The organism is Enterococcus sp. FSL R5-0957 (assembly GCF_038008005.1).
Taxonomy (GTDB): Bacteria; Bacillota; Bacilli; order Lactobacillales; family Enterococcaceae; genus Enterococcus_B; species Enterococcus_B faecium.
This window is the reverse complement of record NZ_JBBOYG010000001.1, coordinates 2228186-2270000: the sequence shown is the minus strand read 5'-3', so window position 1 is coordinate 2270000 and position 41815 is coordinate 2228186. Positions and strand designations below refer to the sequence as shown.

At 38.4% G+C, this 41815-nt stretch carries 41 protein-coding genes, 1 other RNA gene and 1 pseudogene (1 of these 43 only partly in view); 29 read left to right on the top strand and 14 right to left on the bottom strand.

Translation table 11 applies throughout. The features are described from left to right. Positions 1-271: 271 nt before the first annotated feature. The 3 genes from MKX69_RS11100 to MKX69_RS11090 are packed head-to-tail and all read left to right on the top strand — an operon-like array spanning position 272 to position 5137. Positions 272-1492, top strand: coding sequence for a metallophosphoesterase family protein (locus MKX69_RS11100; protein WP_341010210.1), 1221 nt, complete (start codon positions 272-274; stop codon positions 1490-1492). Continuing rightward, entirely contained in the window at positions 1489-4209 is a 2721-nt protein-coding gene (locus MKX69_RS11095) for an ATP-binding protein (protein ID WP_341010208.1), read from the top strand. Before MKX69_RS11100 ends, MKX69_RS11095 begins: the two co-directional genes overlap by 4 nt. Then, a complete protein-coding gene (locus MKX69_RS11090; protein ID WP_002286211.1) occupies positions 4193-5137 on the top strand; it encodes a 3'-5' exoribonuclease YhaM family protein in 945 nt (314 codons plus the stop codon). The genes MKX69_RS11095 and MKX69_RS11090 overlap by 17 nt, the downstream gene beginning before the upstream one ends. Before the next feature lie 67 nt (positions 5138-5204). Here the strand turns inward: MKX69_RS11090 and MKX69_RS11085 are convergent, their stop codons facing one another. The 3 genes from MKX69_RS11085 to MKX69_RS11075 form a co-directional block, all read right to left on the bottom strand. Continuing rightward, a complete protein-coding gene (locus MKX69_RS11085) occupies positions 5205-6215 on the bottom strand; it encodes a peptidylprolyl isomerase (protein ID WP_002286208.1) in 1011 nt (336 codons plus the stop codon). A 179-nt stretch (positions 6216-6394) separates the two neighbouring features. After that, positions 6395-6739, bottom strand: coding sequence for a YtxH domain-containing protein (locus tag MKX69_RS11080; protein ID WP_341010204.1), 345 nt, complete (start codon positions 6737-6739; stop codon positions 6395-6397). After that, positions 6732-7166 (bottom strand): HIT family protein, encoded by a 435-nt coding sequence (locus MKX69_RS11075; RefSeq protein WP_002319184.1) that lies wholly within the window; start codon positions 7164-7166, stop codon positions 6732-6734. Before MKX69_RS11075 ends, MKX69_RS11080 begins: the two co-directional genes overlap by 8 nt. 137 nt (positions 7167-7303) lie before the next feature. On the opposite strand from MKX69_RS11075, the gene MKX69_RS11070 reads away from it, so the two are divergent. The 4 genes from MKX69_RS11070 to trmB all read left to right on the top strand — a co-directional run bounded on the left by MKX69_RS11070 (position 7304) and on the right by trmB (position 10962). Further along, positions 7304-8041 (top strand): ABC transporter ATP-binding protein, encoded by a 738-nt coding sequence (locus tag MKX69_RS11070; RefSeq protein ID WP_010723628.1) that lies wholly within the window; start codon positions 7304-7306, stop codon positions 8039-8041. After that, positions 8034-9245, top strand: a complete 1212-nt coding sequence (locus MKX69_RS11065) for an ABC transporter permease (protein WP_341010201.1) — start codon at positions 8034-8036, stop codon at positions 9243-9245. Before MKX69_RS11070 ends, MKX69_RS11065 begins: the two co-directional genes overlap by 8 nt. 203 nt (positions 9246-9448) lie before the next feature. Then, complete coding sequence (locus MKX69_RS11060) at positions 9449-10231, top strand: phosphotransferase family protein (RefSeq protein ID WP_002286194.1); 783 nt, start codon at positions 9449-9451, stop codon at positions 10229-10231. Between the two features lie 47 nt (positions 10232-10278). Then, a complete protein-coding gene (gene trmB, locus MKX69_RS11055; protein ID WP_341010199.1) occupies positions 10279-10962 on the top strand; it encodes a tRNA (guanosine(46)-N7)-methyltransferase TrmB in 684 nt (227 codons plus the stop codon). A 75-nt stretch (positions 10963-11037) separates the two neighbouring features. On the opposite strand, the gene ade is transcribed toward trmB, so the two are convergent. Further along, complete coding sequence (ade, locus tag MKX69_RS11050) at positions 11038-12792, bottom strand: adenine deaminase (protein WP_341010197.1); 1755 nt, start codon at positions 12790-12792, stop codon at positions 11038-11040. Between the two features lie 131 nt (positions 12793-12923). Here ade and comGA point away from each other — a divergent pair. From comGA to MKX69_RS11005, 9 genes and pseudogenes are all read left to right on the top strand, one after another. Further along, positions 12924-13851 (top strand): annotated as a pseudogene (gene comGA, locus MKX69_RS11045) (competence type IV pilus ATPase ComGA). Further along, positions 13808-14857 (top strand): competence type IV pilus assembly protein ComGB, encoded by a 1050-nt coding sequence (gene comGB / locus MKX69_RS11040; RefSeq protein WP_341010195.1) that lies wholly within the window; start codon positions 13808-13810, stop codon positions 14855-14857. The pseudogene comGA and the gene comGB overlap by 44 nt, the downstream one beginning before the upstream one ends. A 10-nt stretch (positions 14858-14867) precedes the next feature. Next, positions 14868-15131, top strand: coding sequence for a competence type IV pilus major pilin ComGC (gene comGC, locus MKX69_RS11035; protein WP_029744295.1), 264 nt, complete (start codon positions 14868-14870; stop codon positions 15129-15131). After that, positions 15106-15576 carry a competence type IV pilus minor pilin ComGD gene (gene comGD / locus MKX69_RS11030; protein ID WP_341010540.1) on the top strand — a complete coding sequence of 157 codons (471 nt, stop codon included), beginning with the start codon at positions 15106-15108 and terminating at the stop codon, positions 15574-15576. Before comGC ends, comGD begins: the two co-directional genes overlap by 26 nt. Further along, positions 15548-15895, top strand: coding sequence for a hypothetical protein (locus MKX69_RS11025; protein WP_238702713.1), 348 nt, complete (start codon positions 15548-15550; stop codon positions 15893-15895). Before comGD ends, MKX69_RS11025 begins: the two co-directional genes overlap by 29 nt. Further along, on the top strand, positions 15858-16283 hold the full coding sequence (gene comGF, locus MKX69_RS11020) for a competence type IV pilus minor pilin ComGF (RefSeq protein WP_002325315.1): 426 nt from the start codon (positions 15858-15860) through the stop codon (positions 16281-16283). Before MKX69_RS11025 ends, comGF begins: the two co-directional genes overlap by 38 nt. Beyond that, positions 16255-16614: a competence type IV pilus minor pilin ComGG gene (gene comGG / locus MKX69_RS11015; RefSeq protein ID WP_341010189.1), complete on the top strand. Its 360-nt coding sequence runs from the start codon at positions 16255-16257 to the stop codon at positions 16612-16614. The genes comGF and comGG overlap by 29 nt, the downstream gene beginning before the upstream one ends. 171 nt (positions 16615-16785) lie before the next feature. Then, the gene (locus MKX69_RS11010) at positions 16786-17793 is read left to right on the top strand and encodes a class I SAM-dependent methyltransferase (protein WP_002319190.1); all 1008 of its coding nucleotides are present in this window, start codon (positions 16786-16788) and stop codon (positions 17791-17793) included. Positions 17794-17817: 24 nt separating this feature from the next. Continuing rightward, a complete protein-coding gene (locus MKX69_RS11005; protein WP_341010187.1) occupies positions 17818-19002 on the top strand; it encodes an acetate/propionate family kinase in 1185 nt (394 codons plus the stop codon). Between the two features lie 438 nt (positions 19003-19440). Here the strand turns inward: MKX69_RS11005 and abc-f are convergent, their stop codons facing one another. The 7 genes from abc-f to MKX69_RS10970 form a co-directional block, all read right to left on the bottom strand. Next, positions 19441-21024 (bottom strand): ribosomal protection-like ABC-F family protein, encoded by a 1584-nt coding sequence (gene abc-f / locus MKX69_RS11000; RefSeq protein WP_341010185.1) that lies wholly within the window; start codon positions 21022-21024, stop codon positions 19441-19443. A 104-nt stretch (positions 21025-21128) separates the two neighbouring features. Then, complete coding sequence (locus MKX69_RS10995; protein WP_341010183.1) at positions 21129-21257, bottom strand: hypothetical protein; 129 nt, start codon at positions 21255-21257, stop codon at positions 21129-21131. 342 nt (positions 21258-21599) lie between these two features. Beyond that, positions 21600-21743 carry a portal protein gene (locus MKX69_RS10990; protein ID WP_341010182.1) on the bottom strand — a complete coding sequence of 48 codons (144 nt, stop codon included), beginning with the start codon at positions 21741-21743 and terminating at the stop codon, positions 21600-21602. Positions 21744-21966: 223 nt separating this feature from the next. Next, on the bottom strand, positions 21967-22446 hold the full coding sequence (locus MKX69_RS10985) for a universal stress protein (protein ID WP_341010180.1): 480 nt from the start codon (positions 22444-22446) through the stop codon (positions 21967-21969). Positions 22447-22518: 72 nt separating this feature from the next. After that, positions 22519-22803, bottom strand: coding sequence for a hypothetical protein (locus MKX69_RS10980; RefSeq protein ID WP_002327297.1), 285 nt, complete (start codon positions 22801-22803; stop codon positions 22519-22521). Between the two features lie 77 nt (positions 22804-22880). Then, a non-coding RNA gene (gene ssrS, locus MKX69_RS10975) (6S RNA) lies at positions 22881-23075 on the bottom strand. Between the two features lie 71 nt (positions 23076-23146). Next, complete coding sequence (locus MKX69_RS10970) at positions 23147-24433, bottom strand: replication-associated recombination protein A (RefSeq protein ID WP_341010178.1); 1287 nt, start codon at positions 24431-24433, stop codon at positions 23147-23149. 137 nt (positions 24434-24570) lie between these two features. Between MKX69_RS10970 and MKX69_RS10965 the strand changes: the two genes are divergently transcribed. The 7 genes from MKX69_RS10965 (at position 24571) to MKX69_RS10935 (ending at position 31754) form a co-directional block, all read left to right on the top strand. Then, complete coding sequence (locus tag MKX69_RS10965) at positions 24571-25242, top strand: DNA-3-methyladenine glycosylase (RefSeq protein ID WP_341010176.1); 672 nt, start codon at positions 24571-24573, stop codon at positions 25240-25242. After that, on the top strand, positions 25208-25696 hold the full coding sequence (locus tag MKX69_RS10960; protein ID WP_002289091.1) for a DUF3013 family protein: 489 nt from the start codon (positions 25208-25210) through the stop codon (positions 25694-25696). The genes MKX69_RS10965 and MKX69_RS10960 overlap by 35 nt, the downstream gene beginning before the upstream one ends. A 12-nt stretch (positions 25697-25708) precedes the next feature. Beyond that, on the top strand, positions 25709-26656 hold the full coding sequence (prmA, locus tag MKX69_RS10955) for a 50S ribosomal protein L11 methyltransferase (RefSeq protein WP_002301283.1): 948 nt from the start codon (positions 25709-25711) through the stop codon (positions 26654-26656). Next, entirely contained in the window at positions 26657-27421 is a 765-nt protein-coding gene (locus tag MKX69_RS10950) for a 16S rRNA (uracil(1498)-N(3))-methyltransferase (protein ID WP_002289095.1), read from the top strand. 232 nt (positions 27422-27653) lie between these two features. Beyond that, positions 27654-29867: a RelA/SpoT family protein gene (locus tag MKX69_RS10945; protein ID WP_341010173.1), complete on the top strand. Its 2214-nt coding sequence runs from the start codon at positions 27654-27656 to the stop codon at positions 29865-29867. Positions 29868-29877: 10 nt separating this feature from the next. Further along, entirely contained in the window at positions 29878-30324 is a 447-nt protein-coding gene (gene dtd, locus MKX69_RS10940) for a D-aminoacyl-tRNA deacylase (RefSeq protein ID WP_002289097.1), read from the top strand. A 170-nt stretch (positions 30325-30494) separates the two neighbouring features. Beyond that, positions 30495-31754, top strand: a complete 1260-nt coding sequence (locus MKX69_RS10935; protein WP_129154412.1) for a cytochrome P450 — start codon at positions 30495-30497, stop codon at positions 31752-31754. 88 nt (positions 31755-31842) lie between these two features. On the opposite strand, the gene MKX69_RS10930 is transcribed toward MKX69_RS10935, so the two are convergent. Continuing rightward, positions 31843-32790 (bottom strand): aldo/keto reductase, encoded by a 948-nt coding sequence (locus MKX69_RS10930; RefSeq protein ID WP_341010168.1) that lies wholly within the window; start codon positions 32788-32790, stop codon positions 31843-31845. A 393-nt stretch (positions 32791-33183) separates the two neighbouring features. On the opposite strand from MKX69_RS10930, the gene hisS reads away from it, so the two are divergent. From hisS to MKX69_RS10910, 4 genes are all read left to right on the top strand, one after another. Continuing rightward, positions 33184-34476 (top strand): histidine--tRNA ligase, encoded by a 1293-nt coding sequence (gene hisS, locus MKX69_RS10925; protein ID WP_341010166.1) that lies wholly within the window; start codon positions 33184-33186, stop codon positions 34474-34476. 14 nt (positions 34477-34490) lie between these two features. Then, positions 34491-36260 (top strand): aspartate--tRNA ligase, encoded by a 1770-nt coding sequence (gene aspS, locus MKX69_RS10920; protein WP_341010164.1) that lies wholly within the window; start codon positions 34491-34493, stop codon positions 36258-36260. Between the two features lie 108 nt (positions 36261-36368). After that, positions 36369-37244, top strand: coding sequence for a YitT family protein (locus MKX69_RS10915; protein WP_002293644.1), 876 nt, complete (start codon positions 36369-36371; stop codon positions 37242-37244). A 265-nt stretch (positions 37245-37509) separates the two neighbouring features. Next, complete coding sequence (locus MKX69_RS10910) at positions 37510-39393, top strand: acyltransferase family protein (RefSeq protein WP_341010162.1); 1884 nt, start codon at positions 37510-37512, stop codon at positions 39391-39393. Between the two features lie 74 nt (positions 39394-39467). Here MKX69_RS10910 and MKX69_RS10905 read toward each other — a convergent pair whose 3' ends face one another. Together MKX69_RS10905 and MKX69_RS10900 are read right to left on the bottom strand one after the other, a co-directional pair. Continuing rightward, positions 39468-39752, bottom strand: a complete 285-nt coding sequence (locus tag MKX69_RS10905) for a GIY-YIG nuclease family protein (protein WP_341010160.1) — start codon at positions 39750-39752, stop codon at positions 39468-39470. After that, positions 39742-40476, bottom strand: a complete 735-nt coding sequence (locus tag MKX69_RS10900) for a tRNA1(Val) (adenine(37)-N6)-methyltransferase (protein WP_002299374.1) — start codon at positions 40474-40476, stop codon at positions 39742-39744. Before MKX69_RS10900 ends, MKX69_RS10905 begins: the two co-directional genes overlap by 11 nt. Before the next feature lie 128 nt (positions 40477-40604). Here MKX69_RS10900 and MKX69_RS10895 point away from each other — a divergent pair, with 128 nt between their 5' ends. Continuing rightward, positions 40605-41228, top strand: coding sequence for a lysophospholipid acyltransferase family protein (locus MKX69_RS10895; protein WP_002288956.1), 624 nt, complete (start codon positions 40605-40607; stop codon positions 41226-41228). A 191-nt stretch (positions 41229-41419) separates the two neighbouring features. After that, positions 41420-41815, top strand: the beginning of a protein-coding gene (locus tag MKX69_RS10890; RefSeq protein WP_341010158.1) for an exonuclease SbcCD subunit D. It continues 726 nt past the right edge of the window; only the first 396 of its 1122 coding nucleotides appear in the window; the start codon lies at positions 41420-41422; the stop codon falls past the right edge of the window.

Below are 41815 nucleotides of genomic sequence, written 5' to 3'. Positions count from 1 at the left end.
GGTAGTATAGAACATAGAATTCTAAATACGGAAAAATGGAGCATAAATTCCAGTATAAATAGTACTTCTTCAGTGTCAAACGAAGCGAATATAACATAGATATTTAGGATTGTGACAAAAATTATGTCACAATCTTTTTTTCGAATAAACTCATTTTTTGAAGCCGGCCATTTATCGTAATTTCTTTGCATAATACGAACAAATTTTCGGTTATTGATGAAAAAAAACATTGAAAATGGTATGATAAAAGAAAAAAAGGAGGAAATTTTTAATGGTGAAATTTATCCATGCGGCAGATTTACATATGGATCGGTCATTTGAAGGACTGACAACTCTTGATAAAACTGTACAGGAAAAACTATTGAAGACGAATCTGACCGTTTTATCAAATATCATTGAACAGGCAATAATAAATAACGTTGATTTTGTTTTACTTGCAGGAGATAATTTTCATCAAAATCGTCCTTCATTAAAAATACAGAAACATTTTTCAGAACAGATGAAACGGTTAGAAAAGAACCATATACCTGTATTTATAATATTCGGAAATCATGATTTCTATCAAAAAGAGCGGTATTGGTTCTCCTTTCCTAAAAATGTCCATTTATTTACATCCGAAACGGTAGAGACAAAAAAAATAACGATAAAAAGTGGAGAAACTGTCTCTCTCAGTGGATTCAGTTATCGACAACCATGGATTCAAAAAGACAAAGTGATGGAATTTCCTTCTAGAGAACTTACAGATTACCATATTGGTTTGTATCACGGGGAACCTGGTACCTCGCAAAAAGGGAACTATGCTCCTTTCCAACCTTCAAAAATGCAAGAAAAAGGATACGATTATTGGGCTTTGGGGCATATCCATGTGCCAACAGTTTTAAATGAAAAGCAAACCATCATTTATCCAGGTGCGCCTCAAGGACACACTAAAAAAGAACAAACTTCTACATCTATTCTACTAGTTGAATTAAGTAAAGGAAGTTGCCAAATACATCCGATTAAAGTAGCAGAGGTCTATTGGAAGACAAAGGAAATATCATTGAGGAAAGCAAGAACGACAAAAGAGGTCATTGTTCACATTCGTCAGCAACTTTCAAAAGTAGAGTATGGTTTTAGTTTAATCGAAATAAAATTAAAAGATTATGACCATCTCAATACAGATGTTTTGGAACGGATACAATCAGGAGAGCTATTAGACTATTTGTTAGAGGAATTCTCAGATAGGATAAATGATTTCTTTATTTGGCGTATTTCTCTCATAGAGGATACCTTTTATACGAAGATCCCACTTGCTGCTTCTGCTAAATTGATGGAACAGTTATTTCAATACTATCAGACACCTCAAGATTTCCAACAAATTTTAAATGAAGTATATAGTCATCAAGAAGCGGCTAGAATATTGAGCGAACTGCCGGAATACCAAGAAGAAACACTTGAAAAAGCCAAGCAGCTGCTTAATCAAGATTTTTTATTTGAGGAGGATCAGGAATGAAGATTTTAAGGATCGAGATTGCTGCTTTTGGAAAATGGCGTCAAAAAAGTTTTGACTTTTATTCAGGCAATCAGCTGATCTATGGGGGAAACGAAGCAGGAAAATCAACGATTTATCAATTTATTCAAGCAATATTATTTGGTTTCCCTTCAAAAGGCCGTAAAAAAAAGGATTATACACCAAAAGACGGCTCAGCCTATGGCGGCAAAATATGGCTTAAACATCCTGTATATGGTGAATTTGCTGTCGAGCGCTACAAGCAGCAAAATCGCGGAAAATCGAAGGTGTGGCTGGGAGATCAAGTGGGAAGTGATGAGTTACTAGAAAAATTGATTGCGCCTTTAACGAAAGAGTTATTCCAGCAAGTATTTACTTTCCAGCAGGAACAGTTGATGGAACTAGATAATTTGAGAGAAAAAGAGCTACATGATGCGCTGATTTCTTTAGGCATCACGGGCAGTTCTCAAGTATTCCAAAAGCGGCAAGAATATTATCAGAAAGCACAACAATTATTCAAGAAAAAAGGCCAAAAACTACTAATCAATCAAAAATTAAATGAATGGAAAGAGCTGCAAGAAAAAATTCATCAAAAACAAGAACAGGAAGCTTATTTTGGCAAGTTGATCCAACAAGAACAGGAATACGAGTCGCAACAGCAGCAGTTATTGGCACAATTAAAAGAGGCGAACAAACAATTTTCATTAGCTAGACAGCAAGAACTTAATTTTTCTTTATATGAAGAATGGCAATCTCTCAAAAAAAACAGCACTACAGGTCTTCCTGATGAGCAACTTCTTTTAGATCTGGAGTCTTTCTCCAAACGGTATCAGCAAACAAATGAGCGTTTGGAAGAATTAGAAGCAACACTGGAAAAGCATAGCGGGATGGATCAGCAGTCAGTCAGATATTATTTTTATTTAGAGCAGGAGCAGGAACTAAAAGATCTCCAGCAACTTCAATTTACAGCGGAACAATTAAACGAAGAATGGCAAAGATTACAAATTGAGACTAGAGAAACAAATTCAGAATTGAAGATTCTGGAACAAAGGTGGCATTGGCAGAAAAATCCGTTACCGGAAGAATTTTTATATGAAGAAGAATGGAAGCATCTTCTGGCTGAAGAAAGAAGGATTGCTGATCTAGAAAGCCAGATTTCTGTGCGTCTCCAAATAGCTAAAGAACAACAAGAGATGATTGAAGCAGAAGTGAATGACTTGGAAGAGACCTATCCAGCATTATTACAAAATCAGTCAGAGATAGCACCATTCTCTTCATCTAAACCGTATATGCTGATGGCTGGCGGAGCAATAATCATTGCTGGTATATTTGTACCAATGCCCTTGAAAGTGATCCTTTTACTAATTGGTGCAGGCATGATTGGCTATTTCTTCTACAAAAGGCAACCAAAAATTAAAACTAAAAATGATTTCTCTGAGATAAAAGGAATGTGGCAAGAAAAACTAGGACAACTTGATCTAGCCTTAGCTCAATTAGCTGAAGCAGAAGAAAAACAAAAGAGAACTGGGGAAGAAAAACAGATTCTTCGGCAAGAAGTATATCGTTTTGCGGATCATCGGCACTTAGGAAAGATGGATACGCTCAAACTCATGAAAGAATATGGACAGGAAGTCATAGATTATCAGAAATTATATGGCGTATTTGAGCGGAAACATAAAAGAGAGCAGGAAATACAAGAAAAACTACGACAAATCGACCAAAAATTTGAGCTTGTTAAAGAATGGTTACCGATACAAGATAAGTCAATTTTAGAAAAAATGGTATTGCTTTCCCGTTTTATACAAGAGATGGAACAGATGAAATTTGCCAGAAGCTATCAGCAAAATACTTTATTGAAGCAAGAAATCAATCAATTGAAAAAGAAACAAAAAGTATGGATACAAGAATACAGCGAACAATTGACTCAAGCAGGCTTATCTTATCCTTCGGAAGCACCTGTCTTTTTACAAAAAGCCAAACAAGCCGAACAGCAGATGAAAAGATACAATGAATTATCGGAAATGCTTACTCCACTATTTCCTGAAGAGCTGACAAAAGAGAAATTATCTGTAAAACTGCGCCAACTGAAAGAAAAGCAATCCCAACTCCAGCAAGAAGAAAAAGAAGCAAGTGAAAATCGGCAACGACTCCAACTTCAAGTAGAAGAGTTGCAAAGAGACGGCACATTGGACGAACTTTATCAACAAGCTAGCCGGCAAAAAGCAAAATTACAGGAATTACTGGAGGAATGGGGAGCACTTGAAATCGCCGGGACATTCTTAGGTGATCTTTCAACAGAGATGAGTGAAAGACAATTACCCCAGTTGTTAAGAGCAGCAGGTGATTATTTAGGTATTTTAACAAAAGGAAATTATCAGAAGATATTACTGAAAAATGATACACTGACTTTAACAGACGGATATACAGAATTTCCCATCTATGAGTTATCTACAGGTACGAAAGATCAGCTGATTATGGCGATGAGATTTGCTTACCTCTCATTAGAAGCTAACCGTTCGATATGCCCGATCATCATTGATGATGGCTGGCTTCATTATGATCATCAGCGAAAGTATCAATTAGCTGAACTTTTAGCTAAATTTGGAGAAAAGTATCAAATAATTTGTTTTTCTTCTGATAAAGAAATGGTAAGCTATTACCATGAGATGAACCAAATCGTAAAACAATTAGAAGGAGCAAATAATGAAAAAAATTCGTGATTTAGTAATCGATGAGCAGTTTGAACAATTTGTCCTGATCAAAAGTGCAGATGTAAGAATCGCTAAAAACGGAAAAAAATTTATTGCTTTTACTTTCCAAGATACTTCAGGTACTATCGATGGTAAATACTGGGATGCTTCGGAGGAGGAAATCAATAAATTTACAGCCGGCACAGTCGTTTTTCTAAACGGTAAAAGAGAGGTTTATCAAGGAAACCCTCAAGTAAAGATTCTTCATATGCGCTTAACAAGGGTAGATGAGCCAGGAGAGCCTAGTTTATACATGGAAAGAGCCCCTTTGAAGAAAGAAGAAATGGAAGAAGAAATCAATCAATTGTTGTTTGAGATCACCAATGCGCATTGGAATCGTATTGTTCGCTATCTACTTAATAAATATCAAAAACAATTTTTTGAGTTTCCGGCAGCAAAAAGAAACCATCATGCATTTGCCAGCGGATTAGCTTATCATACTTTGACAATGCTTCACTTAGGGAAATCAATCGCCGATGAATATCCTGAGCTGAATCGAGCATTGTTGTATGCTGGTATCATTTTGCATGATTTAGGAAAGGTGATTGAACTTTCCGGTCCTATGTCGACAGAATATACGCTTGCAGGAAATTTGATCGGTCATCTGGTATTGATTGACGAAGAAATAACTAAAGCCTGTCTTGCGTTGAAAATCAGCGAAGCTGACGAAGATGTTCTCGTATTACGTCATATGGTTTTAGCACACCATGGCTTATTAGAATATGGCTCACCTGTACGTCCAAGAATAATGGAAGCAGAAATATTACATCAAATCGACAATATCGATGCTTCGATGCAGATGATGTTGACTTCGATTCGTCAAACAGAACCAGGAAAATACACCGATCGGATTTTCGGTATGGACAACCGAAGTTTCTATGTACCAAAAGATTTATAGCAAAAATTTATTTTTTTCATTCAAAACAAAAAAGCGAGACATAAGTCTTCGCTTTTTTTGTTTTCTTTTATTTTGATGAATCAGTTGTTTCTTCAGTTGAAGATTCTTTTGTTGAATCAGTTGATTTTGTGTCAGAACTCTTTGTTGAAGCTGTAGTTTCACTTGAGTCTTTCGTACTTGATGAAGTTGTTGTGAATGCACTCAACACATTTTCAAAGGCATCATCTTTGATTTTTACATTTGCATCTTTTAATTCTTCACCGATTACTTTAGTTGTGAATGCATTGTCACTTAGTTTAGTTTCAGTAGCGATATCTTTTAGTTGATCTTTGTATTTATCCATGTCATTGCCTTTATTTTGGTTTTTCACCATTTTGACAACGTAGTATTCTGTCGCATAAGAAGTAGGATTTGTTGTAGTAATAACATCGGAGATCTCACCGTCTTTCAATTTGAAAGCTGCTTCTTTTACTTCTGCAGGAATAGTTGTTGTCGTTGAGTCGAATTTAACTTTACCGCCATCTTCTTTTGTCTCTGTATCAGTTGATTTGTCTTTGGCTAATTTAGAGAAATCATCTCCATCATCCGCTGATTTTTTCACATCTTTTGCTTCATCTTCACTTGATAATTTGATGATTTGTGCTTCTACTTCTGGATGGAAAGATTTCCAAGCAGTTTTCAAATCGTCATCTGTAATATCTACGTGAGCTTTCAAGCCAGCTTCAAAAGCTAAATTGTTACGAATATATTCTTTATAAGTATCTTTCGTATATCCAGCAGCTTCTAATTGTGATTCAAAAGTATCACCTAATGATTTCGCTTGTTTGTCGTATTCTGCATCCACTTGCTTATCGGTTACTTTATCGCCATATTTGTTATTGAATACTTTATAAATGATCATCCGTTGTACTAAGGATTGGTTCGATGATTCAAGTTTTGCTTCATCATAGAAATCAGATACAGTGATCGTTCCGCCTTTCATCGTTGCGATATCTTTATTAGTATCGCCTGAACAAGCTGCTAGAGTTAAAACAGCCAACGCACTAGTAGCTGCCAAAATAATTGATTTTTTTTTCATTAAAATTTGCACTCCTGTAATTAGTTATTATTTTTATATATTAACTATACCATATCCCATTTCCTTTAAAAACGTTGTCGTGGTAGTTTCAAACAAAATTCAAAATTTCATCACATTCCTAGGAAATACGCAAACTTTTCTCACTTATATAGTTAAATCTGTTGAGAAAATAATCATTATTATATTTGTTCAGGATACTCTGGCAGATCAGCTTTTAGTTTTTCTACTTGTTCATTGATTTGTGTGATACGTGGTTCAGCTTGGAATTTAAAATCTTCGATATCTTTTTTGATTGCTTCTTGGAAAGCAGGAATCACAGATTTAGCTGTTTCTTTTGTTTCGATCAATGCGCTTTTAAAATGATTCAGGCTGTTATTTAAATCGTTTGTCAGAGTTGCTGCTTCTTCCAATTCTTCGATCAGTTTCTTTCTTGTTTCATTCCCGCTCCTGGGCGCCAATAACAGACCTCCGACAGTGCCAGCAGCAACTCCAAATAACAGTCCTTTGAAAAAGTTTTTAATCATCGCAGGACACCTGCTTTACGATTGTTTCTTGAACAGCTTTTAGTTCTTCCGATCCATAACTATCTTGATGATTGCCAAAGTGAATAGAAAAATCATCCTCTTTGCTGTAGCGAGGGACTAAATGGATATGTGAATGAAAAACAGATTGATAGGCTAGTTCACGGTTGTTATTCAAGATATTAAGACCTTTCATTTCTGGAAAAGCTTTTTCCAATGCTTGAGCAATCTTAGGCACACGTGAAAAAACCTCTCCTGCAAGTTCGGGATCATATTCAAAAATATCTGCTACATGACGTTTAGGCACAACTAATGTGTGTCCTTTCGTTGCTTGAGAGATGTCTAAAAAAGCATAGACCTTGTCGTCTTCATATATTTTATAGCTTGGGATTTCTTGATTGATGATTTTGCAAAAAATACAGTTTTCCATATAAAACATCCTTTCTATAAAGAATAAATACTTCAGCTTAACTTTACCATAAGTTAAAGCTATTGTAAGGAAAAAAACAAAATACCGTCATTTTCTTCGTGGTATAATAAATAAAAATAAATGGCGGAGGAAAAAGAATGAGTTTAATTATCGATCATGTCACAGGGGGGTACGGACATCTCCCTGTGTTAAAAGATATCAGTTTCGATGTACAGCCTGGAGAGATAGTAGGGTTGATTGGACTGAACGGAGCAGGGAAAAGTACGACCATCAAGCACATTATCGGTCTGCTGGAAGCTTCAAAAGGAACGATAGAAATCAATCATCTATCCTTAAAGAAAAATACGGAAGAATATCGCAAACAAATTGGGTATATTCCAGAGACTCCTTCTTTATATGAAGAATTGACATTGAGAGAACATATCGAAGTCACTGCGATGGCCTACGATATACCTATGGATACAGCAATGAAAAGAGCAGAAAAGTTGTTGGAGACTTTTCGGTTATCTAATCGTCTTGACTGGTTCCCAGCTAATTTTTCAAAGGGAATGAAACAGAAAGTGATGATCTTATGCGCCTTTTTGATCGAGCCTTCTTTATATATCATCGACGAACCATTTTTAGGCTTGGATCCACTAGCTATCAATGCATTGCTTGAATTGATGGTAGAAATGAAAAAAGAAGGAGCCGGTATTTTGATGTCTACGCATATTTTAGCTACTGCAGAAAAATATTGTGATCGTTTTGTGGTCTTACATAACGGAGAGATACGAGCAGACGGTTCTCTTGAGATGTTGAGAAAAGAATTTCAGCTGCCGGATTCTTCTTTGGACGAAATCTATATTGCTTTAACAAAGGAGCAGGTACATGAGTAGTTTTTTTCAAAAACGTTTAGCAAGACATCAAAAGAAAATGATGAAATATATGCGTTATGTATTGAACGATCATTTTGTTTTAGTTTGTCTTTTCTTGATTGGCGGTGTGGGATTATATTATTCTAATTGGTTGAAAACCCTGCAGCCACCGTTTGCAATTGGAGGGCTCATAATCTCTGTATTTTGGATGTTCTGTTTATTCGTGGGTAAGATGGCTACTTTTGCAGAGGCAGCAGATATTGTTTTTTTACTTCCTAAAGAAAAAGAAATGCAAACCTATTTGGAACGAGCTTTTCGCTATTCTTGCATTTTTCCGTTGATCTTTTTGATATTGGCATGCGGATTGGCCATGCCATTAGTGGTGGTTAGTACGGAGCAATCCTTTTCGATGTTTTTCGTCTATCTGATCATATTATGGAGTTTGAAATTCAGTCATCTGCAAATCAAGAGAGCAGAATTGTTTCGACTAGATCAACAAGTTATTCGTTATTGGAAATTAGGCTGGTTTTTTTCTTCTCTGATCTTTTTGTTTCTATCATTTTATTGGCTGATATGGGCAGGAATAGCAGGTGCATTAGTACAGGCAAGTCTATATTACTGGTTTTTGTGGAAGCAACAAGAAAAAGGATTGGATTGGGAGAAAATGGTGCATGTAGAAGAACATAGGTTGCATCAGATCTATCAATTTATCAATTTATTCACAGATGTTCCTGAAATTACGGCAAAGATCAAAAGAAGACGCTATTTGGATCCTATATTGACTCATATTAAAAGAGAATCAAAAAACACTTATTTTTACTTGTTTGCAAGAAGATTGGCAAGAGGTTCTGATTTTAGTGGTCTTTATTTCCGATTAGTAATTATAGGTGGGTTATTGATTGCCGGAGTAGTCGACTTTTATTTTAGTCTGATTATCGGTTTCTTATTTTTATATTTGATCGGTTTCCAACTGTTACCTTTAGCGAACCAGTTCCGCTATATGGTTCTCGTTCAGCTTTATCCAATCCATAAGAATCAGAAGAAGCAGGCGATTCAGTATCTACTCACATGGGTATTAATTATCGCGTCGGTTATTTTTGGTTTGATTGCTGCAGTCGTATTAGATGGGCAGCAGCGATGGGTTCCGCTAGCGGCTTATTTGATTGTTACTATGCTCTTTGTTAAACTATATGTACCAACTCGTTTGAAGAAGATGTCAGACTGAAAACAAAGCTGTGTAGGGTAAAAATGAGAATGAAAAATAGAGCGTTGACAGTAAGAATGCTGTTCGTTCTATTTTTTTTGAGAAAAGCTGGTTTTTTGAATGGCAATTAAATGAAAAAGAACGTATATGTGCTTGACGTGTAGTGTTCAGGCGACTAGAATAATAAGTACTGCAAAACAAAGAGTAAGAGGACGGGAGAATGCATGATGGAGTTTCAGTTAGACCAAGAGTGGCGGTTACGTCCCATCAAAGGCGACACAGGAAAAACATACATAGGCATGCGTGATGAGGACAAAGTCTTTATTAAACGAAACACGACTCCGATGTTGGCTGCTCTTTCAAGGGAAGGAATTACACCAAAACTTGTTTGGACAAAACGAACGGGGAATGGCGATACTTTGACAGCACAAGAGTGGCTGGAAGGTCGCTTGCTGACTCCTAATGAGATTGGTCAAAGAAACGACGTGATTGATGTTTTGTACCATTTACATCATTCAAATTCTCTTAAAACCATGCTGACCCGTATCGGTGGTCGTGTCATGACGCCGGAGAAGATGCTGCAAAAATATGAAAAAGAATTACCGGAAGAACTCCAGAAAAATCAATTTCTGCAAATTGTCCATCGTTTTCTTCGTGAGCAGATCCCGTCAATAGATAAGGAAAACTTATCAGTAGTACACGGAGATGTAAACCATCGTAATTGGTTAGTATGTAAAAATTATTTATATCTAGTCGATTGGGATTCAATCATGTTTGCAGACCCTGCGGTGGATATTGCAACGATTTTAGGAAATTATGTGCCACTGTCTAGCTGGAATCAGTGGCTGATCAGTTATGGCATACGCCCGACTGACGAAATGCTTGAAAAATTTCATTGGTATGCGGCCATGAATTTGCTCCAAGAAATCACCAGATATTGCAAACGTGAAGATCATCGACGGATGAACGAAGAAATTTTACAATTAAAACGAATTTTCAGTGGCTGAGGTTTGGCCCAACCTTTTTAATTAGAGGAAAGGAATGGAGATAAATAATGCGTGTCCGAAATCGTCCGGGAGCAGCGGAAATGTTAGCGGCTCACCCGAATTTTGTAATTAGTGATCCAACATTGTGGAAGGGAAAATGGAATGAATTGTTTGAAAACGATCATCCAATCCACATTGAGATTGGTATGGGGAAAGGCCAGTTCATCACTGGAATGGCAAAAGCCCATCCTGAAATCAATTATATTGGAGTAGAAATGCAGGTCAGTGTTGTTTCGATTGCACTAGACAAGTTGATCGAACAACCGCTTCCTAACCTGAAACTTCTACATGTGGATGGATCAGCGTTGACAGAGTATTTCGCTGACAGCGAAGTAGATCAAATTTATCTGAATTTTTCCGATCCATGGCCAAAAAAACGTCATGAAAAACGGCGATTGACATATAAGACTTTTCTTGCTGTAGATGAACAGATTCTTCGTCCAAATGGAGAAATCCATTTCAAAACAGATAATCAAGGATTGTTTGAGTATTCTCTGGCAAGTTTTTCTCAATATGGCATGATCCTCAAACAGGTATGGTTAGATTTACATCAAAGTCAATTTGAAGGCAATATTATGACGGAGTATGAAGAAAAATTTTCTTCAAAAGGTCAACGTATTTATCGAGTAGAAGCTCAATTTCAAGATAAGACCAAAAAGAAAGTCTGCGAAACTAACTTTCTGCTTTCATAAAAACATTAATATCCATAAATAAATCCCAGAAAATGAACATTACAGATGTAATGTATTTTCTGGGATTTATTTGATTTAAAATGTATTTATTTCATCGGTTTTTCCACAAGGTGGAATCAATTGGAAGCGAGAAAATGAAAATAATCCTTTGTCGGTGATCTTCAATTCGGGTATGACAGATAATGTTAAGAAAGAAAGTGTCAAAAAAGGATCAAAGGTTTTAGCTGCTCCTAGTTGATGTGCTTTAGTTATTAATTCATTCAACTGTTCATAGACGATCGAAAAAGGTTCCTGTGTCATGATTCCGCCTATAGGAAGAGAAACACAAGCTATTTCCTGCTGTTTGTTGACAACGGTCATCCCGCCACCTTTTTGAATCAAAAGATTAGCAGCATACAGCATATCCTCGTCGTTTGTCCCAACGACAACTAGATTATGCGAGTCATGGGCAATCGTTGTCGCTATCGCTCCTTGTTTCAGCTGAAATCCTTTCACTATGCCTAATCCAATGTTTCCCGTTTGATGGTGACGCTCGATCACCGCAATCTTTAATTGGTCTTTTTCGATTGAAGGAATGAATCGTTCGCCTTGTCGGTCCACTTTTTCTACCAAATCTTTAGTCACTAGACTATTCGGGATAATTTCGATCACATGGGCTTGTGAAGAAGAAAGAAGCAGCTCTAACGAATGTGGATTTAATGGTTGAGCGTTTATTTTTGGCAGACAACACGTATATGAATTTGAATGATCAGCAAATAAATGGTCTTGGAGTTGCCCAGATTGAACAACTAATGTTCCCTTATAGAAAACTTCATGAATTGGTAGCTTGGTAAGATCGTCTGTTAAGAAGAAATCAGCTTGATACCCAGGGGCAATCGCACCTAGTGTTTTCAAATCAAAACATTCTGCTGCATTCAATGTTGCCATCTGAATGGCTTGTAATGGATCGATTCCAAGTGCAATAGCTTGACGGACGATATGATCGATTGATCCTTCTTTTACTAAATCATTGATCAGTTTATCATCGGTGACAAAGAAGCATCTTCTTGAATTTTCAGGTGTGATCGCCGGTAGTAGCGATGCCAGATCTTTTGCAACAGTCCCTTCTCGAACCATTAAATACATACCAAGATCCAAACGTTCTTTAGCTTCTTTTGCAGTTGTAGCTTCATGATCCGTCCGAATACCTGCTGCAGGATAAACATTTAACTCTTCCATGCCGATACCAGCTGCATGCCCGTCAATTTTTTTCTTATGCTGGTGCATCAATTGGATCTTTTCTAGGATGTCTGCTTCATTATTTGCTACTGCTTGATAGTTCATGACTTCAGCTAAGCCTAAAACTTCGGGTTTTTGTAAAAAAGGGGCTAATTTTTTTGCATTTAAATTTGCACCATTGGTCTCAAAAGGGGTTACAGGTACACAAGAAGGTAGCATAAAAAAGATATTCATGAGTGTTTGTCTTGCATCTTCTATCATAAACTCAAGACCTGTACTCCCAGCAATGTTTCCTATTTCATGGGGATCTGTCACTACAGTAGTAACTCCATGAAGCAAGGATACTTTTGAAAATTCGCTTGGTGATAAAAGTGAGCTTTCGATATGCACATGGCCATCGATGAATCCTGGCACTAGATATTGCCCATTAGCATTATGTACGCTTTTTCCTTCGTATTCACCGATTCCTACGATCATTCCTTCGCAGATTGCTACATCTTTTTCCATGATTTCTTTCGTAAAGACGTTGACGATCTTAGCATGCTTGATCACTAGGTCAGCGGGCTTTTTTTTACTTGCTACTTCGATATATTTCCTTAATGTTGTTTCCAATGGAGTGCCTCCCAAGATAAATTTTTATAAGTATAACATAAATTCGGCTTTTGCCAATATTTTTTTGTAAATTCATTTTATTTGAAACAAAAAGATCAAAAAGACGTATGTTTTTTGTGGAGGGGAGAATAATGGAAATAAAACGATTATCGGATCAAATGATAAGTGAAAGTTTTGCCAAACATGCCCAAGACGTATATATTGCCAGCTTCAGAAGTATTTTACATCTATTTTCGCTATGGAAAAAAACGAACATTCTGGAAGAAAGTCTCTTCGGCAGATGGACAGCAACTGATCTCAAGATTTAAGTATTTGGGACAGATGGATATCGGAGAAAAAAGAAAAGCTCAGTTAGGTGCATTTACCTATTCTTTAGAAAAACAGGAAGTTCGTCTGCGGTTGTCTTCTGTAGGAGATTACCTTCAACGAGAGAGTTTAGTGATTCGGCTATTATACGGTACTTTTGAAACACCCCATCGTTGCTTTAGTTCTCGAGATTTTGCAACTATTTTACAGAAAACTGTCAGACGTGGATTATACCTTTTCAGCGGACCAGTCGGATCAGGCAAGACTTCTCTAATGTATCGGTTGGCTTTGGAAGAAAAATTGCAAGTGATTACTATCGAAGATCCTGTAGAGATAGAAGAACCGTTTTTTCTGCAGCTACAGATCAATCCGAAAATAGCACAGACTTATGATACACTTTTGAAACTCGCATTACGGCATCGTCCAGACTTGCTGATCATTGGCGAGATAAGAGATGAATCAACTGCACATGCTGCGGTAAGAGCAGCACTAACAGGGCACCGGGTTTTTGCAACCGTACATGCACGCAATCTTGAAGGTACATTGGTCAGAATCCATGAACTGACAAAGAAAAAAGAAGAGCTATCTGAATGTTTAGCTGGTGTCATTTATCAAGAACTTTTGGAAGATGCCAATCACCATCCTTCTGTCTTATGGAGTTATCAATTTATGGAGGAAGAATCAGTAAAAAAATCATGGGAGGAAAGTTATGAAGAAGCTCAGGAAAACATTTGGCAGTCAGAACTATTCTAAAGGATTAACGAGAAGCCAGCAAAACCAGTTTGCACAAACCATGGGAGAACTGCTTTTATCTGGTTTTAGTCTGCAAGAATCCCTTTATTTATTACTCACGATCCGTTCGTTTCCACCTGTTATTTTGGCAAATATCCAACATCAGCTAAAGGAAGGGCAAGCGTTTAGTGAGGTACTTTCGCAAATAGGATATGGAGCAGAGCAACTGGTACAGATCGAGTTAGCTGAACGTCATGGGAATCTGCCGACAACTTTGTTGGAAATTGCCAAACAGTTTCGGCTTGTTGAAGGATTTCGCAATGATTTGAAAAAGCTGCTTGCATATCCGATGCTATTGCTCACCTTTTTGCTAGGTATCTTGTTTAGTATGCGGTTGTTCGTTTTGCCTCAGCTTATTGGTTCAGGAATGGTCATGCAAGAGCATTGGGGGATTCAGCTGATACAAGTCTTTCATTGGTATGTTCTACTATTCATCCTAGCGGTTACTCTATTGGCTTTACTAGTAAGGTATCGTCTGATGAAGTTGTCTCCTGTTGATCAGAGTGAATGGATAAGCAGACAATTATTGATTGGACCGATATATTCCTTGTATCAATCGGCTTATTTGTCACTAGAGATTGGAAAGCTTTTTCATGAAGGTTTCGAATTAAGGCAAATCATAGTCTGCTTAAAGGAAACGAAACAAGAAAGTCTGATTCAGCATCTTGCCTCTAAGTTGATTCAAGGATTGGAGGCAGGTATGTCATTGGCTGAGCAGTTCCAGAATTATCGTTTTCTATCAGAAGAATTCAGTAAAATTGTTTTACAGGGAGAGGCAAAGGGAAGTTTAGGTAAAGAACTGATTTTTTACAGCGAATGGACAAGAAAACAGCTTTTCAAACGTCTTCATCACTGGATGCATTTTATTCAGCCAATCATTTTTTTGGGCGTAGCGGCTTTGATTTTATTAGTTTATGCCGCTGTTTTATTACTTGTTTACGGAAGCATAGAGGAGGTTTTGCCATGAAAAAGAAAAAATATCTTATTATAGCGGTTTTACATTGATCGAAATGCTAATCGTCTTACTGATCATCAGTGTATTAGTGTTGTTGTTCGTCCCTAATTTGTCGCGTTATAGGAATCATGTAGACCAAGAAAGTCGTGAAGCGATCATCCAGTTGGTAGACACACAAAAAGAACTCTATGCGCTTCAAAATAATGGAAGAGTTCCTACTGTGGAGGAATTGTTGAATGAAGGCTATATCAAACGAGAACATGCAGAAATCTATCAGCGGCCTTGAAGGTAAGGTTTTAGCATCAGGATATACGTTGTTTGAATCACTCTTACTGATTTTATTACTTACAACGATCCTTTCTTTTCCAGTTCTCGCATTTTCTGCATGGAAGAATGAATTGGCAGTCTATCAATTTTTCAGCCAATTTGAAAAACGAATCTATTCTACGCAAAAAATCGCTATTGTGAATCAGATCCAAACAGGCTTTTATTGGAATAGTGAAGAGAATCAAATCATTTTTCATGTTCCAAATCCAGATAAAATAAATTGGGAAGTATTAGATATTCCTGATGAGATTACCTTGAAACGCCATGCTTCTATTACTTTTGCTGCTAGAACCGGGAATGAAAGTTCACTAAAAGCTTATCAATTTTATTGGGAAGAAAAAGAGCGGGCGATTACGTATCAATTCCAGATAGGGAGTGGTCGCTATACAAAAAGAATTGAATAAAACAGGATTTGTTTTGTTGGAGTCCCTTACAGCGCTTATGATCGCTTCTGTCTGTGTCTACTTAGTGAGCTTTGGCCAGCTGTTTTTGCTTCAGGCAGAAAAGAAAAGTGGGGAGGAACTGCTATTTATTCGAATGATTTATGAAGATATCAAGACGCAGCGGATGTATCACAAAAGACCAGAGCGAAAGGAAGAAATGATCCCATACGATATCCAAATTGTCGATAATAATGGAGTAATCGAAAAAGTGTTTGTCAATATGGAGAAAGAAGCGATCAGTATTGAAAAAACAAGTAATTCCAGCATTTACGCTGATTGAATGTCTAATTGGACTGATGATATTGAGCAGTCTATTGCTCACATTCAATCTTTTGATTCAGCAAACCATCCAAGTAAGTGAATTTTTGCAGCGTAAAGATCAAAAAGAGTGGCTAATATTTTTAGCACAATTAGAAGAAGAACTCAAGAGCAGTCACAATGTCTCTGTGAAAAATCAGCAACTGCACTACACGATCGAGGATAAACAGTATATCATCGAAAGATATCAGGCAATGATACGTAAAAGAAGAACTTCCGGCGGACATCAACCTATGTTAACAAGTATCACTGAGCTTCAATTATTGGAAAAAGAACACACAATTTCTTTTTATGTACACTTTGAAAATGGAGAAGATGGATATGCCATATGGACAAAAAACGATCAGTAGAAAATGTTATAAGGGCTCTATTTTATTTTCTGTCTTGCTTTTATTTCTTTTATGTACGTTTTTATTGATGGCAGAATTAGAAAGCTACCGTTTGTCAATGGATCTTAATATACGAATCAAAAATTATTATATAGCAAAAATAATGAAGCAGATGGCTTTATCGGAACAGTCTACGCTTGCCGAAAGTTCGGAAGGAGTTTTTTACTACACAACTGGATCTGTAACATATCAGTGGGTACAACAGTCCCTATTCTTAGAGGTGGAAGTCTCACCGTTTATCTTTCGGTTCACAGAAGAAGTAAAAAATGATACAGATACTAGTACAGAATGATGGAATGTTCGTGAAAACGCCCTCTTTTCTGTTATAACACTGTTTTTAATAAAAAAATGTTTGCCGTTTCACAAATAAAAAACAGTGAAAACGATTGAAATTTTGTCAATTGTTCGATAGAATTAAACAGGTGAAAAAATTGTTATAATATATCTAGAAATGAGGTGCACCATGTTACCAGAAAAAATGGAACAAGGGTTTAATCAAAACCTGGAAGCTATTCAGCTTTTACAGAATGCATTGGGAACTTCCTTTTTAGAAGCCTATGTCGAAAATGCAGAAAATTTAATAGATGATTATCAAGTACGTGTGGTGGATGGAGTGCCGACAAAAGAGACAACGCAACGGATCACAGCTCTTTATGAAGAGTTGAAGAAACTTTCTTTCGAGCCAGAAGAATGGCGCAGACTGTCTCAATTACTTTTATTGAAGGGCAGCCAGACAGAACATTTGCAGGCGAACCATCAACTCACTCCTGATAGTATCGGTTTTTTATTTGTTTTTCTTATTGAACAACTATACACAAATAAAAAAGCACCGGTTAAGATTCTGGATATTGCGGCAGGAATGGGCAACTTGTTATTAACAGTTCTTTTAAACCTATCGAATGCGGGGTACCAAACAGAAGGAATTGGTGTGGATATTGATGATACATTGTTGGCTGTCGCAGCTTCTACAAGTGATTTGACACAAGCAAATGTTCAATACTTTCATCAAGACGGGTTGCAGGATTTATTAATAGATCCTGTCGATTTTGCAATCAGCGATTTGCCAATCGGTTATTATCCGAATGACGAAAAAGCAAAAGAGTTTTTAACAAGTACCGAAGAAGGCCATAGTTATGCACATCATTTATTGCTAGAGCAATCAATGAAATATGTGAAGCCGGATGGTTTTGGTTTGTTTTTGATGCCGAGTGGATTTTTAGAAACGGATCAAAGTGAAGAAATCAAAAAATGGTTTAAAGAAGAAGGCTATCTTCAAGGAATGATTCAATTGCCAGATGAATTGTTCCGTAATAAACAATCGCAAAAAAGTATTTTGATCTTACAGAAAAAAGGACCACAAGCACAACAAGTAAAAGAAGTCTTGCTTGTGAAACTTGCTTCATTAAAAGAACCAGAGAAGGTGACGGAATTTTTCAACGAGTTTAAAAACTGGAAATCATCTGCTCTGTAATCATTCAACGAGAAGGAGAGTCATATGTCTAAAACAATTGCAATCAATGCTGGGAGTTCAAGTTTGAAATGGCAATTATATCAAATGCCAGAAGAAACCGTAGTTGCGAAAGGGATCGTCGAACGTATCGGTTTACAAGATTCTATTTTTACCATCAAGTACGGCGATAATCAAAAATTCGAACAAATCATGGATATCGAAAACCACGAAGTAGCAGTAAAAATGCTGTTAGATCAGTTGATTGAACTGCAAATTTTAAGCTCTTATGATGAAATCACCGGAGTAGGGCACCGTGTTGTTCACGGAGGAGAAACTTATGGGGATTCAGTAGTGATCGATGAGAAAGTAATGGACCGCATTGCTGAATTAGCAGAATTTGCTCCTTTGCATAATCCTGCAAACTTAATGGGGATCAAAGCGTTTAAAAAGATTTTACCTGACATTTTGAGTGTGGCTGTATTCGATACATCTTTCCACTCAACAATGCCAAAGCAAAATTATTTATATAGCTTACCGGTGTCTTATTATGAAGATTTCAAAGTAAGAAAATATGGCTTTCATGGCACAAGTCATCGTTATGTGTCGGAACGTGCGGCAAAATTATTGAACAAACCGATCGAAGAACTAAAAATCATCACTTGCCACTTAGGAAATGGTGTATCGATCACAGCAGTCGATGGAGGTAAATCCATGGATACTTCTATGGGATTCACACCATTAGCTGGGGTGACAATGGGTACACGTTCAGGTGATATCGATCCAGCTGTTCTCCCATATTTAATGGAAAAATTAGAGATTGATATTGATGAAATGATCAATGTTTTGAACAAGAAATCTGGTCTGCTAGGCCTAACAGGATTGTCTAGTGATATGCGTGATCTTGAAAAGAACTATGAAAAAGAACATATTCGTTTAGCTTATGACATTTTCGTGGACCGCATCCGAAAATACGTCGGCGGTTATGTGACAACGATGAATGGTGTTGATGCAATTGTCTTTACTGCTGGTATCGGCGAGAATGACGGACATGTACGTAGTGAAATCATCAAAGGTATGTCTTGGTTTGGTTGTGAAATCGATCCAGCGTTGAATGAATTGCGTGGTGAAGAAGTAGATATCTCTACAAAAGAATCAAAAGTAAGAGTATTAGTGATCCCAACAGATGAGGAACTAATGATTGCCCGTGATGTGGAGCGTCTGCGCGGCTAAGCCAAAGCATTCGTTAGGATAAAAGATGAAACGCATGCAAGAGGGAATTCTTGCATGTGTTTTTTTTTGCGGAGAAGACCGCAAAATGGTAATTTAACTTCAATTTACCTTCTTTTTTACAGGATATTCTTAGGGAATTTCGCTTGGAAAAGTGGTCAAAAGGGAAAAGACTGGCATTTTATTTATTGATTTTCAGGAAAATCCCAATATTTTATTTTCATTCATCTTTATAAGGGACATTACATATGTAAAAAGAAAAAACATTTTTAGATCAGCCTCGTGGGCTGTCGACTTTATTCTTTGCTTTATGTTTAGCTAGAAAACCGACCCGAAACATTTATTGATCGAATAATAAAAACTTGATTTTCCACCTGTGCTTTGACTGAATCGTGAAAGCACAAGGTATGAAAATCAAGTTTTTTGTTGCGAAAAAGCGTCCTAGTCAATCAGTTGGCCGAGCGGCTGGCGGCTGATCTGCTCCTGCTCAATAACGAGTGCTTCTTGGAAGTGTTGCTGCAAAAAGTAGCGATCATGGCTGACTGCTAGGAGCGTTCCTTGATAGTCTTGCAGCATTTCTTCAATTTCTTCTCGAGCATAGCTGTCGAGGTGATTGGTTGGTTCATCCAAAATCAGGACGTTGATTTTTTCTAAAAAGAGTTTCAGCAACGCCAAACGGATTTTTTCACCACCGGATAAATCTTTGATCCGTTTACCCACATCGCTTTGATAAAAGCCACTTTTGGCTAATTGCCGTCGAGCGACTTCTTCGTTTCCAGTCAATGTGATGGCGTAAGCCAGCAAACGGCTATCGGGATCGGCAAACTGCAGCTGCTGCGGCAAATAACCGATTTGCAAGCTACTACCTAATTTGATGGTGCCACCGTAAGGCTTTTCCTCACCGAGTAATAATTTGAGTAAGGTTGATTTTCCTGCACCATTGTCGCCGATGATGGCTAAATGATCTCCACGATAGACTGCAAAACTGCTGTCTTTGAATAGTACTTGATCAGCGTACTGCTGGTGCAAGTTTTGAATGATGAAAACTTCTTTGCCAGATTTTCCACCATTAGACAAGCTTTGCAGCCGATTTTTCGGGGGAGGTGGCGGTTTGACGAGTGTCAGTTTCGCCAGGCGGCGTTCCAGTTCTTTGGCTTTTTTGAAGAAGGACTCATTGTCTCCTTCATGTGCCCACTGACGAAAACGACGAATCATGACTTTCAACCGCTGGACTTCTTTTTGCTGCAGTTCGTAATTTTTTGTCAGCTCAGCCAAGCGAGCTTCTTTCAAGACTCGAAAACGGCTGTAGTTTCCGGGATACTCAATCAATGCACCTTCTTCCAGTTCCCATGTTTTTGTGGTGACTTGATCGAGAAATTGCCGATCATGAGAAACGACCAGAACCGATTTTTTTGTATTCTGTAAATAGTTTTCCAACCAGCGAATACTGTTAAGATCTAAATGATTGGTCGGTTCATCGAGTAAAAGTAAATCGGCATCGGCTGCTAAAATTTTGGCTAAAGCGACTTTAACTCGTTCGCCTCCGCTAAGTTCTGTTAACCGTGCTTCCTGACGGTGTGGAATCCCTAAGCCTTGCAAGATCACTGCAATCCGGTCTTCTAATACGTAACCGCCTAGTTCTTCAAAGCGATGCTGCAGCTCACCGTAACGGGTCAGACACTTCTCTAAGTTTGTATCTGGTTCTGTCATCAATGCTTCGTAGCGACTCATTTGCTGTTTGAGGTCCTGTATCTCAGCGGCAGAATGGAGCAAGTAGTGATTGACGGTTGCTTCGGAAACTGTAAGTTCTTGTTCGACCGTCCCGATCTTTAAGCCTTTTTTGCGACTGATAATACCGCTGTCGACACCTTCTCTGCCGGTCAAGATTTGTAAAAAGGTTGATTTGCCAGTTCCGTTGATACCGACTAAGGCAATTTTTTCACCAGCTTCAATTTGACAGGATAAATCCTCAAATAATGGATTCCCGCCGATTGTTTTTTTAATAGAAATTGCTTGTATGATCATGATCCCTCTCCTTGAGACCACTCAAAAAGGCCATGGTTATCCATGGCCTGTGTTATTTAAACTCAGATTCTTATGAGAAAAATACCTTGAGATGGCCATTGATTTTACGTGAATTCAACTGTTTTGGACAAACTTGTCCCGTCAACAGCAACTGTAAAACCAATTGCATGGCTAAATGCGATATGGTATCGTTGGTAATTTTCATTACTTGTTATTTTAGGCATGCGCATCATAGTATTTTCCCTCCTTCGTGTAGTTGTCTTTTTCAGTGTACCTGAAAGTGTCAGAAAGTTCAACTAGCGCTGACATTTACTTAATATTTATCGATGTGTAATTCTGTCAGAGAGCTTTTTTTTATCTGACTGATGGTAATGTCTCGTGGACCACATCATTGTATTCTGAGCTAAACCAGCGTTCAGGCGAAATCATATGGTGTTTGATAAAAAATTTTGTCTACATGACTTCCTTTTGCCGTTTGCTTAATACCGTTGCATTAAACAGCTCTTCTTTGGAAATCACCAAGAATCGCGTTCAGGAGTATCGTTGTGGTTACAATGGCAAGCGGTAGCCTTTCATCAATTCTTGAATGATTTACCGAATGTAGCACTTGCCTTCTCGCGGTACCCGAACCCGAAATAAAATTTTAGTTTGGCGATCAAATCGGTATCCGCCATCGATACTTCATATTTTTTCGTATCAGATTCATCGGAAACTTCCACATTGACGAACCAATAAGCTTTGGCATGCTTAGGTCGTTTTAAACCACACCAGGGCGACTAATCGCCCGCCGGTGTTCACTTTTTTTATTTTACTTGAACTCATTGACTGTTTTCCCTTTATTTTAAACATTATAAAGACCGATGAGTGCTTGCCGCGTCTTTTGTTTTTATCACGGTTTTTTGTGCAAAAAAACCTGCCGATAGTTGGCAGGTCGTCTACGTGTTAAGCTTTGGTGTGGTCTTTAGTTGGCAATTGGTTTTCTAAATCAGTTCGGACAACAAGCACATCGCAAGCTGCGTTTCTAATAACATATTCAGAAACAGAACCAATAAATAAACGTTCTACAGCATTCAATCCTGTGGCTCCTAACATAATCAAATCTACTTGATTATCTTCTGGGATTTCTCTGGCAATAATTTGTTTTGGTGAGCCATATTCTACGACAGAGGTTACATTATTCAAGCCAGCTTTCTTCGCATTGCTTTCATAATCTGCCAATGTTTGCTTTGCCATTTCAGTAGCTTGTTCTGCAAGCATTCCATCAAAGGATGAAACGGTTTGGAAAGAACGTGTGTCAATGACATGTGCTAATAGAAGTTCTCCGTTATTTCGGATAGCTACATTGACCGCCTTTTTAAAAGCTAATTCAGCTTCATCAGAACCATCTACGGCAACCATGATTTTTTTGTATTGTTGTAACATAAGCATTCACTCCTCAAGTCAATCGTATTGTACTCTTTTATTGTAGAACACTTTAGGGAAAAAGAAAATTATTTACTGCTTTGGTTCAGCAATTTTTTTTGCAAATCGGATACTGAAGGTGGCAGAAACAATAATTACGATCAGTAAAAAGACCAAGGCAATAAAGCGTTGATTGAAAAAGGCTGTTAAAATACCCATTATGCCTAAAACAGCATATGCAGCTCCGTAAAATTGTAGGAATCCTTGATTTTTATCATTTTTGTTGATCAATACAAAAAAGATATCCTGTTTATTAAATAAATAATAGCTAACGAATAATAATACTAAAGTGGCGATAATCATTAAAATCCTAATCATGAACAAATCCTCCAAAATAAGCAACAAATAGAAAAAGCAATTTGCCAAGAGCAAATTGCTTTATTCTTTAAAAGATGGTAATCTCCGTTAATGTCGTTGTTTGTCCTGTAGTATTGATCCCGCGAATTCAAGCAGGTGGGTCCCATGGTCGTAGCTTCGAACTACCAAATGATAAGGCATGTTACCAGCAGTGACACAAGACGGGTCCCAAGATATCAATAAAAATGTTCGGTCAACACACAAAGAGGACAATTCGAACATCACAGATTTCCCACCTCTATAGTAGCATATGAATTTAAAAAGAGCAATGAGAGAGCTCGCAGGAACAGAACCGTTTTCTTGTCTAGTTTTTTGGAGGATGCTTTTTCCACTCTTTTATACGGTAATACTGTTGACCCAGAGCCTGTTCATATTTCCCTGTATCTTTTGGCTGATAATACTGAGCATTCTTCAGTTTATCTGGTAAATATTGCTGATTGACCCAAGCCTGATCAAAATGATGAGGATACTGATAACCCACGCCACGGTTGAGTGATTTCGCACCTTTGTAATGGCTATCTCTCAAATGATCAGGAACATCTCCGGCTTTGCCATCTCGAATATCAGCAAGCGCTGCATCCAATGCCATATAGGCAGAATTAGATTTTGGCGACAAGCAAAGATCGACGACGACGTCTGCTAGTGGGATACGTGCCTCAGGCAATCCCAATTTTTCAGCAGCTAATACAGCGTTCACTGTACGAGCCGCAGCAGCAGGATTACCTAAACCTATATCTTCATAACCGATAACCATCAGACGCCGGCAAATACTTGCCAGATCACCTGCCTCAACTAAACGGGCGAGATAATGAAGTGCAGCATCCACATCACTTCCACGAATCGATTTTTGAAAAGCCGAAATAACGTCATAATGAGCATCTCCATTTTTGTCATGGGTAAGGGCTTTTCTTTGGACACATTCTTCAATGATCGACAGTGTAAGATGAATCCTTCCTTCTTTATCTGAAGGAGTCGATAGTGTAGCCAGTTCCAGCCCATTCAATGCACTCCGCAAATCGCCGTTCGTTGCACGCGAAAGGTGAAGAAGAGCATCTTCGTCTAACTGGATTGCTTGTTGTCCAAGGCCGCGTTCTTTATCCTTTAAAGCATGTTCGACTGCCAACTGGATGTCTTGCTCTGTTAATGGTTTGACTTCAAAAATCTGTGTACGGCTGCGGATCGCTGGATTGATGGTAATATAAGGATTCTCAGTAGTCGCTCCGATCAAGATGATTCGGCCACTTTCTAAATGAGGAAGCAGAAAATCCTGTTTTGTTTTATCTAATCGGTGTACTTCATCCAATAAGAGGATCACTGTACCACTCATTTTTGCTTCTTCCGCTACAACTTGTAGATCCTTTTTTGAATCTGTAGCGGCGTTTAGCATGCGAAATGCATAATTAGTAGAGCCGGCGATCGCACTTGCGATACTCGTTTTTCCAGTACCAGGAGGTCCATATAGAATCATGGAAGAGAGCATGCGAGCATCGACCATGCGGCGTATGATTTTTCCTTCCCCGACTAGATGCTGCTGACCAACGACTTCATCGATCGTTCGAGGTCTCATGCGATAAGCCAATGGCTGTTGCATAGGATTTTCCTCCTTCTTGTTTTTACGTCCCTTAATTATATCATATTTAGCAAGATGCCTAGAAAGAACAGCCTTCTGTTGTTTTGTTTTCATAGCTTATCCAACTAATATTGTGTATGATAAAGTAGGTGAGAAAAATGACGGATAAACAAAAGATAGATGAATTTTTTTGGAATAAAACGACGCCAGAAGTGGCACGGGATTTATTGGGGATGTATTTGGAGCATGACACACCAGAAGGAAGATTAGCTGGATATATTGTAGACGCGGAAGCATACCTAGGTCCAGAAGACGAGGCCGCCCATAGCTATGGTTTAAGAAGAACACCGCGTGTGCGGGCAATGTATGAAAAACCAGGTACGATCTACCTTTACACGATGCATACTCATCGGATTTTGAACATCATTACTCAGCCAGAAGGGATTCCTCAAGGAGTAATGATACGTGCAATCGAACCCGCCGCAATGATTGATCAAATGAGTAAAAATCGTGGCGGAAAAACTGGTCCAGATATCAGCAACGGTCCGGGAAAATTAGTGAAAGCATTAGCAATTCCTCAAGAACTTTACGGTCAGTCTATAGCAGATAGTTCGTTACGCTTAGTTTTTGAGAAAAAAAAGACACCAAAAAAGATCAATGCTTTGCCTAGAATCGGTATCCCAAACAAAGGTGTATGGACAGAAAAGCCGTTGCGTTTTGTTGTGTCGGGAAATCCTTATATCTCTTTACAAAGAAAAAACCAAATCGAGAAAGATTGGGGTTGGAGGAAAGAAAATGAAAAAAAAGGATCTATTAACATACTTAGATGAAATAATTGAAAAACAAGTGACAGACTATGATGTAGCTTTAGATTGGGATACAAAAAATCATACGATCGAGATCGTTGTTCGCTTGTTTGCAGAAAATAAAGCACAATTTGAGATTGATGATGCAGAAGGGATCGTTTCGCAAGAACCAATTATCGAATTTGAAGACGGCGTACTTCTTTTTAATCCTCAGAAATCTGTTTTTGATGAACGCAATTATCTAGCAGTAATCCCTTATGAAGGAAAAAAAGGGTTGGCAAAATCAGTAGCTGATTCTTTAGTGGAATATCTAAATGAAGTATTAGCTCAAGGGCAAAGCGATTTGCTTGATTTTTTGGATGAAGACGATGACGAAGCTGTATTCGAGCTTCACTGGGATAATCAGCAACTAGCAGAATTAGTAGAAGTAAAACAGCAAAATGAAGCAGATACTTATTTACCGTACCCAAGTTATTAAGGAGTGACAGATATGAAGTGGAATGAAGTAAAAGTAGAAACTGAAAGTGAAGCAGTCGAAGCAGTTGCTAATATTTTGATGGAGGCAGGGGCGAGTGGTGTCGCGATTGAAGATTCTTTAGATGTTGAACATTTTCAGTCGGATCAATATGGTGAGATTTTAGATAAAAATGATTTTACATCGCTGAAAGAAGGCGCACTAGTCATGGCTTATTTTCCGGAAACGACTTTCTTACCGGAAATCTTGCCTTTTATCAAAGATCGTATCACACAATTACCTGAGTTTGGTCTAGCTATTGGAAAAAATAAAGTAACAGTTAGTGAAGTAGAGGAAAGCAACTGGGCAACAGCCTGGAAGAAATACTATCATCCGGTGCGTATTACGCGAATGCTGACGGTTGCGCCAAGCTGGGAAAACTACCAGACAGAAGATCCTCTAGAAAAAATTATCACACTAGATCCTGGTATGGCATTTGGCACAGGCACTCATCCCACGACTTCCTTGACATTGACAGCACTAGAAACAGTCTTGCGTGGTGGTGAAACATTGCTAGATGTGGGAACTGGGTCGGGCGTGCTAAGTATTGCAGCAAAATATCTTGGTGCAAAAGATGTCTATGCCTTTGATTTAGACGAAGTAGCCGTTCGTTCGGCGAAAGAAAATATGGATATGAATGAAATAGCCAAAGATGTCCATGTATCAGCTAACGATCTTTTGACAGGAATCGAGATTGAAAGTGATGTAATCGTTGCGAACATTTTAGCAGATATCATCTTATTGATGATCCCAGATGCTTGGCGTTTACTGAAGCAAACAGGCACGTTGATCGTTTCAGGAATCATTGAAGAGAAGAAGCAAATAGTTCTGGATGCCATGTTAGAACAAGGGTTTATCGTGGATCAAATTTTCCAGCAAAAAGACTGGTATGCAATTATTTTGAAAAAACCAGAGGTGGAATAGATGCAGCGGTATTTTTTAAAAGAATCATATGAATCAAAAGACTATTTTGTTTTAGAAGGGGAAAACTATCACCACATTGTACGGGTTATGAGGATGGAACCCGAGGATGAAGTTTTTTTGGCATTCAATGATCAAATAGCCATTGTTGCAGAAATCACGGAGATTACTGAAGAGGCTGTTTATCTGAAAGAAATTAAAAAAGAAGAAAATCAAAAGGAACTGCCAAGTTCGATTACCATAGCGAGTGGCTATCCTAAAGGGGAAAAGCTGGATTGGATCGTTCAGAAATCCACTGAATTAGGAGCGCAAGCTTTTCTTGGTTTCCCGGCATCAGCCTCTGTCGTTAAATGGGATGCAAAAAAACGTATGAAACGACAACAACGGCTTGAAAAGATTGCTCAAGAGGCAGCGGAACAATCCCATCGGCAGATCGTGCCATCAGTAGAGTTATTGGAAACGAAACAAGATTTATTTGAGCGGCTAGATGATTATGACGTGGTCTTGGTTGCTTATGAGGAATCAGCAAAGCAAGGCGAAAAATCAAATGCAGCCAAAATTCTTAGTGAAACAAAACCAGATAGTCGAATCTTAGCTGTCTTTGGACCAGAAGGTGGATTATCCCGCGATGAAGTCGATTATTTTGTAGAACACAAAGGGATACTTTGTGGATTAGGACCAAGAATCCTTCGTACAGAAACAGCACCTCTTTATTTATTAAGTGCTGCTAGCTATCAATGGGAATTAATGAATCCTTCTTTCAGCTAACGTTCTTCATTAATAAAAGAGTATCGACGGAAAGAATTGAAAAAATAGTCAACAATTTGTATAATAGAAACAATTATTTATACAATGGATACGAAAAATCGTTTGAAAAAGCTTTTAAAAAGCGAACATTTCCGTGAAAAAACGTATAACTGCACGGATTTTGGGACAATTATCAAACAGATATTTGTCCCGATTCCCGTTTTACCGAAAAAAGAAAGGGGGATCGATTCCTGTGACAAAAGAAGAAATTTTAACGGGACCCGGTGTCATAAAGCTCGTTAGTCAATACATGGGTCCCGAACATGTAGCATTTGTTGAGAAAGCATGCGAATACGCGACTGCTGCACATGACGGACAGTTTAGAAAATCAGGCGAACCCTACATTATTCATCCTATCCAAGTCGCAGGTATATTAGCAGATTTAAAAATGGATCCCCATACAGTGGCTACAGGCTTCTTACATGATGTTGTTGAAGATACAGAAATCACTTTAGAAGATCTGAGAGAAGAATTTGGCGATGACGTTGCTATGTTAGTGGACGGTGTAACCAAATTAGGGAAAATAAAATATAAATCCCACGAAGAGCAGCTAGCAGAAAACCACCGAAAGATGCTGCTAGCAATGGCTCAAGATTTACGAGTTATCATGGTCAAATTAGCTGATAGACTACATAACATGCGTACGTTGAAGCACCTGCGAGAAGATAAGCAAAGAAGGATCGCTCAGGAAACTTTAGAAATCTATGCGCCTCTTGCACATCGTCTAGGGATCAGCCGGATCAAATGGGAATTAGAAGATACAGCACTTCGTTATCTAAATCCAAAACAGTATTACCGTATCGTCCACTTGATGCAGACGAAGAGAGAAGAACGTGAAAAATACGTAAGTGGTACTGTTGAAGATATTCGAATAGCAACAGAAGAGCTGGGGATTTTTGCAGAAATCTATGGACGGCCAAAACACATTTATTCAATCTATCGTAAAATGAAAGATCAGAAAAAGCAGTTCAACGAAATTTATGACTTGCTAGCTATTCGAGTGATCGTAGATTCAATCAAGGATTGTTATGCTGTATTAGGAGCAATCCACACAAAATGGAAACCAATGCCCGGCAGATTTAAGGATTATATTGCCATGCCAAAAGCTAATATGTACCAATCTTTGCATACTACCGTGATCGGTCCGGCAGGAAATCCGGTAGAAATTCAAATCCGAACACAGGAAATGCATGAAATCGCTGAATTCGGGGTTGCTGCACACTGGGCCTATAAAGAAGGAAAAAATGAAAAAGTAGAACCAGATGGTATGACGAAACAATTAAGCTGGTTCCATGAGATACTCGAACTTCAAGACGAAAGCTATGATGCTTCTGAATTTATGGAAGGCGTAAAAGGAGATATCTTTAGTGATAAAGTCTACGTCTTCACACCAAAGGGAGACGTTACTGAGTTACCAAAAGGATCTGGACCATTGGACTTTGCATACAGTATCCATACAGATATCGGTAACAAAACCACTGGTGCAAAAGTAAATGGCAAAATGGTGCAGCTTGATTACAAATTGAAAAACGGCGATATCATTGAGATCATGACTTCTCCAAATTCATTTGGCCCAAGTCGCGACTGGTTGAAATTAGTTGCTACTAGCAAAGCAAGAAATAAGATCAAACGTTTCTTCAAAGCCCAAGATCGAGAAGAAAATGTGATCAAAGGCCACGAATCCGTGGTCAAATGTATTACAGATCTAGGATTTACGCCTAAAGATATTTTGACGAAGAACAAACTGCAAGAAGCACTCGATCGTTTTAATTATCAAACAGAAGATGATCTCTATGCAGCTGTAGGGTATGGAGAAGTTAGCCCCTTGACGATGGCCAATCGTCTGACTGAAAAAGAACGTAAAGAACAAAAAATCGAGCAGCAAAAGCAAGAAGCAGAAGAAATCATGAATCAGCCGAAAAAAGAACCTGACAAAATGAAAGTACGTCATGAAGGTGGCGTTGTCATTCAAGGGGTAGAAAACTTACTAATTCGTATTAGTCGCTGCTGTAATCCGATTCCTGGTGATGATATCGTTGGTTATATCACTAAAGGCAGAGGGATATCCATTCATCGTCGAGATTGTCCGAATATTCAGCCTGACAAACCAAATGTAGCAGAACGTTTGATTGAAGTCGAATGGGAAGATACATCGAATACACGAAAAGAGTATGATGCAGATTTGGAAATTTACGGCTATAATCGTTCAGGCTTATTGAATGATGTACTTCAAACAGTCAATGCGCTAACGAAAAATCTCAACAGCGTTGAAGCACGGACGAATAAAGATAAAATGGCGACGATCCATTTGACGGTTGGTATCCAGAATTTATCCCACCTAAAGAGTATCGTGGATAAAATCAAAGCAGTACCTGATGTCTACAGTGTACGCCGGACGAATGGATAGGAGGACAGATATGAGAGCAGTTGTTCAACGGGTAAGTAAAGCTGCTGTGTCAGTCGATCAGCAAGAAATTGGAAAAATTGGCTACGGCCTACTTGTTTTATTAGGCATTCATGAAACCGATACGCAAAAAGACGTGGACTATCTGGTAAAAAAAATTGCACAAATGCGTATTTTTGAAGATGAACAAGGAAAAATGAATATTAGTGTAGAAGATGTGGGAGGACAAATTTTAAGTATCTCTCAATTCACACTGTTTGCGGATACGAAAAAAGGAAATCGACCAAGCTTTGTGGAAGCCGCACGACCAGAAACAGCTATTCCTTTATACGAATCATTCAATGAAGGAATCAGAAGTCGCGGCATCACAGTCGCTACCGGACAATTCGGAGCAGATATGTCGGTTTCTCTCGTCAATGATGGACCTGTAACGATCATTATTGATTCTAAAAACAAATAACGTAATCTGGTTTTCACTAGTAAAAACTATGAAACACGTCGCTTAAGTTAGACTGATAAACTCTAACTTAAGTGGCTTTTTTGTCTGCAAAAAGCGCTTCTTTTGTCAGCAGTCGGAAAAAAAGTTAAGCTTAAATTATACAAGTTATTTTTTATAGGAGGTTGCTGAAGATGAAAGAAGTACCAGTAGTAGATATCAAAATCACAGATTTAAAAAAATTGTATCAAAAAGGATACAACATGTTGGAGGAGTTACGCCATGAAGCGGACGCTCCCGTCGTCAAAGCAAAGATTTTCAATAAAGAAGCTATCACGATCTACGGATCATCAGCAGCAAAAGTATTTTATGATCCAAGGAATTTCAAACGAAAAGGTGCTATGCCAAAATTAGTATTGAAGACACTTTTTGGTCAAGGTGGAGTACAGACTTTGGATGGAGCTGCTCATCACCATCGGAAAAATATTTTTATGGATCTAATGACACCGGAAAGAATGGAAGATTATCATCGTATCTTAGATAAGAATCTGACACAAGCACTTGAAGCACAGCATGGTCAATTTGAACTATTTGATTTAAGTAATCTGGTTTTCTTTACATCTATTTGCGAGTGGGCAGGTATCAATTTATCAGCGATTTCTAAAGATGAGGTCGAAAAATTAGCAGAATATCAAATCTCTATGATCAGCGGAACGTTTACTTCTCCGATTGATCACATAAAAGGTGTCGAAAATCGCAAAAAATCAGAAAAATGGGCGCAAGGCTTGATTGAAGAAGCTCGACAAAATCCTGTGGCTGGAAAAGAAAATGTGGCATTATATGCTTTTGCCAATGCCACAGATTTAGATGGTCAGCTTTTACCTCTGGAAGTGGCAGCTGTTGAATTATTGAACATCATCCGTCCAACGGTTGCTCTAACTGTGTGGGCGGCATTGATGGGACATGCACTTTTCAGTAGACCAGATTTGTATCAGCAATTAAAAAATGACTTTTCGACGTTACAAGATCCGTTTATTCAAGAAATGAGACGCTATTATCCTTTCTTCCCAATGCTACCTGCGATTTCGCTGAAAGAAGTAGAAGTAGATGGTTATCGTATACCAGAAGGCAGTTGGGTTATTTTAGATTTATATGGAACAGACCATGATGAACGAACAGTTGAAGCGCCAGATTCCTTTATGATTAAACGGTATGTAGGGAAAGCAAAAGATATTTCCTATAAAGAAGAATATGAGATGATTGCACAAGGCGGGGGAGATTTTCGACAAATGCATCGCTGTGCAGGAGAATGGATCACTCTTCATAGTCTACGTGTGTTTTCCGATCAGCTAGTAAATAAGTTTGAGTTCTCTGTACCTGAACAAGATTGGACGATTCCATTCAATCAGTTTCCGACTTATCCGAATAGCCGAGCGCTACTTTACAAGAATTAGATTAGCATAAACTTATCGAAAAAAAGGAAGATCAAACAGTGCTGATCTTCCTTTTTTCATATTACTATAAATTGATAAAGTCAATTGATCAAAATCCACGAAATGCTTCATCAATGGTTTGATAATCTTCATTGGATAAATGCAAATCTAAAGCTTGGACATTGTCAGATACTTGCTCTGGACGCTTAGCTCCAGGTATAACTACAGACACTCGTGGATTCTTCATGTACCAAGCTAAAACAAGTTGCGCAGGAGTGGCTTGGTATCTTTTAGCAATGGGGCGAAGTACATCGACAGCGGTTAAAATTTCTTTGAAACGTTCTCCTTGGAAATCTGGATTTCTTTTTCGAGGATCTCCTTCACCAAATTGTTTTTCCTCACCAAGTTCATATTTTCCTGTCAGCAAACCGGAAGCAAGAGGAAAATAGGGAACAAAACTGATTTTGTTTTTTTCAAGATAAGGGAATAATTCTTTTTCAGCCTGCCGATGGATCAAACTGTATTTATCTTCTACTACATCGACATATCCATCTGCATTCGCTTCTTTCAATTGTTCTAACGTGAAGTTTGACACACCGACTGCTCGGATTTTTCCTGCTTCTTTTAATTCATGCAATGTAGCAACTGATTCATTTTTTGGTGTGCTTTCATCCGGAAAGTGGATATAAAAAATGTCGATGTAATCAGTTTGCAGACGTTTTAGTGCATCTTCCACCGATTGTTTGAGAAACTCAGGAGAATTATCAAATGTTCGCCCTTTATTTGGTACATGAGCAGCTTTTGTAGCGATGACGACACATGAGCGATCATATTCTTTTTCCTTCAGTACCTCGCCAATCAGTTCTTCGGAACGGCCGTTTCCGTAAGCATAAGCGGTATCGATCAAATTGATCCCGCTATTCAAAGCTGTACGAACTACTTGTTTTCCTGTCTCATCTTCCAAACCGTCAAAAAGATTATGTCCTCCAACGGCATTTGCTCCTAATCCAAGCTGTTCTGCGTAGACTTGTGAATGTCCGATTCTTATTTCTGCCATAGCTGATTCCTCCTTTTTGTCTAGTCTAAAACAAAATACCAAAAAGCTGAACTAAAACGTTTTTGTGAGGGGAAATAGTCAGATATCTCTTGACTTTGAGACTGGTTTTTAGTAGGTTATAAGTAATATCGAATGTCAATGAAAGAGCGAGTAAGTTTTTGAAACTTTACAAGAGAGGATCATCGAGGCTGAAAATGATCTAAAGTTTCATTAGCCTAAAGACACTCTGGAGATGGACGAGTGAAAAGCCGTCCCGCGTACGAGCGTTATTCGTAAGAGGAAAGAGAAATCTTTCAAAATTAGGTGGTACCGTGTATGAATTTCATTCACCCTTGTTCATGATGAACAAGGGTGATTTTTTTATTTACATAGCTAAGAAAGGGAGAGAAAAGTATGAGTTTCCAAAGACCAAAAGGAACAAATGATATTTTGCCAGGCGAATCAGAAAAATGGCAGTTTGTCGAAGAAACAGCACGTTTATTATTCAGAGATTATCAGTATAATGAAATGCGTACACCGATTTTTGAACACTATGAAGTGATATCCCGAAGTGTAGGGGATACAACGGATATCGTTTCAAAAGAGATGTATGATTTTTATGACAAAGGGGAACGCCATGTGACGCTTCGACCAGAAGGTACAGCGCCAATCGTTCGTTCTTTTGTTGAGCATAAATTGTTCGGCCCAGAGTATGCGAAACCGTTCAAAACTTTTTATATGGGACCAATGTTTCGCTACGAACGCCCTCAAAAAGGACGGTTACGTCAATTCCATCAAATCGGAGTAGAAGCATTTGGATCAGAAAACCCTGCAACTGATGTGGAGAGCATGGTGATGGCACTTGATTTCTTCAAACAGTTGGGGATCACGCAAATCCGGCTAGTCATCAATTCATTAGGTGATAAAGAAACGCGTCAAGCCTATCGTCAAGCGTTGATCGACTATCTTTTATCTTTTGAATCAGAGCTGAGTGAAGACTCTAAACGCCGCCTTCATGAAAATCCATTACGCGTATTGGACAGTAAAGACAAACGAGATCAAAAATTTGTGGCAGAAGCTCCATCTATCTTAGATTATCTAAGTGAGCCTGCTCAAAAACATTTTGATACCGTTGTTTCCATGCTGGATGCATTGGCTGTTCCTTATGAAATCGACAGTAATATGGTTCGCGGACTAGATTATTACACACATACGATTTTTGAAATCATGAGTGACGCACCAAAAATGGGGGCACAAGCAACGATTTGCGCAGGCGGACGTTATGACAATCTAGTGGAAGAACTAGGTGGTCCTTCAACACCTGGCTTCGGATTTGCAATGGGTATCGAGCGATTACTCTTGACTATGGAGGCAGAGGAAGTAGTTATCCCTGCATTTAATGAGTTGGATGCTTACGTGGTCGCACTCGGAGATGAAACAAATATCGAAGCATTGAAAGTGGTCCAAGCGATTCGAAACTTTGGTTTTTCAGCTGACCGCGATTTCATGAACCGTAAAGCAAAAGCGCAATTTAAGACAGCAGATAAAGCGAATGCCAAATTAGTATTGGTGATCGGTGAAGATGAGCTTGCTAGTCAAACGATTAATGTCAAAGCAATGGCAAGCCGAAAAGAAAAAAGTTTTCCATTAGAAGAGATATATGAACATTTTGATGAAGTCTATGATGAAATGACTTTATTCGAGTAGGAGGAAAAAAATAAATGGCACAAAGAACGATCTATTGCGGATTAGTTTCCGAACAACAATTAGAACAAACAGTTACATTAAAAGGATGGGTACAAAAAAGACGAGACCTTGGGGGAGTAATCTTTATCGACCTACGTGATCGTGAAGGAATCGTTCAAATCGTCTTTAATCCTGAAATCAACAAAGAAGCATGGGAAATCGCGGATAAATGTCGCAGTGAATACGTGATCGAAGTGACTGGGGAAGTTAGAAGACGCGGAGAAAATGCAGTAAATCCTAAAATGGCCACTGGTGAATTCGAAGTGATTGCAAGTGAAATCGTGATTTTGAATCAAGCAAAAACCCCGCCATTTCAAATTGAAGATGATCAAGCAATCAGTGACGAAATACGTTTGAAATATCGTTATTTGGATCTGCGTCGTCCAAAAATGACTAAAAACATCAAATTAAGAAATGCGACAACAAAAGCGATTCGTCATTATTTAGATGATAATGACTTTCTCGATATCGAAACACCTTACCTAGGGAAATCTACACCAGAAGGCGCAAGAGACTACCTAGTTCCTTCACGTGTCCATGCTGGACATTTCTATGCGTTGCCGCAATCTCCTCAATTGTTTAAACAATTGCTGATGAATGCTGGATTCGACCGTTATTATCAAATCGTTCGTTGTTTCCGCGATGAAGATTTACGTGGAGACCGTCAGCCTGAATTTACGCAAGTAGATATTGAAACAACGTTCTTAACAGCAGAAGAAATCCAAACTTACACAGAGGGATTGATTGCGAAGGTAATGAAAGAAGTTCGCGGTATCGAAGTCACATTGCCATTTCCTCGTATGACCTATGATGAAGCAATGGCTCGCTACGGCAGCGACAAACCGGATACACGTTTTGACATGGAATTGATCGATCTAAGCGATACAGTCAAAGAAGTAGAATTCAAAGTCTTCCAAATGGCTCTTGAAAACGGCGGTGTCGTGAAAGCATTGAATGCTAAAGGCGCTGCAGATCGCTACTCACGAAAAGACATGGATCAGTTAGGTCAATATGTAGGACAATTCGGAGCTAAGGGACTTGCATGGCTGAAAGTAGAAGAAGACGGATTGAAAGGTCCAATTGCTAAATTCATGGGAGAAGCAACAGAAGCAATCATTAAAGCAACATATGCAAAACCAGGTGACTTGCTGATGTTTGGCGCAGATAAAAGTGAAATCGTCGCTGCTGCATTAGGTGCTATCCGGACACGTTTAGGAAAAGAATTAGGACTAATTGATGAATCGAAATTCAATTTCTTATGGGTAACTGATTGGCCACAATTTGAATTTTCAGAAGAAGAAGGTCGATATGTCTCTGCTCACCATCCATTCACGATGCCAAAAGAAGAAGATATCCCGTTATTGGCTGAAGACCCTGCAAAAGTCTATGCAGAAGCTTATGATATCGTCTTGAACGGTTATGAACTAGGCGGAGGTTCTATCCGTATTCATACTCGTGAGCTTCAAGAAAAAGTACTAGAAACTCTAGGCTTTACAAAAGAACAAATGGAAGAACAATTTGGTTTCTTGTTAACAGCTTTAGATTACGGATTCCCTCCACATGGCGGTATTGCATTAGGATTGGACCGTTTTGCAATGTTATTAGCCGGAGAAGATAATATTCGTGAAGTCATTGCCTTTCCTAAAAACGGAAAAGCAGCAGATGTGATGAGTGATGCACCAAGTATGGTTTCGCCTTTACAATTGTTCGAATTGAATATTGATGTAACGAATATAGAAGAATAGCCGATAAAAAGGCAAAAAGGATTTGTCGAATACGCTTCTTTTGACAACCTTGATTTAATTGAAAAACACTTTATAATGAAGCCATAACATATAAAGCGGGGCTTTTCCATGAAAAAAACATTCGAAAATTGGGCTTATCATGATTATACGACCAAGCTTTCGGTATCTATCGTTTATGCGTTGATCGCATCAGTCGCATTGAATTTCTTTTATCAGCCAGGACATATTTATTCAAGTGGTATTACTGGTCTAGCTCAGATTTTGACGACTTTGTCAAAATCACTGATAGGATTCGAAGTACCGGTATCAACAACTTTGTATTTACTAAATATACCTTTGTTTGTATTGGCGTGGTTAAAAATCGGGAAGAAGTTTACAATTTTCACTTTTATCACAGTCACTTTGACCTCCCTTTGTATCCATATTTTACCGGAAACAGTCCTATCTACCGATCCAATCATCTGTGCGTTGTTTGGGGGGGCTGTGATGGGACTAGGTATTGGGCTAGCGTTGAGAAACGGCCTATCATCGGGCGGTCTAGATATCGTGAGTATCACGATTCGTAAAAAAACAGGAAAGTCGATTGGTTCTATTTCGATCTACTTCAATGCATTGATCGTTTTTGTTGCCGGAATTCTATTTGGCTGGCAATATATGTTTTACAGTACGTTGTCTATTTTCGTCAGTGGAAAAGTAACTGATGTCGTTTATACTAAACAAAAGAAGATGCAGGTAATGATCGTAACGAAACATCCAGAAAAAGTAGTAAATGAAATCCAAAACTGTATGCGTAGAGGGATCACGATCATCAATGAAGCAGAAGGTGCTTATAAGCATGATAAGCAGACAGTATTGATGACGATCGTTACACGATACGAACTGCCTCTACTTAGAGAAGCAATGAAAGCTTCTGATCCACAAGCTTTTGTAAGTATTGCAGAAAACGTCCAGATACTTGGTCGTTTCTATGAGGATGGCATTTAAATCGAGTTTGACAAAAATTCATGAAATACTGCTGTAGACAGACGTTCGTTTGTCTGCAGTTTTTTTCTACCATAGTAGAATCAGCAAAGAAAAACTGCTTTTTTATTTGAAATTTTCTTAAAGTTGAAAAAAAGCATGTTTATTTTTTTAAATTTATGGGATGATAGAAAAAAATAGTAGAGAAAGGACACGATTCTACTTGCTATTTTCACTTAATACCCGTATATTACGAATGAAAAAAGTTTATGAAAAGTTGGAATATTGAATGGAAAAACAAAAAAGGTTAAAAAACAGCCGCTACATCACTGGGTTTGATGGGCTCCGTTCATTAGCTGTGGTGGGTGTTATCTTCTATCACCTTCTGCCAACTAGTATGAAAGGCGGCTATTTGGGCGTTCCGATTTTTTTCGTCGTATCTGGTTATTTGATCACGGATCTGCTGCGGCAGGAATGGGAACAAAATGGAAAAATCAATATTTGGCAATTTTATGTCAGAAGAATGAATAGACTCTATCCGGCACTTGTTTTTATGCTTGTGACAGCTTCGGCTTATATCACTTTGTTTCAGCGAGGGCTGTTAAACAATCTTCGAGGAGTTGTGGTCAGCAGCTTACTGTATGTCAACAACTGGTGGCAAATCAATAACGGTTTATCTTATTTCGATCGATTTGCTAATGAGTCACCGTTTACGCATATCTGGTCTTTAGCAGTAGAAGGTCAAAACTATTTGATTTGGCCGATCTTGTTTGTATTGTTGATGGTATTTGTTCGTAAAAGAAAATGGATCTTTTATACTGTGTTAGGTACATCCTTCCTCTCCGCCATCTTGATGATGATCTTGTATACACCAGGAGGCGATCCAACCCGTGTTTATTACGGTACCGACACTCGTCTATTTTCTATATGGTTGGGAAGTGCGCTTGCGTTTGTATGGCCAAGTACGCGTTTAAAGAAAAACATCCCGAAACAAGCGAAAAATATTCTGAATATCGCTGGAGGAATCTCACTTTTGGCACTGATTCTTTGCTTCTTCTTTTTAGATGATCATTACAATTTCATCTATTACGGAGGAATGCTCCTAGTGAGTCTGTTATGCGTAGTGCTAGTTGCAGTGACAGCACACCCTGGAGCAAGTTTGAATCGATGGCTGACAAATCCAGTATTTACTTGGATTGGCAAACGAAGCTATGGCATTTATCTGTATCAGTTTCCAGTTATGATTTTTTATGAAGCAAAGGTGACTGATATTGCCAATCATGTTTTGTTGCATACTTTAGTGGAAATCACATTGATTCTAATCATCAGTGAACTTTCTTATCGATATGTGGAGCGTCCGCTAGCACGTTTTGATTATGGTCGTACATTCCAAGTGATGAAAGGATGGTTCAGCAAACCGATCATCAGTAAGAGCAAACCATGGGTTGTTCCAGGCACATTACTTGTAGCAATTGCACTCGTTGGTTTCGTTACGGCACCGAAAAACGCTGTAACAGCCGATCAAAAACAACTGCAGGCAAAAATCGCTGAAAGTAAAAAACTAGCAGAAGAAACCAGAAACAATTCAGAAAACACCACTAGTTCGGTTGACCAAGCGATCCTTGATAAGTACGAGTTGTCCAAGGCACAAGGGAATAAGGCACAAAAATTAGAACTAACGGCATTTGGTGATTCAGTTATGTTGGATGCTGCAACGGATCTACAAGAACTTTATCCAAAAGTAGTGGTAGATGGAGATGTCGGACGACAATTATATGCCAGTGTACCGTACATTGAAAAATTAAAGGAGCAAGATTTGTTGAAAGACACTGTTCTGATTGGACTAGGAACGAATGGCTCATTCTCGGAAGCTCAGTTTGATAGTGTGATGGATGCAATCGGTGATCGAAAAGTATACTGGGTCAATGTCCGAGTACCGACGAAGCGCTGGCAAAATGACGTGAATGCGATGCTTGAACAGATGACGAAAAAATACGACAATATGACGCTGATTGATTGGTACAGCTACAGTAATGACCATAGTGACTGGTTTTATGATGATCAAGTCCATCCAAATCCTGAAGGGATGACACATTACATTCACTTAGTCAGCGAAGCCTTGCTAGGAGGAAGTTCAAGTACGAACAGCAGTGAGACAAACGTGACAGAATGATAGCTACAAAAAACTTCAGGCAAAAACATTTGTTTTTGCCTGAAGTTTTTTTATATTTATCGTGTTTTTAACATTCATATAGATTCAGGAAGCAAAACGGTTGAGTGTGTCTGTAAATAACGTTCTTTTTGTTTTCGGGTGAGTTTTTTGAATGCAGCTTCTGCTTCTGTTGCTTCGCTTCTTGAAGAAAATACTTCTGCATGGATCATCTTAACAGGTCTTCTTTTTTGAAGACGAGTATATTTAGCACCAGTACCATTGTTATGTTCCTCTAATCGTCTAGAAAGATCGGTTGTATATCCACCATAAAATGTCTGATCTTTACAGAATAACACGTAAAAATAATGTTCATTTGCCATAGAGCATCTCACGAATCTCTACAGTGTATTCTCCATCCATATTGTAAGTGATCAATGGTGGAGCGACTTTGAATCCGTCTAATTTGCCTTCTTTGATTCCTTCAACTAACAAAATATTTGCCTCTTTTCCAGGTTTTGGGTAAACAAATTGGATCCTTTTAGGTGCAATTCGATAGTCTTGCATGACCTGAATGATTTCTAAGAACCGATCAGGACGATGGACCATAGTAAAGCGTCCATTTGTTTTTAGTAGCTTACTTGAAATATCGATCACTTCTTCTAACGTCGTATGGATCTCATGACGGGCGATTGCCAGGTGTTTATTAGGGTTCGTTTTATTTGTTGGCAGCCCTTTGAAATAAGGTGGATTACAGACGACTAAGTCACAAGAATTATGCCGAACGACAGATAAGCTGTCTTTCAGATCGATGGTGTGGACGGTCATTTGTTCATTTAAATGGTTAAGCGCGATACTACGTCTTGCCATGTCTGCTAGACGAGGTTGAAGTTCGATAGCGTCGATAGCCGCCTGGGTTCGTTTACTTAAAAAAAGTCCAACTGCGCCATTTCCTGCACAAAGGTCAACGATCTTCCCTTTTTTAGGTACACGGGAAAAGTGAGCAAGCAGCACAGCATCTAAAGAAAAAGAAAACACTTTGGAACTTTGGATAATCTTGATATCTTCTGCGTATAATTGGTCGATTCGTTCGTCTTCGTGAAGCATGGATTCCCTCCAAAATGAAAAAAATAGTCGTCTGTATTATACTATTTTTATTAAAAAGAACCAAGGTGGCTTGTCAAACCTCTATTTTTTATGCATACTATGACCATAAGAAGGGAAAGGAAGAGACTATGTTTTATCGATTTATGCGCGGGGTAGTTCGAGTACTATTAGCCTTAGTTAATGGAAATGCCCGCTATGAGAATAAAGAAGTTTTACCGCAAGATGAGAATTACATACTAGTTGCTCCCCATCGTACTTGGTGGGACCCATTATATCTGGCGGTAGCTGCAGCACCCAAGGAATTCAGCTTTATGGCAAAAGAAGAACTGTTCAAAAATCCAGTTCTGCGATTTATATTAACTCGATCCAATGCTTTTCCAGTTAAAAGAGAAAATCCAGGACCAAGCGTCATTAAAACACCTGTAAAGATTTTGAAATCGACAAATTTGAGTTTGATCATGTTTCCCAGTGGGACAAGACATGCTACAGAACTTAAAGGCGGAATGGCATTGATTTCCAGAATGTCTAAAGCGAAAATCGTGCCAGCTGTATATCAAGGTCCGTTGACACTTGGGGATCTGTTCAAGCGTCAGAGAGTGACAGTGCGTTTCGGCGAACCAATCGACTTATCAGATATCAAGAAAACGGATAAAGAAGGTATGGCGGAGATCGAACGACGAACACAAGCAGCTTTTGACAAATTGGACAAAGAAGTGAACCCTGATTTCAAATATGAAGTCAAAAAAAAATAAAATGATAAGTTTATGCGTGGGCGGTCTTTTGAATCTACTGTCCTGTTCAGTTCAGACTTTTTCAATGAAAACGAGGGAGAGACGTCAAGTCTGCCCTCTTTTTGCGTTCCAATATGTAAAATAGAAGACAGGTGTCATGTAATGGATCAAAGTGTTATAATAATTAGAAGGATATTTTTTGAGGTGATTGAATGCGTTTTTTACATACAGCCGATTGGCATATCGGAAAAAAACTACAAGGTTATGACTTGATTGAAGACCAGCGTCATGTACTATCTTCTATACTAGATATCGCGAAAGAAGAAAAAGTAGAGGCAATCGTGATTGCCGGAGACTTATATGATAGGAGTGTCCCAGCTGTTGATGCCGTAGAATTATACAATGAATTGATGGTCGATTGGAATTTAAAGGAAAAGATCCCGATTTTTGCTATATCAGGAAATCACGATAGCAGTACGAGACTTTCAGCGGGTACGCCATGGTTCAGTTATTCGAACTATTTTTTGCGAACACAGCTAGCAGAAGCATTTGAACCAGTCGAGTTTAAAAACATACAATTTTTCTTTCTTCCTTACTTTGAACCAATT

What these genes read in the sequence shown, in the direction of transcription:
- MKX69_RS11100 (WP_341010210.1), top strand. Translation starts at nt 272, where the DNA reads ATGGTGAAATTTATCCATGCGGCAGATTTACATATGGATCGGTCATTT.
- MKX69_RS11095 (WP_341010208.1), top strand. Translation starts at nt 1,489, where the DNA reads ATGAAGATTTTAAGGATCGAGATTGCTGCTTTTGGAAAATGGCGTCAA.
- MKX69_RS11090 (WP_002286211.1), top strand. Translation starts at nt 4,193, where the DNA reads ATGAAAAAAATTCGTGATTTAGTAATCGATGAGCAGTTTGAACAATTT.
- MKX69_RS11085 (WP_002286208.1), bottom strand. Translation starts at nt 6,215, where the DNA reads ATGAAAAAAAAATCAATTATTTTGGCAGCTACTAGTGCGTTGGCTGTT.
- MKX69_RS11080 (WP_341010204.1), bottom strand. Translation starts at nt 6,739, where the DNA reads ATGATTAAAAACTTTTTCAAAGGACTGTTATTTGGAGTTGCTGCTGGC.
- MKX69_RS11075 (WP_002319184.1), bottom strand. Translation starts at nt 7,166, where the DNA reads ATGGAAAACTGTATTTTTTGCAAAATCATCAATCAAGAAATCCCAAGC.
- MKX69_RS11070 (WP_010723628.1), top strand. Translation starts at nt 7,304, where the DNA reads ATGAGTTTAATTATCGATCATGTCACAGGGGGGTACGGACATCTCCCT.
- MKX69_RS11065 (WP_341010201.1), top strand. Translation starts at nt 8,034, where the DNA reads ATGAGTAGTTTTTTTCAAAAACGTTTAGCAAGACATCAAAAGAAAATG.
- MKX69_RS11060 (WP_002286194.1), top strand. Translation starts at nt 9,449, where the DNA reads ATGATGGAGTTTCAGTTAGACCAAGAGTGGCGGTTACGTCCCATCAAA.
- trmB (WP_341010199.1), top strand. Translation starts at nt 10,279, where the DNA reads ATGCGTGTCCGAAATCGTCCGGGAGCAGCGGAAATGTTAGCGGCTCAC.
- comGB (WP_341010195.1), top strand. Translation starts at nt 13,808, where the DNA reads ATGAAGAAGCTCAGGAAAACATTTGGCAGTCAGAACTATTCTAAAGGA.
- comGD (WP_341010540.1), top strand. Translation starts at nt 15,106, where the DNA reads ATGCAGAAATCTATCAGCGGCCTTGAAGGTAAGGTTTTAGCATCAGGA.
- comGG (WP_341010189.1), top strand. Translation starts at nt 16,255, where the DNA reads ATGCCATATGGACAAAAAACGATCAGTAGAAAATGTTATAAGGGCTCT.
- MKX69_RS11010 (WP_002319190.1), top strand. Translation starts at nt 16,786, where the DNA reads ATGTTACCAGAAAAAATGGAACAAGGGTTTAATCAAAACCTGGAAGCT.
- MKX69_RS11005 (WP_341010187.1), top strand. Translation starts at nt 17,818, where the DNA reads ATGTCTAAAACAATTGCAATCAATGCTGGGAGTTCAAGTTTGAAATGG.
- abc-f (WP_341010185.1), bottom strand. Translation starts at nt 21,024, where the DNA reads ATGATCATACAAGCAATTTCTATTAAAAAAACAATCGGCGGGAATCCA.
- MKX69_RS10995 (WP_341010183.1), bottom strand. Translation starts at nt 21,257, where the DNA reads ATGATGCGCATGCCTAAAATAACAAGTAATGAAAATTACCAACGATAC.
- MKX69_RS10985 (WP_341010180.1), bottom strand. Translation starts at nt 22,446, where the DNA reads ATGTTACAACAATACAAAAAAATCATGGTTGCCGTAGATGGTTCTGAT.
- MKX69_RS10980 (WP_002327297.1), bottom strand. Translation starts at nt 22,803, where the DNA reads ATGATTAGGATTTTAATGATTATCGCCACTTTAGTATTATTATTCGTT.
- MKX69_RS10970 (WP_341010178.1), bottom strand. Translation starts at nt 24,433, where the DNA reads ATGCAACAGCCATTGGCTTATCGCATGAGACCTCGAACGATCGATGAA.
- MKX69_RS10965 (WP_341010176.1), top strand. Translation starts at nt 24,571, where the DNA reads ATGACGGATAAACAAAAGATAGATGAATTTTTTTGGAATAAAACGACG.
- MKX69_RS10960 (WP_002289091.1), top strand. Translation starts at nt 25,208, where the DNA reads ATGAAAAAAAAGGATCTATTAACATACTTAGATGAAATAATTGAAAAA.
- prmA (WP_002301283.1), top strand. Translation starts at nt 25,709, where the DNA reads ATGAAGTGGAATGAAGTAAAAGTAGAAACTGAAAGTGAAGCAGTCGAA.
- MKX69_RS10950 (WP_002289095.1), top strand. Translation starts at nt 26,657, where the DNA reads ATGCAGCGGTATTTTTTAAAAGAATCATATGAATCAAAAGACTATTTT.
- dtd (WP_002289097.1), top strand. Translation starts at nt 29,878, where the DNA reads ATGAGAGCAGTTGTTCAACGGGTAAGTAAAGCTGCTGTGTCAGTCGAT.
- MKX69_RS10935 (WP_129154412.1), top strand. Translation starts at nt 30,495, where the DNA reads ATGAAAGAAGTACCAGTAGTAGATATCAAAATCACAGATTTAAAAAAA.
- MKX69_RS10930 (WP_341010168.1), bottom strand. Translation starts at nt 32,790, where the DNA reads ATGGCAGAAATAAGAATCGGACATTCACAAGTCTACGCAGAACAGCTT.
- hisS (WP_341010166.1), top strand. Translation starts at nt 33,184, where the DNA reads ATGAGTTTCCAAAGACCAAAAGGAACAAATGATATTTTGCCAGGCGAA.
- aspS (WP_341010164.1), top strand. Translation starts at nt 34,491, where the DNA reads ATGGCACAAAGAACGATCTATTGCGGATTAGTTTCCGAACAACAATTA.
- MKX69_RS10915 (WP_002293644.1), top strand. Translation starts at nt 36,369, where the DNA reads ATGAAAAAAACATTCGAAAATTGGGCTTATCATGATTATACGACCAAG.
- MKX69_RS10910 (WP_341010162.1), top strand. Translation starts at nt 37,510, where the DNA reads ATGGAAAAACAAAAAAGGTTAAAAAACAGCCGCTACATCACTGGGTTT.
- MKX69_RS10905 (WP_341010160.1), bottom strand. Translation starts at nt 39,752, where the DNA reads ATGGCAAATGAACATTATTTTTACGTGTTATTCTGTAAAGATCAGACA.
- MKX69_RS10900 (WP_002299374.1), bottom strand. Translation starts at nt 40,476, where the DNA reads ATGCTTCACGAAGACGAACGAATCGACCAATTATACGCAGAAGATATC.
- MKX69_RS10895 (WP_002288956.1), top strand. Translation starts at nt 40,605, where the DNA reads ATGTTTTATCGATTTATGCGCGGGGTAGTTCGAGTACTATTAGCCTTA.